At 45.7% G+C, this 57,671-nt stretch carries 46 protein-coding genes and 1 pseudogene (2 of these 47 only partly in view); 33 read left to right on the top strand and 14 right to left on the bottom strand.

From position 1 onward, the window contains the following. From GL182_RS06655 to GL182_RS06645, 3 genes are all read right to left on the bottom strand, one after another. On the bottom strand, positions 1-2,516 hold the 5' portion of the coding sequence (locus GL182_RS06655) for a CusA/CzcA family heavy metal efflux RND transporter (RefSeq protein ID WP_163378863.1). 1,801 nt of this gene lie to the left of the window's left edge; only the first 2,516 of its 4,317 coding nucleotides appear in the window; its start codon is at positions 2,514-2,516; its stop codon lies off the left edge, out of view. 69 nt (positions 2,517-2,585) lie between these two features. Then, positions 2,586-4,298: an amidohydrolase gene (locus GL182_RS06650; protein ID WP_163378862.1), complete on the bottom strand. Its 1,713-nt coding sequence runs from the start codon at positions 4,296-4,298 to the stop codon at positions 2,586-2,588. Between the two features lie 42 nt (positions 4,299-4,340). Continuing rightward, positions 4,341-4,655 carry an antibiotic biosynthesis monooxygenase family protein gene (locus GL182_RS06645; protein WP_163379141.1) on the bottom strand — a complete coding sequence of 105 codons (315 nt, stop codon included), beginning with the start codon at positions 4,653-4,655 and terminating at the stop codon, positions 4,341-4,343. Positions 4,656-4,969: 314 nt separating this feature from the next. On the opposite strand from GL182_RS06645, the gene GL182_RS06640 reads away from it, so the two are divergent. The 8 genes from GL182_RS06640 to GL182_RS24380 all read left to right on the top strand — a co-directional run bounded on the left by GL182_RS06640 (position 4,970) and on the right by GL182_RS24380 (position 12,373). Continuing rightward, positions 4,970-5,956, top strand: a complete 987-nt coding sequence (locus GL182_RS06640; RefSeq protein ID WP_163378861.1) for a DUF4097 family beta strand repeat-containing protein — start codon at positions 4,970-4,972, stop codon at positions 5,954-5,956. A 404-nt stretch (positions 5,957-6,360) separates the two neighbouring features. Continuing rightward, a complete protein-coding gene (locus GL182_RS06635) occupies positions 6,361-8,538 on the top strand; it encodes a penicillin acylase family protein (protein ID WP_163378860.1) in 2,178 nt (725 codons plus the stop codon). A gap of 132 nt (positions 8,539-8,670) precedes the next feature. Beyond that, positions 8,671-8,823 carry a hypothetical protein gene (locus tag GL182_RS06630; RefSeq protein ID WP_240469709.1) on the top strand — a complete coding sequence of 51 codons (153 nt, stop codon included), beginning with the start codon at positions 8,671-8,673 and terminating at the stop codon, positions 8,821-8,823. Between the two features lie 99 nt (positions 8,824-8,922). After that, complete coding sequence (locus GL182_RS06625) at positions 8,923-9,867, top strand: SMP-30/gluconolactonase/LRE family protein (protein WP_163378859.1); 945 nt, start codon at positions 8,923-8,925, stop codon at positions 9,865-9,867. Between the two features lie 3 nt (positions 9,868-9,870). Further along, a complete protein-coding gene (locus GL182_RS06620) occupies positions 9,871-11,142 on the top strand; it encodes a mandelate racemase/muconate lactonizing enzyme family protein (protein WP_163378858.1) in 1,272 nt (423 codons plus the stop codon). Positions 11,143-11,241: 99 nt separating this feature from the next. Further along, positions 11,242-11,631 (top strand): putative quinol monooxygenase, encoded by a 390-nt coding sequence (locus tag GL182_RS06615; protein ID WP_240469707.1) that lies wholly within the window; start codon positions 11,242-11,244, stop codon positions 11,629-11,631. A 95-nt stretch (positions 11,632-11,726) separates the two neighbouring features. Next, positions 11,727-11,966, top strand: a complete 240-nt coding sequence (locus tag GL182_RS06610) for a hypothetical protein (protein ID WP_103926648.1) — start codon at positions 11,727-11,729, stop codon at positions 11,964-11,966. Between the two features lie 275 nt (positions 11,967-12,241). After that, positions 12,242-12,373: a hypothetical protein gene (locus GL182_RS24380; RefSeq protein WP_262889323.1), complete on the top strand. Its 132-nt coding sequence runs from the start codon at positions 12,242-12,244 to the stop codon at positions 12,371-12,373. 108 nt (positions 12,374-12,481) lie between these two features. Here the strand turns inward: GL182_RS24380 and GL182_RS06600 are convergent, their stop codons facing one another. Further along, positions 12,482-14,575, bottom strand: coding sequence for a PKD domain-containing protein (locus tag GL182_RS06600; protein WP_163378857.1), 2,094 nt, complete (start codon positions 14,573-14,575; stop codon positions 12,482-12,484). A 163-nt stretch (positions 14,576-14,738) separates the two neighbouring features. After that, positions 14,739-16,259, bottom strand: coding sequence for a hypothetical protein (locus GL182_RS06595; protein ID WP_163378856.1), 1,521 nt, complete (start codon positions 16,257-16,259; stop codon positions 14,739-14,741). Positions 16,260-16,431: 172 nt separating this feature from the next. On the opposite strand from GL182_RS06595, the gene GL182_RS06590 reads away from it, so the two are divergent. Further along, a complete protein-coding gene (locus GL182_RS06590) occupies positions 16,432-17,163 on the top strand; it encodes an NUDIX hydrolase (RefSeq protein WP_163378855.1) in 732 nt (243 codons plus the stop codon). 143 nt (positions 17,164-17,306) lie between these two features. Here GL182_RS06590 and GL182_RS06585 read toward each other — a convergent pair whose 3' ends face one another. Then, a complete protein-coding gene (locus GL182_RS06585; protein ID WP_163378854.1) occupies positions 17,307-17,771 on the bottom strand; it encodes a hypothetical protein in 465 nt (154 codons plus the stop codon). 450 nt (positions 17,772-18,221) lie between these two features. On the opposite strand from GL182_RS06585, the gene GL182_RS06580 reads away from it, so the two are divergent. The 10 genes from GL182_RS06580 to GL182_RS06535 all read left to right on the top strand — a co-directional run bounded on the left by GL182_RS06580 (position 18,222) and on the right by GL182_RS06535 (position 27,681). Further along, positions 18,222-18,812: a LemA family protein gene (locus tag GL182_RS06580; RefSeq protein ID WP_163378853.1), complete on the top strand. Its 591-nt coding sequence runs from the start codon at positions 18,222-18,224 to the stop codon at positions 18,810-18,812. 11 nt (positions 18,813-18,823) lie between these two features. Continuing rightward, positions 18,824-19,258: a TPM domain-containing protein gene (locus GL182_RS06575; RefSeq protein ID WP_163378852.1), complete on the top strand. Its 435-nt coding sequence runs from the start codon at positions 18,824-18,826 to the stop codon at positions 19,256-19,258. Between the two features lie 6 nt (positions 19,259-19,264). Next, complete coding sequence (locus GL182_RS06570) at positions 19,265-20,068, top strand: TPM domain-containing protein (RefSeq protein WP_163378851.1); 804 nt, start codon at positions 19,265-19,267, stop codon at positions 20,066-20,068. A 176-nt stretch (positions 20,069-20,244) separates the two neighbouring features. Continuing rightward, a complete protein-coding gene (locus GL182_RS06565) occupies positions 20,245-20,661 on the top strand; it encodes a VOC family protein (RefSeq protein ID WP_163378850.1) in 417 nt (138 codons plus the stop codon). 380 nt (positions 20,662-21,041) lie between these two features. After that, positions 21,042-22,097, top strand: a complete 1,056-nt coding sequence (locus GL182_RS06560; RefSeq protein WP_163378849.1) for a linear amide C-N hydrolase — start codon at positions 21,042-21,044, stop codon at positions 22,095-22,097. A gap of 244 nt (positions 22,098-22,341) precedes the next feature. Further along, complete coding sequence (locus tag GL182_RS06555) at positions 22,342-24,681, top strand: hypothetical protein (RefSeq protein WP_163378848.1); 2,340 nt, start codon at positions 22,342-22,344, stop codon at positions 24,679-24,681. Between the two features lie 261 nt (positions 24,682-24,942). Continuing rightward, a complete protein-coding gene (locus GL182_RS06550; protein WP_162344278.1) occupies positions 24,943-25,197 on the top strand; it encodes a DUF6364 family protein in 255 nt (84 codons plus the stop codon). Continuing rightward, the gene (locus GL182_RS06545) at positions 25,187-25,609 is read left to right on the top strand and encodes a type II toxin-antitoxin system VapC family toxin (protein WP_163378847.1); all 423 of its coding nucleotides are present in this window, start codon (positions 25,187-25,189) and stop codon (positions 25,607-25,609) included. The genes GL182_RS06550 and GL182_RS06545 overlap by 11 nt, the downstream gene beginning before the upstream one ends. Before the next feature lie 214 nt (positions 25,610-25,823). Beyond that, positions 25,824-27,107, top strand: coding sequence for a DUF2157 domain-containing protein (locus tag GL182_RS06540; protein ID WP_163378846.1), 1,284 nt, complete (start codon positions 25,824-25,826; stop codon positions 27,105-27,107). Then, the gene (locus tag GL182_RS06535; protein ID WP_163378845.1) at positions 27,100-27,681 is read left to right on the top strand and encodes a GDYXXLXY domain-containing protein; all 582 of its coding nucleotides are present in this window, start codon (positions 27,100-27,102) and stop codon (positions 27,679-27,681) included. Before GL182_RS06540 ends, GL182_RS06535 begins: the two co-directional genes overlap by 8 nt. Before the next feature lie 28 nt (positions 27,682-27,709). Here GL182_RS06535 and GL182_RS06530 read toward each other — a convergent pair whose 3' ends face one another. After that, positions 27,710-27,958 (bottom strand): hypothetical protein, encoded by a 249-nt coding sequence (locus GL182_RS06530; protein WP_162344274.1) that lies wholly within the window; start codon positions 27,956-27,958, stop codon positions 27,710-27,712. A 176-nt stretch (positions 27,959-28,134) separates the two neighbouring features. Between GL182_RS06530 and GL182_RS06525 the strand changes: the two are divergent. The 12 genes and pseudogenes from GL182_RS06525 to GL182_RS06470 all read left to right on the top strand — a co-directional run bounded on the left by GL182_RS06525 (position 28,135) and on the right by GL182_RS06470 (position 41,499). Beyond that, positions 28,135-28,383 (top strand): annotated as a pseudogene (locus GL182_RS06525) (DUF4160 domain-containing protein). Continuing rightward, positions 28,352-28,588 (top strand): DUF2442 domain-containing protein, encoded by a 237-nt coding sequence (locus tag GL182_RS06520; RefSeq protein WP_162343756.1) that lies wholly within the window; start codon positions 28,352-28,354, stop codon positions 28,586-28,588. The pseudogene GL182_RS06525 and the gene GL182_RS06520 overlap by 32 nt, the downstream one beginning before the upstream one ends. 292 nt (positions 28,589-28,880) lie before the next feature. Beyond that, positions 28,881-29,366, top strand: coding sequence for a DinB family protein (locus GL182_RS06515; protein ID WP_163378844.1), 486 nt, complete (start codon positions 28,881-28,883; stop codon positions 29,364-29,366). 338 nt (positions 29,367-29,704) lie between these two features. Further along, the gene (locus tag GL182_RS06510) at positions 29,705-30,373 is read left to right on the top strand and encodes a response regulator transcription factor (protein WP_163378843.1); all 669 of its coding nucleotides are present in this window, start codon (positions 29,705-29,707) and stop codon (positions 30,371-30,373) included. Beyond that, the gene (locus tag GL182_RS06505) at positions 30,370-31,740 is read left to right on the top strand and encodes a sensor histidine kinase (RefSeq protein WP_163378842.1); all 1,371 of its coding nucleotides are present in this window, start codon (positions 30,370-30,372) and stop codon (positions 31,738-31,740) included. The genes GL182_RS06510 and GL182_RS06505 overlap by 4 nt, the downstream gene beginning before the upstream one ends. A gap of 352 nt (positions 31,741-32,092) precedes the next feature. Next, entirely contained in the window at positions 32,093-36,424 is a 4,332-nt protein-coding gene (locus GL182_RS06500) for a CusA/CzcA family heavy metal efflux RND transporter (RefSeq protein ID WP_163378841.1), read from the top strand. A gap of 1 nt (position 36,425) precedes the next feature. Then, a complete protein-coding gene (locus GL182_RS06495) occupies positions 36,426-37,616 on the top strand; it encodes an efflux RND transporter periplasmic adaptor subunit (RefSeq protein ID WP_163378840.1) in 1,191 nt (396 codons plus the stop codon). Between the two features lie 37 nt (positions 37,617-37,653). Beyond that, positions 37,654-37,848: a thioredoxin family protein gene (locus GL182_RS06490; protein ID WP_163378839.1), complete on the top strand. Its 195-nt coding sequence runs from the start codon at positions 37,654-37,656 to the stop codon at positions 37,846-37,848. A 446-nt stretch (positions 37,849-38,294) separates the two neighbouring features. Next, positions 38,295-38,786, top strand: a complete 492-nt coding sequence (locus tag GL182_RS06485; protein ID WP_163378838.1) for an RNA polymerase sigma factor — start codon at positions 38,295-38,297, stop codon at positions 38,784-38,786. After that, positions 38,770-39,096, top strand: a complete 327-nt coding sequence (locus GL182_RS06480) for a hypothetical protein (RefSeq protein WP_163378837.1) — start codon at positions 38,770-38,772, stop codon at positions 39,094-39,096. The genes GL182_RS06485 and GL182_RS06480 overlap by 17 nt, the downstream gene beginning before the upstream one ends. 16 nt (positions 39,097-39,112) lie before the next feature. Continuing rightward, the gene (locus GL182_RS06475; protein ID WP_163378836.1) at positions 39,113-39,844 is read left to right on the top strand and encodes a Spy/CpxP family protein refolding chaperone; all 732 of its coding nucleotides are present in this window, start codon (positions 39,113-39,115) and stop codon (positions 39,842-39,844) included. Positions 39,845-40,035: 191 nt separating this feature from the next. Beyond that, positions 40,036-41,499, top strand: coding sequence for an arylsulfatase (locus GL182_RS06470; RefSeq protein ID WP_163378835.1), 1,464 nt, complete (start codon positions 40,036-40,038; stop codon positions 41,497-41,499). A 132-nt stretch (positions 41,500-41,631) separates the two neighbouring features. Here GL182_RS06470 and GL182_RS06465 read toward each other — a convergent pair whose 3' ends face one another. The 3 genes from GL182_RS06465 to GL182_RS06455 all read right to left on the bottom strand — a co-directional run bounded on the left by GL182_RS06465 (position 41,632) and on the right by GL182_RS06455 (position 47,278). Then, positions 41,632-43,401 carry an SLC13 family permease gene (locus tag GL182_RS06465; RefSeq protein WP_163378834.1) on the bottom strand — a complete coding sequence of 590 codons (1,770 nt, stop codon included), beginning with the start codon at positions 43,399-43,401 and terminating at the stop codon, positions 41,632-41,634. A 9-nt stretch (positions 43,402-43,410) separates the two neighbouring features. Further along, positions 43,411-45,729 (bottom strand): acyl-CoA dehydrogenase, encoded by a 2,319-nt coding sequence (locus tag GL182_RS06460; RefSeq protein ID WP_240469705.1) that lies wholly within the window; start codon positions 45,727-45,729, stop codon positions 43,411-43,413. A 118-nt stretch (positions 45,730-45,847) separates the two neighbouring features. Next, positions 45,848-47,278, bottom strand: coding sequence for an alanine/glycine:cation symporter family protein (locus GL182_RS06455; protein ID WP_163378833.1), 1,431 nt, complete (start codon positions 47,276-47,278; stop codon positions 45,848-45,850). A 314-nt stretch (positions 47,279-47,592) separates the two neighbouring features. On the opposite strand from GL182_RS06455, the gene GL182_RS06450 reads away from it, so the two are divergent. Beyond that, complete coding sequence (locus tag GL182_RS06450) at positions 47,593-48,420, top strand: S1 RNA-binding domain-containing protein (RefSeq protein ID WP_163378832.1); 828 nt, start codon at positions 47,593-47,595, stop codon at positions 48,418-48,420. 149 nt (positions 48,421-48,569) lie between these two features. Next, positions 48,570-49,493, top strand: coding sequence for an ROK family protein (locus GL182_RS06445; RefSeq protein ID WP_163378831.1), 924 nt, complete (start codon positions 48,570-48,572; stop codon positions 49,491-49,493). Here GL182_RS06445 and GL182_RS06440 read toward each other — a convergent pair. The 4 genes from GL182_RS06440 to GL182_RS06425 form a co-directional block, all read right to left on the bottom strand. Beyond that, the gene (locus GL182_RS06440; protein WP_163378830.1) at positions 49,483-49,872 is read right to left on the bottom strand and encodes a hypothetical protein; all 390 of its coding nucleotides are present in this window, start codon (positions 49,870-49,872) and stop codon (positions 49,483-49,485) included. The genes GL182_RS06445 and GL182_RS06440 overlap by 11 nt on opposite strands. 157 nt (positions 49,873-50,029) lie before the next feature. Further along, positions 50,030-52,267 (bottom strand): hypothetical protein, encoded by a 2,238-nt coding sequence (locus tag GL182_RS06435; RefSeq protein ID WP_163378829.1) that lies wholly within the window; start codon positions 52,265-52,267, stop codon positions 50,030-50,032. 27 nt (positions 52,268-52,294) lie between these two features. Next, positions 52,295-56,239 (bottom strand): heparinase II/III family protein, encoded by a 3,945-nt coding sequence (locus GL182_RS06430; RefSeq protein ID WP_163378828.1) that lies wholly within the window; start codon positions 56,237-56,239, stop codon positions 52,295-52,297. A 149-nt stretch (positions 56,240-56,388) separates the two neighbouring features. Beyond that, positions 56,389-57,671 carry the 3' portion of a TonB-dependent receptor gene (locus tag GL182_RS06425; RefSeq protein WP_163378827.1) on the bottom strand. It continues 1,147 nt past the right edge of the window, so the window shows 1,283 of its 2,430 coding nt (coding positions 1,148-2,430); its start codon lies off the right edge, out of view; it ends in the stop codon at positions 56,389-56,391.

Below are 57,671 nucleotides of genomic sequence, written 5' to 3'. Positions count from 1 at the left end.
GATTCCACATCTCTTTCGCTGGCATTTAAACTCAAAACAATTCTTCTCTTGGTATCATCCCGGGATATCTGTGCGGGACCTGACTGAAAGCTGATGTCAGCCACTTGTTTCAATAATATTTTTTCCCCGTTTTCCAGGGGCAGACTTAACTCGTTTACCACTTCGGTGCTTACCGTCTCTCTATCCAGGCGCAGGGCCAGGTCAAAGCGGCGTTCGTTTTCAAAAATAGTACCTACGCTGCTGCCGGCAAAGGCGGTACGGATTACCTGATTCACATCGGCAATGCTGAGGCCGTAGAGGGCAAGCTTTTCCCGGTCGTAGCGGATGGAAATCTGCGGCAGGCCTACCAATTGTTCTACTTTGATATTGTCGATCCCTTCCACATCCCTTATAATGGCAGCGGCCTCCAGTCCGTAGCGGTACAGGGTTTCCAGATCTTCCCCAAAGATCTTGATGGCCAGGTCGGATTGCACACCGGTAAGCAGTTCGTTGAAGCGCATTTCGATGGGCTGGGTAAACTGGTAGGTGATACCCGGTAAAACAGAGAGCTCCTCCGTCATAAGGTTTGCCAGGGCTGTTTTGGAATCCACCCTTGACCAATCTTCCGGATCCTTTAGCTTGATGATGATATCCGACATTTCCATGGACATGGGGTCCGTGGGGATCTCCGCTGCCCCGATTCTACTGACGACTTGTTCCACCTCATCGGGAAATTTCTCCAGCAGAATGGACTCGATTTTGGTGGTGATTTCGATCGTCTGGGCCAGGGAAGTTCCCGGCTTCAATACCGGCTGTATAACGTAATCACCCTCGTCCAGGGTAGGAAGAAATTCACCCCCAAGTCGGGAAAAAATAAAAAGGCTGATCCCAAAACCTATCAAAGCGGTGATCAAAACAAGTTTATAGTGATTCAGGGCTTTTATCAAAACCGGTTCGTACCAGCCATGAATGGCCCGGATAATTTTGGCGGATAGCGTACCTTTTTCATCTTTTGAAGGGCGGATAAACAGGGCCGCCATGACCGGTACATAGGTCAGGCAGAGAATCATGGCTCCTGCCAGGATAAACATGAAGGTCAATGCCATGGGTTGAAACATTTTTCCTTCTACCCCGGTAAAGCTCAGGATGGGAATGAAAACAATTAAAATGATGATCTGACCAAAAATGGCTGCGTTCATCATCCGGTTGGAACTCTCAATGACCAGTTTGTCCACCTCCTCTTTTTGGGCAGTCCCTTTCAAGCCGGGAAATTTTTTACCCATTTGGTAGACCACATATTCGACCACCACTACTGCTCCATCTATCAAAATCCCGAAATCAATGGCACCCAGACTCAGCAGGTTGGCATCTACCCTAAAAAGACTCATCAGCGAAATGCCAAAAAGCAAGGAGAGGGGGATGACGGAAGCTACCAGTAACCCGCTGCGAAAATTTCCCATCAGGATGACCAGAATGAAAATGACAAACAAGGCGCCCAGGATAAGGTTTTCCTGTATGGTGGAGGTGGTCTTGTCGATCAGCATGGAGCGGTCCAGAAACCCATTGATGTAAACCCCCTCCGGGAGTATTTTTTCTATTTCAGCTATGCGTTCTTTGACGCTTTTGATCACCGCATAGGAATTTTCCCCTTTCAGCATCATGACCTGTCCCAGCACTTTTTCCCCTTCTCCGTTTCCGGTAATGGCTCCAAAACGGGTGGCGTACCCAAAGCGCACCTCTGCCAGGTCGGCAATGGTCAGGGGCACACCTCCACGATTGGCCACCACAATTTTCCGAATATCCTCCAGGGATTGGATCATGCCCTCGCCTCGAATAAAATAGTTGGTCTGGTTTTTTTCCAGATAGGCCCCTCCGGCATTTTCATTATTGTCCTCCAGGGCTTTCAGGACTTCCAGAAGGGAAATGTCCATGCTTCGGAGCTTCTCTGGCTGCATGGCCACTTCGTATTGCTTCAGGTAACCCCCCCAGGTATTGATCTCCACCACGCCTTTGATGCCGGTGAGCTGCCGCTTTATCAGCCAATCCTGGATTTCTCGCAGGTCCATCACCGAATAGCGGTCTTCGTAGCCCGGGCGCGTTTCCAGCGTGTATTGGTAGATTTCACCCAGGCCGGTGGAAATGGGCGCCATTTCCGGACTGCCAAAATGTGCCGGGATATCCTTGCTGGCCTGCGCCAGTTTTTCTCCAATCAATTGCCGGGGCAGGTAAGTGCCCATGCCTTCTTCAAAGACCACGGTGATGGTGGACAGCCCGTATTTGGAGACCGAGCGGATTTCTTCCACCCCGGGTAAATTGGCCACCGAAAGTTCTATAGGGAAAGTAATAAATTGTTCCACCTCTTCCGTGGCCAGGTTTCGCGCCACAGTAATGATCTGTACCTGATTGCTGGTAATGTCGGGGACAGATCCAATGGACAAACGCTGGAAGGAAAACATTCCCCAAATGATCATGCCCAGTACCGCTAAAAGAACAATAAATTTATTTTTTACGCTGAAAGCGATTATCCGGTGTATCATTTACAAAATAATTTGCTGCAAGTTAAAAATAGTTTATTGGATTTTGCCGCATTTAGGACATGATAGAAGTCATTGTTGATAGACTATTTGCCCATCCAATACGGTCAGGGAGACTTGTGTCTGCAGGATTTCAGCCTCCGGGATTTCCATGATATTCCGGTCAAAAATGACAAAATCGGCTACTTTTCCTACTTCCAGGCTACCTTTCATGCTTTCTTCGAAGGCTCCATATGCAGCGTCCAGGGTATAACTTCTCAATGCCTGTTCCCGGCTCATCTTTTGATCCGCTTCGTAGCCTTCTTCGGGGCTTCCTTCCAGGGTTTTGCGGGTCACGCTGGCATAGAAGTTAGCCAGGGGGTTGATGGGTTCTACGGGCACGTCCGTACCGTTGATGATGGGAACCCCGGACTGGAGCAGGGCTTGCCACATGTAAGCCCCTTCCTTGATCCGCTGCGCTCCCAGCCGCTCAATGGCCCAGGGCCTGTCTGAGGAAAGGTGAATGGCCTGCATGGCCGGAAGCACGCCCAATTCGGCAAAGCGGGGAATATCCTCCGGATGCAGGTGCTGGGCATGTTCAATGCGAAAGCGGTGCTCGTTGCGTTTTTCGGGAAACTCCTCCAGGGCAGCCTGGTACCTGTCTAGTACTTCTTTATTGGCCCGGTCTCCAATGGCATGGGTGCAGAGTTGAAACCCTTTTTCCAGGGCCATTTTAGAAACTTCATAGACGTATTCCATGGGAAGGGTTTCGTGACCGAAATGACCAGGTCTGTCGCTGTATTCCTCCAGTAACCAGGCTCCGCGGGAACCCAGGGCCCCGTCACAACTCAACTTTATCGAACGGAAGGTAAGCAGGCTGTCTATTTCAGGTCCTCTATTCAGCCATTCTTCCAGGAACTCCCGGTTTCCTCCTGCGATCATGGCGTACATCCGGAGTTTCATTTTCCCATCGCGTTTCATTTGTTGGTATAAGTCTACCGTTTTTGAACCGATTCCCGCATCGTGAAATCCCGTGATGCCATTCCGATGGCAAGCAGCCATCGCCAGTTCGAATGCCTGTCGGTCCTTTTCCGGGCTATTGGCAGGAATGTGGCGGGTAATCAAACCCATGGCCGTTTCGTTGAAAATACCGGTGGGGTTTCCGTTCTCATCCCGGATTATTTCCCCTCCTTCCTGGTGGTTGGGATCCCTTAGCTGTTCTTTCCCCAGGGGATTTAAGCCTGCAATTTCCATGGCCCGGGCATTGGCAAAACCGGCATGGCCGCTGGCATGGTACAAAAAGACCGGGTTATCCGGAGATACCTCGCTAATGGCCAGGTGTAAGGGGAAGCCATTTATTTGTTTTCCCGGCGATTCAGTCCATTTGCTCTGGTGCCAGCCACGACCGGTAATCCACTCGCCCGCCGGTGTCCGGTCGGCGGCCTCCTTTACCATAGCGACGATTTCCTGAAAGCTTTTGGTGGCGGATAAATCCAGGTTCAGTTCGTTGTAGCCCAGGCCCATAAAATGCCCGTGCCCTTCAATCCAACCCGGGGTCAAGGTTTTTCCTTCCAGGTCAATCACTTCCGTTTCAGAACCTATAAAGGGTTTTACCCCTGCCTGATCTCCTACATAAATGATTTTATTTCCTTCTATAGCCATGGCCTCGGCGGTGGGTAGGTCTTCGTTTACCGTGTAAAGGAAGCCGCCGGTAAATACCCGGGTGGCCTTTTCCGGGGATTCGGAACAAGCGCCCAGCAAAAGGATGGCCGGTAATACAAGGAATGCATAAAGTTTGGTTGTCATAAGTGGATCAATAATATTGGTTGATGATGGTTAAAAGGGTAATCAAAAGCCATACTCCCTTTCTACTTTGCAAATCCGTATTTTATAGTTTTGGTACCATTTTTCCTTACCGAGCTGTTGGGCGAGTAGGTGTCGGGTTTCGTTTTTCCAGGCAGCAATGGCCTCCAGACTTTCCCAGTAACTGACCGTTATTCCCAGGGCCTCTCTTTCGGATTCATGCCCGAGGTAGCCGGGTTGGTTTTTAACCAATACCTCCATTTCACGGGCCATTTGTGCATAATCTTCCCCGGCTTCCGCACTTCTAATGCTGGTAAATATCACGGCATAGTAAGGAGTGGTGGGGGTGTCACTGATCATGGGTAGTTGAGGTTGTATAGAAAACATCGGAAACTTTACGTTAAATATATTAAGAATTACTTTATGAGACAGGGCCGGCATCCAATTTAGAATCAATTTGGAGTAAGACCCTGTCGTTACATAGAAAGCAATTGATGCCCTGATGAAACCTTTGTGCTGTCCGAAAAGGTGTTGAATTTGTTCGTTTTTGAACAGTTCTGAGCTTTGTTTCGAAGCGTACCCCGGAAATTTCATCGATTGGGGGTATTTTGGTAATTGGCATCAGATTGGATTTATTTTCTGAGAGAAACAAAAAAATGTTACAACATCACCAAATGAAAACAATACAAGGTAAACAGGAAAAGAAAATCTGGAATTTTAGTTTTCCTTCCAAGAAAAAATTAAATGGCAGCGGATTGCTGGTACTTGGCATGCTGTTTTTTACCTCCTGCCTGGATCCGCAATTGGAAACCGTGGCTGATATCGAGGAAAGTTTTGCGGGCATCAGTTCTATTGAAGTGGATGCCGGCTTTCTCCCTGCCGAGTACCTCGGATCTCCTGATTTGGATAAGGTATCCCTGGATGCCTTACTTCGATCCAATGTGGATGGGGGAAAGACAATTGCCTACAGGGTGGTAGGTGAAAAACTCATCGTCAGCCTGGATCAAAATGGCCTGAGAATGGGCCGGTCCGAGGGACACATCAGGCTTACGGGTCCGACCCACATGTCCTTGCAGATGCATGCCGGTTCCGGTACGATCCATGCCGAAAATGTGGTGGGAGATAGAATTGATTTGGAAGTGAATTCCGGCCGGGTCAGTGCCAAAAATCTTGATGCTTTGGAAGTGTACCTTACAGCAAGCTCAGGTGAGGTTGTAGGTGAAAACATTGAAGGAAACACGATAGCATCCGTTTCATCCGGGAAACTGAGCCTGGAACAAATAGAGGGCGACCTGGATGCAGAAACATCCAGCGGAAATATGGCATTCAGGGCTATCAACGGTTTATTGAATGTGAAGTTGAGTTCCGGAAAAATCGCCATGGATCAGGTACAGGCTTTGGGAAGGGTAAGCCTAAGTTCCGGGCAAGTAACAGGTAGCAACGTTGGATTAAGCGAACATACTTCCGTTAAAGCCTCCTCTGGAAGTATTTCCATACAGTCCAACAGTAATTTGGCTGCTTTCAATTATGAAATCCATACCGGAAGTGGAAGGGCAAAAGTAGGAGAGAGTGAATCATCCGGAACCCTGATAATCAGGAATGGTTCTCCGCACACCATTAAAGGAGAAGTAAGTTCAGGTAGCATTACCATAGTCAATTGATCCGTTCTATCCTGAGTTTTAGCTGAACGGATACATTTCGTAGCTGCTGATTCATCCAAATCGCCAAACAACCGTGCGTTGAAGCCAACAGCAGACCACTTTTGGTTTGCTGTTGGCTGTATTGGATAAATAAGTACGCATTTGAAAATTTTGGTTGTCTCCAAACAACATTGGTTTTACAGGTAAAATTTTGGTTGCTGGCTATTTTTTGAGGCAAAAGTTCAGGTTTTGTAGTCCAATTTTAAAACTCTGGAGGTAAAAATTATTCAGTATTGGTTATTTTATTGTCAGATACTGGATTTTTTCCTATTATTGAAGGCAATTACAAGAGGTCCGGAATCAGCCACTTTTCCATAGTGGGTATCATTTTTTGGCTTCTAACCAGAAACGTTTAACCACCAACCATGAAAAAATTACAATTATCATTGCTGGCCCTGTTGTTTTGGGCTTGCCAGGCTCCAGTCCATACCGAATCAAATGACCTGGAGCAACGTGCAGACCGGGTGACCATCATCCGGGATGATTATGGCATTCCCCATATTTATGCTGCCACGGATGCGGATGCTGTGTTTGGAATGCTGTACGCGCAGTGTGAAGATGACTTCAGAAGGGTAGAAAGGAACTATATCTGGGCCACCGGCCGCCTGGCCGAACTGGAAGGAGAAGAGGCCCTGTACAGCGACCTTCGGGCCAGGTTATACATGACCGAAGCGGAGGCCAAAGCAGCTTACGAAGGAGCTCCGGAATGGCTCCAAGACCTGTGCGATGCCTTTGCCGATGGGGTCAATTATTACCTGGAAACCCACCCTGAAGTAGTGCCGCAGGTTTTGACCAGATATGAACCCTGGTTTCCCATGTTTTTTAGCGAGGGATCCATTGGGGGTGACATTGAGCGGATCTCTACCCAACGGATACAGGCTTTTTATGAAAATCAAATGGCACTGGCTTATTCCGAATATGGTGATGGACTGTTGCATCCTGATCCCTATGAAGAGCCTAAGGGTTCCAATGGCATCGCCATTGCACCGGAACTGAGCGAATCGGGTAATGCCCTGTTGCTGATCAATCCTCATACCTCTTTTTATTTTCGCCCTGAAATCCATGTGGCCAGCGAAGAGGGCTTGAATGCCTATGGAGCCGTTACCTGGGGACAATTTTTCGTTTACCAGGGTTTTAATGAGAAGACCGGGTGGATGCATACCTCTACACGCCTGGATTTTATGGATGAGTTTCTGGAAGAAGTACGGGAAACCGAAAATGGTTATGAGTATGCTTATGGAGATGAATGGCGGGCAGTGGAAGAAATTCCGGTTACGCTTTCATACAGTTCCCCGGAAGGATTGCAGGAAAAAAACTTCACCATGTACCGTACGCATCACGGTCCGGTCACCCACCAGTTGGAGGACAAATGGGTGGCCACCAAAATCAACTGGGATCCTGTCAATGCCCTGATCCAAAGCTTTACCCGTACCAAACTGGATAACTACGAGGCATTTGTAGAAATGATGGATATGAGGACCAATTCTTCCAACAATACCGTTTTTGCAGATGCTGAAGGCAATATTGCCTATTTTCACGGCAACTTTATTCCCAAAAGGGACACCTCCTTTGATTTTTCAAGGCCGGTGGACGGCAGCGATCCGGCAACCGACTGGCAGGGTTTGCATACGGTAGCAGAGAGCATTGTCATTCACAACCCCCAAACCGGATGGATACAAAATTGCAATTCCACTCCTTTTACTGCGGCAGGCCCTTACAGTCCCAAACAGAAGGATTATCCCTATTACATGGCTCCCGATGCTGAGAATTTTCGCGGCATTCATGCGGTAGACCTGCTTTCCCAGGCAAGTACAATTTCCCTGGACGATTTGATTGCACTCGGATACGATCCCTACCTGCCGGCCTTTGAATACCTTATTCCGGAGCTGCTGGCGGCATTTGAGGCGAATGGGGCATCCTACCGTGATTTAGCCGCTCCCAAAGAAGTTTTAAAACAATGGGACTACAAGACCGGTGAAGGTTCCGTGGCCATGTCCCTGGCTCATTTTTATGGCATGTGGTTTAACAGGCAGATTGGAAGTCCTTATCAGTTGATACCTTTTAACCAAAAGGAAGGGAACGAATTGGATTATGAAGCGGAGGATGTATTGGAGGCATTTAACGCAGCGGTGGAGCAGTTGGAAGCTGATTTTGGCTCCTGGGAAATGCCCTGGGGAGAGATCAACCGCTTTCAACGATTGAGTGGGGATATAGATTTGGCCTATGATGATTCCAAAGAAAGCCTCCCCATTGGATTGGCCTCGGGTCGCTGGGGTGCCCTGGCTTCTTTTGGTGCCAGTGCCCGGGAAAACACCAAAAAGCTCTACGGCTCTTCCGGAAACAGCTTTGTGGCAGCAGTGGAATTTGGAGAAAAGGTGAGGGCGAAAAGCCTGCTGGCCGGAGGGCAAAACAGTGATCCGGAATCCCCTCATTTTGACGATCAGGCGCAAATGTATGCAGATGGCAGCTTCAAGGAGGTCGCCTACTACCGGGAAGATGTAGAAAAGAGGGCTGAAGAGACCTACCATCCCGGGAAGAGGTAAAGGTACCCTGGAATACATGATAAAATTCAGGAAAATTTGCAGCCGGTTGAAGTGGATTTTTCCACTGATTTTAAGAGGTTTAGTCTTCGGTATTCTCAATAAGAAATAGAGGCTATCCCGGATTTACTATAGGTGTATGCCTTCTATAATGCCGCTGCTTCGGACAAGTCCCTGGGAATCATGCTGACCTTTGCTGCCATCGGGACACCACTGGTAATTGGGTACACGACCTTTGTGTACCTCACCTTTCGGGGCAAAGTGAAGATCGATGAAATGAGTTACTGACGGAAATAGTCTTTATTTCAGGAGGATTTGACGGTCCGCTTATGGAATTTTAATCGGATTCCCGTATATTTCCTATGGAACCTTCAAACCCAAAAAACCATGAAAATTACTTCACTTATACGCCTCATCAGTTTTTCCTCTTTTTTCTCTCTTATTCTTATCCCTGTATTTGGGCAAAACCTGGACATTAAAGACCAGGCACTGCTGGATTTGGTAGCCGAGGATGCGGAAATAGAAAAATTGGCAGATGGATTTCGGTTTACCGAGGGTCCTGTCTGGAACAAGGAGGAGGGCTATTTGATCTTTAGCGATATTCCCGCCAATACCATCTATCAATGGAAGCCTGGAGGGCAGGTAAGCGTTTTTAGGGAACCCAGCAACAATTCCAATGGCCTGACCTACGATGCAGCAGGGAACTTGCTGATGGCCGAACACGGGGGTAGAAAGATCGGCAGCCTAAGTCCGGACGGACAGTACGATGCCGTGGTAACAGCATACAAAGGCACCCGGCTTAACAGTCCGAATGACCTGATTGTACACAGCAATGGAGCCATTTACTTTACCGACCCCCCTTATGGACTGCCAGCGGATGCCAGCGATACCCTGGGGTTTTTTGGCGTGTACCGCTTTCACAAAGGAAAAACAACCCTGATTGCCGAGGATTTGTACCGACCAAACGGCCTGGCCTTATCTCCTGATGAGCGTACGCTCTATGTTGCCAATTCAGATCAACCCAAGAAGTACATGCAGTATCCCTTGAGCAAGGGGGGAAAGGCCGGGAAGGGGAAACTCTTCTTTAATGCTTCCATATTGTCGGGAGACGGGAATCCTGATGGAATCAAAGTCGACGAGCAGGGAAACCTTTTTGCTACCGGGCCAGGAGGCGTGCTGGTATTGGCTCCAAATGGCCGCCTGTTAGGCACGATCCGCTTCCCTGAAACCCCCTCCAATCTGGCCTTTGGAGGACCGGAGGGTAAAACGCTTTTTGTGACCGCAAGGACGGGTCTGTATGCCGTGGAATTAAAAGTAGCCGGAAACGAGTAAACCATGATAGAGAATAGACGGAAATTTATCAAGCGTTCTGCACTGGGCGCAGTAGTCGGCATGACCGGTCTGCCTGCGGGCGCTTCTGGAAAAAATGCGCAGGAGCCGGACAGGCAGGAGGAGGCCCTGGACCGAATTTTAGCCGAACCGGTGTTGCGCCTGGATGAGCTGAAGGATCCGGTCTGGATTGAGACGGTAGAATTGCTGCGCAAGGGAGATAACTTTATCTGTCGCGTTCGCTCCAAAGAGGGTGCCGAAGGGCTATCCGTAAGCAATAACATGCAGATGAAGCACCTGTATCCGATATTTGTCAACCGGATTCAGCCGTTTTTTATCGGCAAGGATGCCCGGGAATGGGAAAAGCTTTTGGAGGAGGTGTACGTGTACCAGAGTAATTACAAATTGCAAAACCTGGCCTTCTGGGTGCCCCTGGCCACGCTGGAGTTTGCCATTTTGGACTTGCTGGGCAAATTGGCCCATAAAAGCATGGGGTCCTTGCTGGCAGAAACCATTTACCATCCGGAAATCGCTGTCTACCAGGCCAATAATTACCGGGGCAAATCGGCGGAGGAATCCATAGATCTGATTGAAAAGCATGTCCGGGAAACCGATGCACGGGCCCTGAAATTCAAGGTGGGTGGCCGGATGAGTCACAATGCCGATTATCCTCCCGGTAGGACCGAAGCACTAATTCCACTGGTGCGGGAGCGTTTTGGTTCGGAGATGACGATCTATGCCGATTCCAACGGTTCCTATACCCCGGAGGAGGCCATACGCATCGGAAAAATCATGGAGGAATATGCCTATGATTTTTACGAAGAGCCGGTACCTTTTGACTGGTACGAAGAGACCCTGGAAGTCACCAAAGCTGTATCGATTCCGGTAGCCGGTGGGGAGCAGGAACCCAGCATGCATGGCTTTCGCTGGCTGATCAAAGAGGATGCCCTGGACATCGTGCAGCCCGATATTTTCTATTTTGGGGGAATGGTACGTTCCATGAAGGTGGCCAAAATGGCGGCTCTGAAAGGAATGCCCTGCACGCCCCATATTTCCGGTTCGGGCCTGGGCTACCTGTACATGATGCATTTTGTATCGGCCGTTGCCAATGCCGGACCCTTTCATGAATTCAAGGGGTTTAACAATGAAATTCCCCTGGATAGCCCTACCTCCAGCCTTAGCAGTAAAGGCGGCAAGGTAACGGTGCCTACGGGGCCGGGGCTGGGCGTTACGCTGGACCCGGATTTTGTGGCGGAACATCGGGTGGTAACCGGGTAAATCGATAGGTCTTCAGGGAAACAAGTAGTGTTAGATTCCCTTTTCGGTAGCCTCTGGTTAATAAAATGAAACCTAACCATACAAATAAGCCAATACATATTGAATGGCAATTTGACAGCAAAGCCGGGGCATCAAGCCGAGCTGGCTGAGATTTTACTGGAAGCGTCCCAATTGGTGGCTACCGCTAAAGGGTCCCGATTGTATGTGATCGGAAGGCATCCGGCGGATAGCCATTCCGTATACATCACCGAAATCTGGGACAGCAAAGAGGACCACGACCAATCCCTGAAAGTGGAAGGGGTGTGCGAACTCATCATGACGACAATGCCCCTATTGGAGGGGCAGCCGGAGAAAGGCCAAGAGCTGGCATGGGAAAAACCGGTTTGTTTTTTTGCTTCAATCTCCGAAATGTTTAATTTGTCGAACAAAACCAGGGAATGCATTGGGTTACATAGTCTATGTACACGCAACTCTCCTTCCAAGGCATAGCTTTATACTGATGTTACAGGGAAGTTGAAGAAGAACCAAGTAGTATGGAAATCAGTTTTATGATGTAATTTCATATATTTATTAAAATTTAGACTATGACACATGCAGAACGCCATATCATTGAAACTTATTCTGAGCTTTTTGAAAGTTTAAGTTCAGTAAGCAAATTAGAGCTGCTAGAACGGCTTGCGAAATCTATAAGGAAAGGGAGAAAGTCTAAAGAAAAGGATTTTTTTAGTTCCTTCGGAGGATTTGCTTCAGAAAAGCCAGCCGAAGAAATTATAAAAGATATTAGGGAAAGCAGGAAATTCAGATCAAAAGACTTGAAAATTTGATATATGCAATATTTGCTTGACACAAGTATATGTGTATTTTGTTTGAGAGGTAAAGTCCATCTCGATGAAATCATCAAGGAAAAAGGTCTTGAGAATTGTTTCATCTCTGAAATAACAGTTTTGAACTGAAATACGGAGCAGAAAATAGCGATGATCCCAAAAAATCTCACATAGCGGTTGATAAATTTGTTAAGGGACTAACCATCATTCCAATTTTTGGGATAGTTGACCAGTATGCAAATATCAAAGTCTTGCTTCGAAAAAAAGGAACACCTATGTATGATGAATTTGACTTGATAATTGGTGTTACTGCACAAGCAAATGAAATTATTTTAGTAACCGACAACATTAAAGACTTCCGGCATATCGAAAACCTAAAACTAGAAAACTGGGCGGAAAGAAAATAACCTCCCTGTAATTAGAGGTATTGTGGGGAATGGTTTTCCCCTTTCCCATTAGATTTTTTGACCGGAATTTTTCTTTTTGCTTGTGTTATCTGATTGGTATCCTCTAGGCTACTTCACGACTACTCTCACCCGATCCAGATTAGGAATACGGGTGAAGGGCGTTTTCGTATCTCCATTTCGTTGTGAGATGGCTTTAAGTGTAATAAAATAGGTTCCCGGTTCCGAAAAGGAATGGGTTCGGGTAAGGGTCATTTTATGCTGATCCGTATCCCTCAGGTTTTCCTTCGCCAAAAAATCACCCGATCCATCCATATCCCAGGATACATCCACCAGGCTTCCCTGATTTTCGGGTACTTCTATCTGAGCGGACAAGGTGACGTTTTCACCTACGGATACCGCTGCCCGCTGGCTTCCATTTACGTTGAGGTGGATTACGGGTTGAATACCCATTCTTTCATTGGCTTCATCAGGAACGATTACCTGGCCATCTATAATTTTATAATTGGTAGCCGCAGCAGGTGCGATTCCCTTTTCGACCCAATTGCTCAGGTCCAGCAGGGCCTGCTGTAATACTCCCAGGTAGCTGACAATATGGGTAGGATCACCGGGCACCGCAAGGTCACCGTGATTGGCATGATCGGTAAACCACAATCTAAAATTATCTTCAAAGGCATCCCCCAGGGATTCTTTTGCCTGCTTACGATACCAGTCTGATTGCCAGGGATAGGCCTCCGTATCCCACAGCGAACCCAGTAAAATCATTTTTCCTCTAAAATCCCCATTGGGTAGGGAACCCACGGTGGATTTTGTAAATAGAGGTCCCATCAGCATGGGACGCTGGGGGTAAACGGGGTTTCCGTTTTCATCTCTGAACTGATCCCATACCTCATACTCGGGGCCCGGTACCTGATGACGATGATAGGTTTGGGCGGCCAGATAATCGCTGTTGTCGACCTGAACCTCGTTACCTACCTGGAGGGAGGCGGCAATTTTAGGATCTATTGCATCTACTACTACCAGGTCATTGTCAATGGATTTGAGTGCCAAAGCTTTCCCTTTTGTTTCACCCGATAGGATTTTGAGTTCCCCTCCTAAGAATTGCACCTCTGGCAGCCTCGAATCCAATTGAAAGGCTACAGGGATGGTATCCGTCTTTCGGTCCAGATTTTGCCAGGCGGCATCGGCCGTTCCACGGGCCCTGCCGGGGCCATTTCCGATAGTCAATCCCAACTCATACGCTTCCCTTTTGGTGATAATTTTTTTTATCCGGGCTTGCTGTTGCAGGCGATCCTTCTCAATCGTTTCGTAGTTGTCCTTTCCCAGGTAACCGGGTACCGTCCAGAAATCAGTGAAATAAGGCGCATCGGCCATTTTTATTCCTTTAAATATAGCCGGAAAAGCATGTATACCCATTTTATCATAGTTGAACCATGCCTGTTTGGGAAAGCCCATCTTCGTAACTTCCATAAGGGCCGCTTTCTCCAACGGGTTTAGCCCGGCGTACATATCGCCACCCCCTGCTTCAACGGCATCCGCAATCTGTGGTAACATATCCTGTAATACCCGCATCGCATGCATGCGTACCGTAAATACATTGGGTATGGCCATGGGCGATCCGGCCACGTACGGCACGGCTCCGTCCCAGGTATCGGTGTTTTCAAAACCACCTATGGTCCGATAGGCTCCGCCACTACCGCCAAATGCATAACCGAATGGCCTCTGATCAGCAGGGTAAATTTGCCTGGCCACTGTTCTGGAAAACGCTGCACTGGCGGCATTCGCTTTATAGGGATTATAAAGACGATCGGCTCCGATTCCAGGGTTTCCGCCACCATTGGTCTCTATAAAGTAAGCACCGTTTTGGATAGAAAAACTGATTTTGTCTTCTTCTCCTGTAGCACCCTGAGACAGGTTTTCGTTGTCGGGTATTGGGGTAATGTACTGAAAGAAGCGACGCTCATAGTTTTCCTCTTGCGGAAAGTAAAAAGAAAACCGGGTGTCAGTACCTTTAAATCCACCATGCACATATCGATGCTTTAGTGGGGTGTCCCGCCACTCGTCTATGTCTACATAAGGTTGCGCGAATAGGGAATCGGTAGGCGTAAATCCCCATTCGTCATTTAACAAAGTGGTCTGCGCAAATCCTGATTCGCAACATGCGACAAGGATGGCACTCAACAGGATGAATTCTATTTTTCTCATGGTGCTTTTTGGGTTTCCCTTTTTAATCATTTTTCGAAAGGCGGTCTTTCATTTTTTTGGCAATAAAACGCATCGTCCAATCCGGATTGACTCGGTACATATAATCCATTATGCCATTTCCGCCTCCCGTAACCAGCCATAATTTATCATGGATCTTCATGCCTTATTTATCGCCAAAGGTCAAAAACAGGATGCTATGGGAGGGCATCACCAATTCTCCGGCCTGCACATTCTTGCCCTGGATTTCAGGTAAGGTATCATCGGATTTGAGTTGAAGTATCTCCCCGTTCAGTTTCACTTCCTTGGAAAGGACATCATCTGCAGTAAGCAAATATTGCACGGCATCGGCAGGGATTTGAAAGGAGGTTTCTGCGTCTTTTGGATTTACCAACAATACGGCATAGCCATTGGAAGCATTTTTCAAATTGTGCACAAATAGGTCTGGTCCATCCATAGGAGCTTTTGCATCGTATACCTGATTTCCCATGAATTTACTCCACAGCAAGGCGGCCCAATAATTAGGTCGTGGGTTGTGGGTGTCCTGTTCGAGCAAGGCGTACTCACTGGCCGCCAGTGTATTGTGCATGACCACCCGTACGCCTTTTCTGGCCAGTCTCCCCAGCTGTTCCAGGTAGCGGAAGCTATCTACATAGGTAGCTGCCCAGGGATTTCCCCCGCAGGCCGCTTCAGCGGTTTCAGTCAACCATAGGGGAGCATTGGGCAGGTATTGGTCTCGGGCCTCTTCATAGTAGGACAATCCTTCCTCGGTCTTTGAAAGCCATTCCTCGCTCAATGCATTTTCCGGGGTAAGTTGCCCCATGCATCGTTGGGAGACTCCTCCGTAGTAATGGTAGCTAAAAATCTCAAATTCCGGTGCCGGACTGGCCGTAAGAATTTTGTCGGTGGTTAGGGTAGAGTCAATTCCCGGGATGATTCCCCCTTCACCGGTCGATCCGGGCCCCATGATCTTCATCTCCGGAGCAGCCTGGGATACGAATGCTTCAAAAGCCGCAAAATCTTCTGCGTATTGCGCCGCGTCATACCCTTCGGGTGCGCCGCCATGGCTGGCATGGGAGGGTTCATTGAACATCTCCGCAGCATGGATTGCTCCACCTATGGAATGGGTATAGTCCAAAAGCGGAGCTGCCTGTGCAGACGTCCAGTTCCCGTTTGCATCCCGTATGCCTTCACTGTTGGCAAAAGAGGTGACCAATTTGGCATCCATGGCCTTGCAAAAATCGATGACCCCTTTCCATTCAGCCCTCGTCAATACATTTTCATATCCTTCGGGTGCCTGGTTCATTTTCGGCGCATCGTTGTCCTGAAAATACGTCGTATTGGCCCAAGTGCCACTAACGCGAATGTACATGGGGCCTAGTGCCTTTGAAAGGGTACGTAGTTTTTCATCGTATAGGTTGATAGAGGGGATGCTCTGCTTGAGTCCGGCAAAACCAAGGGCCTGAACCTTGGCCGTATCAATTTCACTGTAGGGCACCCAAAAATCGCCACCGACCACTTCGCACATCTCTACATTGACAGATTGGTAGCGTTCATCCACTTCAGCAACCTGTTCCATTTCGGAAAAGTCAAAAAGGGCAGAAGTTTCTGCTGTCTCCTTTTCGCTGGCGCAGGAAAGAGTTAGTCCGGCCAGTAGTATTGCCAGGTATTTAGGTGTCCATTTCATAAAAATGCATTTGATTAGGAACCAAAAGTATCAAAATTTTTTATTGTATAAAAAAATATACAATATATTTTATATTTTTTTATTAATATTGCTTGTTGGTAAGAGGGCGCGCTTGGGTCATTCAAGCTTACCTACAGCTATTAAATTAATGGTACCATTTACTTTTAATCTTATGGACGTATTGAGCGATAAAAACTATATGCCACAGGTAGCGATCGATTGCGTGATCTTTGGTTATGAGAACCGCCAATTGAAGGTTTTGCTTTCCAAACTGGCTTTCAAGGGCAACTTTTATGCGCTTCACAGCGGCTTTATTAAGCAGGAAGAGGATCTTGATGAGGCCGCCAAGCGAATTTTGGAAGACCGAACTGGCTTTCAAGATATTTACCTGCAGCAGTTCAAAGTTTTTGGCAAGGCTGACAACAAACGGAAGCAGTTTTTGGATTCCCTGATAAAATCGAATTATTCCGAAGACCAAAAATTTATCACGAAAACGAAAAATGCCAATGCGTATGCCTGGTTTACAAAACGTTTTATTTCCATTGGTTACTATGCCTTGGTGGATATGAAACGAGTCAGTCCCAAATTGACCCAGTTTGACGTGTCCATAGATTGGTATCCCATTCAAGATGTACCCGAAATGATCATGCACTACAACGAGGTGTTTACCGATGCATTGGAAGCACTCCGGGCAGACATCGATCATAAATTCAATGCCTTCAATTTACTTCCAGAGAAGTTTACCATGAAAGAAGTGCAACAGATTTATGAGACGATATTTGAAAAGGAATTTACCCGCAGCAACTTTCAAAAGAAAATTTTGGATATGGATGTACTAGAGCGTTTGGAAAAAAAGTTAACCGGAGCAAAGAACAAAGCTCCTTATCTTTATAGACTGAAATAACGGAACCGTCATTTTTGGCAGGAGAATCCCTTCTTTTCTTACCCCCAAAGAGAATAAAAAGAGCGGTTAAGGGATGAGAACTTTGGATTTCTGAACAGGACCGCTGAGGTTTTTAAAACCTCGGTGGTCTTTCGTTTAACTCTTCAAAAACTTTTACCCAGGCTGATTCCCACATTGAATGGAAAAAAACGGATGGGTTTTTCAGCAAATTCAAAACCTTCAAATTTAAGCATAGGGGTGTAACCAGCCCTGAAAAAAAATCCACCTTCCGGTTTTTGATACCTGTAGCCAATCCTCATGCTTACAGATTTATCCCAAAAAACTTCCTCCCGAAGATTTGTAGGAGTAAATTCAGGATCAAACATATATGTTCGATCCTGACGCAATAGAAAACCAGTCCCTAATTCCAAATGGTGCCGCGAATTTCCCCAGAAAACCGTGAATTCAGCAGGGAAAACAGGTGATAAGAAGCTTGGATAAAAAGGTTCAAAGCCTTTACGGGGAACCAATGAAAAACCCACACTACCGGATAATTTCATCTTGTCTTTTTGATGAAATATTCGTCCATAGTGGGCTGCATATAATCCTGAATTTCCTAACAACTCCACAAAAACCATGTTTTTTGCGGTAAAAATTTCAGCGGCTTCCTGTGCTGATGCACGATTATGAAAACAAAGCATAAGGACAAGGACCGGGAGAAGTAAGTGTTTGTTGGATACTAGCATCATTAGTAATCAATAAGGTATGTCCAAAGATACTCCGAACGAACAGAAAACCAAAAATTTTAGTTATACCCCCCATGGTCATGACCGATTACCAGGTTTATGGAGTTTCAATACCATCCATTTAAATTCTTTGGCAAAAGACCTTCTTTCACTTTTTGCTCCAAATTTTAGCCATTTGGGCTTAATGCAGGTCCAATCAAATAGGGCAGCTCAATTTTAACGGCCGGTCCACCCGTTCCCTCCGAAATCATTGAAAAAAATCGTTTTTCACAACCTCCGGCCTTACCTTTACGTCAAATACCTGCACTGTTTTTATAAACATCTATATTCACTATGAAAAAAATATTAATTCCCATTGGTATCATCGTCCTGATTGGGATCTTTGTTTACAGCAAAGCCGTAGGCGTGTACAATACCTTTGTACAAACCGAAGAAACCATCAACGGTTCATGGGCCGAAGTAGAAACCCAATACCAACGCAGGGCAGACCTGATTCCGAATTTGGTCAATACGGTGAAAGGCTATGCGGACTTCGAACAGGAAACGCTGACCGGCGTGATTGAAGCGCGTGCGAAAGCCACTTCTATCACCTTGCAGGCGGATGACCTTACGCCTGAAAATATCGAAAGATTCCAGGAAGCACAGGACCAACTGAGCGGATCGCTTAGCAGGCTGCTGGTGGCCGTCGAGCGTTATCCTGACCTGAAAGCCAACCAAAACTTTCTCGAACTGCAAGCACAGCTGGAAGGTACGGAAAACAGAATTGCAGTAGCCAGAAGAAACTTCAACCAGTCCGTTCAGGGTTATAATGCCAACCTCAGAACCTTCCCCAACAATGTATTTGCCGGTTGGTATGGGTTCGAGACGAAGGGTTATTTTGAAGCTGCAGCTGGTTCTGAAAATGCACCCACAGTAGAATTTTAAATCCAAATCTCATGGCCGAAAAATTGTTCAGCACAGCAGACCGGGCCATTATCACCGATGCCATCCGGAATGCCGAAAAAGAAACATCCGGTGAAATCCAGGTTCACATCGAAAACCATTGCAAAGGAGAGGTACTTGACCGGGCAGCTGTAGTATTTGAGAAACTCAAGATGCATCGGACCAAGCACCGCAATGCGGTGCTTTTCTACCTGGCGGTGGAGGATCATCAATTTGCCATTCTGGGAGATGCCGGCATCAACCAGGTGGTTCCTGAAAACTTCTGGGAAAATATCAAGGAAGAAATGGTGATCCATTTCAAAAGAAGGGAATTCACCGAAGGCCTTAGAAAAGGTATAGAAATGTCCGGGCAGCAACTTCGACAACATTTTCCTTATGACCAGAAGGGGGGCATCAATGAGCTGCCCAATGAAATTTCCTTTGAATAAAACATCATGATCAAAAGACAGCTATTCACCCTTTTATTTTTAGCATCCCTTTCATTTTCCGGCTGGGGGCAGGGCGATTTTCCGGAAAAACCCAACCCACCCCGGCTGGTAAATGATTTCTCCGAGACCCTTTCCCAGCAGGAGGTCAGGCAGCTGGAAAACAAACTGTTGGCTTACAATGACAGCACCTCTTCCCAGGTCAGCATTGTTTTGATCAACTCCGTCGGGCCTTATGCCATCAGCGATTATGCCTTTCAACTGGGAGACCAGTGGGGAATCGGAAGGAAGGACAAGGACAATGGCATTCTGATCCTTGCAGCGATGGAAGACCGTGAGGTGTTTATTGCGACGGGATACGGCATGGAAGGCGCAGTTCCTGATGCATTGGCCAAGCGGATCGTCGAACAGCTTATTGTGCCCAATTTCCGTTCCGGCGATTATTTTGCCGGTCTGGATCAGGCTACGGACATGATCTTTAAGCTGGCTTCCGGGGAGTATGAAGCGGCAGAGCAGCTACCACCATCGGGTCGGCCTGCAGGCGCACTGCCGTTTATATTGATTTTTATTTTCGGCTTTGTGATTTTGACCCTGATCAAAAACAGAAGGGACAACAACAACCATATGGGCGGAAAACGTGGGGGTGTGGATTTTTTCACCACCATGATGCTTGCCAGTATGCTGGGAGGCAATAGAGGAAAATATGGCGATTTCTCCTCCGGCAGGGGAGGCTTTGGCGGCAGTGGAGGAGGAGGTTTCGGCGGCTTTGGTGGTGGCAGCTTTGGAGGCGGTGGCGCAGGTGGCAGCTGGTAAGCTAGCGTTAGCCAACCAGGGTATTTTTATTAGGAGGAAAAGCAAACGCAGGCCCATTTTTCTACCTGGTCAGGGAATGGGACCCTGCGTCAAAGAAAGTTTTGCTTCAGGACTGGGAAGTCTGGACCATTATTTGAATGTGTGTTACCAAAATATGAAACTTAACTAACAACATCATGAATCCAAAAAAAATCTGGGCAAATCTGGCCGTGGCAGACGTTGAAAGGACAAAGGAATTCTACCTAAATCTAGGTTTTAAGTTAAATGGACATCCTTCCAAAGAATTGGCAAGCTTTTTTTTTGGTGAAGGTGATTTTATCATTCACTTTTTTGAAAAGAAACGCTTGAAATTGAGCCTTGAAGGAGAAGTAGCTGATTTAAGTCAGGGAAATGAGGTCATGTTTTCCCTATCTGTTGAAAGTAAAGCGGAATTCGATCAATGGATAGCGGAAATCAAAAAATCAGGAGGGAAGGTCTACTTCGATTCCAACAATGACAGAAAAAAATTCTATGATGAAAATGGGTTTTACGTTTGTGTTTTTGCTGATCCGGATGGCCACAAGTTCAACCTGCTATATAATGCTAACACTTAAAATCAAAAAAAGTCAGTTGTCAGTAACTAAGTGCAAGAAAATCTACCTAATAGTTCTGTAAAGCGCTCAGCCTCTGTACCAAATTTTTATCTGATTTCCGGGAAGTTTTTAATAATGGGCAAGGCCAGTGTATTTAAATAAAGGAATGGTAAAGGACTGTTTTTTTCGTCTTCCATAAATTAATTGCTGGTAAATTCTTAAATTTCGAATAGCTACCCTGAATTTGTCTCATGCAACTATCATAATTCGGTAATTTATTTCGATTGGGAAAGGTTTTGTTTACAAAACAATAGCTTTTGCCAACAGAAGTAAAACTTTCTATGAAATCATTGGGCTAAGGTATCATTGGTAGAAATCAGTTGAAAATAAACTTGCAAAATATGTTACTCCGAAAAAAAATTATTCCCCTCTGCTTGTCCCTGATGGCCGTATTTGGCTTTATTTCTGAATCTGAAAGTTGTACCCGGGTGGTGTACAAGGGCCCTAATAATACGGTGCTCACGGGCAGGACCATGGATTTTTCCTTAGAAATTCCTGCCAATCAATGGATTTTTCCGAGGGGAATGAAGCGCAATGGGGAGGTGGGAAAAAATTCCATCGAGTGGGTGTCCAAATACGGGAGCCTGGCGGTAAGTTCCTGGGATATTTCCACCACCGATGGGATGAATGAAAAAGGTCTGGTAGCCAATATGCTTTGGCTCGTGGAATCCACCTATCCTTCCTTCGATAAGGAGGGAGATAAGAATGGACTGGCCATTTCTCTCTGGGCCCAATACGTGCTGGATAACTACGCCAGTGTGGCCGAGGCCGTCAAAGAAATGGAGCGTGCGGATTTTGCTATTGTCTCGGATTTTATTCCAGGGACGGATAAGTTTACCACGGTACACCTGTCCATCTCCGATGCGACCGGTGACAGTGCCATTTTTGAATACATTGGCGGAAAACTGGTGATCCACCACGATGCCTCCTTTCAGGTCATGACCAATGATCCGCCCTACGAGCAGCAGCTCGCCATTGGCAAGTACTGGGAAAACATCCCTGGCAAGACTTTTCTGCCCGGATCGGTCACCTCCTCCGACCGTTTTGTGCGGGCATCTTTTTTTCTCAACTCCATTCCGCAGACGGACAACACCCGGGTGGCCGTGGCCAGCGTGTTCAGTGTTATCCGTAACGTATCCGTTCCCTATGGATTTGAAATCGAAGGTTACCCCAATTTATCCACCACCCGCTGGCGAATGGTGGCCGACCAGAAAAACCTGGTGTACTATTTTGAAACGGCGTTGACGCCCAATGCCTTTTGGGTGGATTTGAAGAAAATCGATTTTAGCGAAAAAGCAGCGGTTCGAAAACTGGATTTGGCCAATCACCGCACCTATTCCGGGGAAACCTCCGGTGATTTTAAGAAATCCGCACCTTTCCGGTTTATTGGCTTGTAAGGAGGTGTTTATCACGGTTAGCTGCATCGTTACGATTTAGCTAAAAAAACCTGTTTTCGAGAATCAAAATATAGACCTCTGAAATGGGTTTTTAAAAAAGGGATATCTTTCCTTGGTAGGATTTAGCTTTTTTGGTGTATTACCCTAGGGGTACAATTGATTGTGCGGCTATTTCAGGCAGGTGCCTCCTTTGCGCTGCCGGCAATCTGTTAATTGACAGAAGACCAACATAGAACGTCAGTCCATGAAAAAATTCGCACCCAGCTGGCTGCTATCCGTATTTACCTGGCTCCTGGTTTCCTGCTCAACGCAGGAGCAACAAACCCTGGACCTTTCCAAGGCCGTGATTTTGGTTACACCAAAGATTGCCAGCCCGATGCAGGAAACTGCCCGCACCATTTTGGTAGAAGAAATTGAAAAACGGAGCGGGATTCCGCTGGAATTGGGCAGCGATTGGGAATCCGAAACCCAAATTGCCCTTGCGCTGGCTACCGATACCGTACTCTTTGGAAAGACCGTTCCGTCACGAGAGGGCTCCGATGCTCCGGAACAGCAAGACGAAGGCTACCGGATCTTTCATGAATCCGGCGAGGACGGGAATACGCTCTGGGTGATTGGTGCCGATACCCGCGGGATATTGTACGGCATTGGCAAACTGCTGCGAACGGCCCACCTGAGCGAGGGTAAGGTTGCACTCAGCAGGAACATCGATTTTTCCGAATCCCCGCAATATGCCCTTCGGGGACATCAGTTTGGGTACCGAAATACCGCCAATTCCTGGGATGCCTGGACGGTGGCGCAGTTTGATCAGCATTTTCGAGAGCAGGTGCTCTTTGGGGCCAATGCCTTTGAAAATATTCCTTTCCAGGAAGTGGGTTCCAGCCCGCACTTTAAGGTGGAACCGCAGCGGATGGAAGTGGAAATCAGCAAAATATGTGAAAAATACGATGCCGATTATTGGGTTTGGACCCCGGCTCCCCGAGACCTGAGTGTGCCCGGAGCCCTTCAAGAGGGGCTTGAGAAACAGGAAGACTTTTATGCGCGTGTTCCCCGATTGAATGCAGTATTTGTTCCAGGTGGCGATCCCGGGGATAACCATCCTTCCGAGTTAATACCCTACCTGGAGGAGTTGTCAGAGCGATTGCAGCAATACCATCCGGATGCGGGCATTTGGGTTTCATTGCAGGGGTTTAACAAGGAAAAAGTAACCTATTTTTTTGACTACCTGGAAAAGAATAGTCCGGACTGGTTGGCGGGAGTGGTGAATGGGCCCAGTAGTCCGCCGGTTGCCCTGGAACGGGAGCTACTGCCGGAAAAATACCAACATCGTTTTTATCCCGATATCACACATACCATTCGCTGCCACTATCCGGTAGCGCATTGGGATCAGGCCTATGCGCTGACCCTGGGCAGGGAACCCTGCAACCCGCAGCCGCAAATGTATACGCGCTTGTTTAACCGGGACAGCCCCCATACCGATGGGTTTATCACGTATTCCGATGGTACGCATGACGATGTAAACAAAGCCGTCTGGAGCCAATTGGGATGGAATTCCGGAAAAGATCCGGAAAACATTGTGCGTGAATACAGCCGGTTTTTCTTTGGTGCCGAGCTGGCGGAAGAAGCTGCCCAGGGGATATTTGCGCTGGAGGACAATTGGGACGGGCCGATTCTGGAAAACCCGGCCATTGAAGAAACGCTTGCCTGGTGGAAAAGGCTGGAGGCCGAAAATCCTGAACTGGCCGGAAATTGGCGCTGGCAACAATTGCTGATGCGGGCCCATTACGATGGATACATCAAAAAACGCCTCGCTTTCGAAAAACGACTGGAGGCCGAAGCCTACGCCATTCTGGCCAAAGCCGACTCCATTGGGGCCGATCAGGCGATGAACCAGGCCTTGCAACACCTGCAAAAAGCGGAAACCGAGCCGGTTTCCCAGGACCTGAAGGAAAAAGTGCTTGCTTACGGAGAAATGCTTTTCCAGAGCGTTGGGGCGCAGACCAGTGTGGAAAAATACGGAGCCAGTGGTGCCGAGCGGGGTGCCATCCTGGATTTTATCGATTACCCGCTAAACAACCGCTGGTGGTTGGAAGACGAGTTTGAAAAGGTGCGTTCGTTGGGATCCGAGGCCGAAAAACTGGCCCGCTTGGACTTTATCCGAACCTACGAGTACCCGGGAGAAGGAAGCTTTTACGACAATATCTCCAGTGCCGATGCCAAGCATGTAACTTCAAAAACCGATGATGCCATTGACTTCTTGTGGGAAAACAACGGGATCAACCGCAAGCGCCTGTCCACGCAGCTGTTCCAGTTTACCCCCACCTTGTCGTACGATGAGCTGGACCCGAATTCCGATTACCTGATCCGGGTTTCGGGCTATGGGGAAGCCCTTTTGCGGGCCAATGGACAGCGGCTTACACCTACGAAATACGAAAAGGGATACGAGGAATTCAAGGAGTTTCCACTACCAGGAGATTTAATTAGCGATGGTAAGTTGGAGATCCGTTTCGATAAACCAGATGAAGAACACCTGAACTGGCGGCAGCAGTCGCGGGTAACGGATGTTTGGGTTATCAAACAATAGATGGTTAGTTAATTATTTCAGGCAGGAGAGGAGTTTATTATTTATAATGCAAATAGAAAAAAATCAAATTTCTGATCTCATTTCTCAGAGCGAATAACCACTTGATGAACTGTGCGACTATGTGGTTAAAAATATATAATTGGGATTTTAAGAATAGGTTTTCGGTTTCCCAGGTTTTTTTGGTCCGATTTAGACCTTTTTTCTAATCCACTACACGTATTGCAAATCTACCAGAGAATACGTATTTTTGATAAAAAGCACATGAATACGAAATTAACTTTAACCATTGAGAAGGAGGTCATTAAGACAGCTAAAGACTATGCAAAAGAAAAAGGGCAAAGTCTTTCCGACCTGGTTGAAAATTACTTCAAGCTGATTACCATTAGCCGAAGGAAGATTCAACCCAACCAATTGTCTCCAAGGATCCAAAGGTTAAGAGGGATCATTCAGGTAGACAGTGATTTTAATTACAAGGAAGTACTAAACGAAGAATTATCCAAACAGCATGGCGGCTAGGATTTTTTTAGATTCAGATGTGGTAATCGATTTTTTCACAGATCGGGAACCGTTTGCGAATCCGGCAAGTGAAATATTTGATTTAAATGAACGAGGCCAGTTGCAACTTTTTATTTCGGCAGTTAGTATTAATAATATTTATTATATCGTAAGGAAATACCTGGACCATAAAAGAGCCATTTTAATAATTGAAGAACTCACGGCTATGTTTCAAATAGCAGGAACAACCCGAAATGAAATTATTCAAGCATTGAAAAATAATTTTAAGGTTTTTGAAGATTCAATTCAATACTCCACGGCTTTGTCGATAGAGGGAATAGAAGCGATACTTACCCGCAATGTAAAAGATTATTTGAACTCGGAGATCGCGGTATTTACTCCGGAAAATTATTTGAAATCAAGAGCAATCTAGTACAAACCAGGTTTGAGAAGAACTACGAGGAATTCAAGCAAATACCCAATCGATAGCTGAGTGGCGGTTCAGAGTCTGGGAAAGTTTATTGGTACCTTATAATTACACCATCTTTAATAAATTCAGACCATGGTGAGAGCGGTGTCAAATAAAAGAGTATTGCTTTCATTCTTTATACAGTGCACCTGAAACCTGACGCCTCATAAACAAAATAATGAATCTGACTAACGACATTACCGAACTTGTAGAAGCCGGTGTGATTTCTCCCGAGACAGCAGGCAAAATCCGAGATTATTATGGGGAAAAAGGCGGACAGTCAAGCAATCGGCTATTTGTCGCCTTTGGGGTTATAGGTGCCATATTGGTTGGCCTTGGAATTATCTTAGTACTTGCGCACAACTGGGATGCGTTTTCGCGAACGGTAAAAACCTATTGGGCCTTTCTTCCACTCGTCATTGGGCAGGCACTGTGTGGGTTCGTGTTAATGAAAAAACCAGAAAGTGCCGCATGGAGAGAAAGCGGTACTGCTTTTTTATTTTTTGCTGTTGGAGCAAGCATCTCTCTCGTTAGCCAAATATACCATATGCCTGGAAATTTGGGCTTATTCCTGCTTACCTGGATGCTGCTTTGCCTCCCATTGATCTATGTGATGCAATCGTCCATCACATCCTTACTTTTCCTGATCGGAATTACCTTCTATGCTGCCGAGACAAGCTACTGGACCTACCCGGGCACCGAAGCCTATTTTTACTGGCTACTGCTACTGTCCATTATGCCTCATTATTACCTGCTGGGTAGAAAAAATCCAGAAGGTAATTTCATGATTTTCCACCATTGGATCATTCCGCTTTCAGTGATCATTACCCTGGGGACGATTGCCGGTACCGTAGATGAACTAATGGTCCCGGCTTATTTTAGCCTTTTTGGGCTTAGTTATTTAATAGGGGAGTTGGACTTTTTTGCCCGGCAGAAGCCGATAAACAACGGGTACAAGGTCCTGGGCTTCGTGGGGACATTGGTATTACTGCTGACGGTAAGTTTTGATTGGTTCTGGGAGCATTTGCGAAACGAAGATTTCATTTGGAACCAGGTCATTACGGCACCGGAATTTCTGGCAGTGGTGTTACTCACCGTATTCGGGGCGGTGCTGCTGGCCCCGCACCTTAAAAACAAATCCTGGAAAGATGCCAAGCCAATAGGGCTTGTTTTTATTTTATTTATTCCCATTTTCATTAGTGGGCTATCCTCATCCCTTTCTGTCCTGTTCGTTAATCTACTGGTTTTTGCAATCGGTATTTTTACCATCAGAAATGGCGGAAGGCTAAACAATTTAGGGACATTGAACCTGGGTTTGCTAATTATTGCCGCTTTGGTGGTTTGTAGATTCTTTGATACCGATTTAAGTTTCATCCTGAGGGGTGGTTTATTTGTGTCGGTTGGGATTGGGTTCATTGTCGCCAATTACTGGATGCTCAAAAAGAGAAAATCAAATGAATAGCAAAAAGATTGCATTGCTGGTATTTGTGTGTATTGCCCTGGTGCAGTTGTATGTGCCGGCCAGAATGATTCTTGACAGGGAAGCCATTCTGAGTACCGGGAAGGAATATAGATTCAAAACCCAGCCAATTGATCCCAATGACCCATTTAGAGGAAAATTTGTAGCTCTTTACTACGAAGAAGCGGTGATTACGGTTCAAAACGAAGCAGAATGGCTGCCTGGTGAAACGATTTTTGTGCTGCTGACAACAGACAAGGAAGGGTTTGCAAAAACGCAGGGCGTCTCCAAGGAACCTCCCACTACGAATCAGGACTTTTTGAAAGCCAAGGTTGCCTACGTGACGGATAACGGCACAAACAAGCTAACGCTTGACTACCCATTCGACCGATACTACATGGAAGAATCAAAAGCGTACGATGCCGAATTGGCTTACCGTGAATCCCAACTGGACACAACGCAAACTGCCTATGCGGTGGTGCGTATCAAAGCAGGTGAAGCGGTTTTACAAGAGGTGTTGATTAATGGGGTTCCGATCAGGGAGTTGGTGATAAACAGGCAGAACCATCAAGAATAGACCGAAGCAGGAAATAGGGAGGTGCCATTTACTTGAAGCGCACGGCTATGGTTTCTTTTTCCGTAATGGATAATGGCAACATCAGTAGTACCGGCACATTTACAATCTTCCGAAAGGGGGTACAATTGGAGGGTCGAACAAAGAGAGCTGCATACCGCAACCGGGGGAAGCAGTCGCGGGTAATGGATGTAGGGCTGATCAGGCAATGAATGGTCCGTCTTAGGCAGATGGCGGCCGAAAAGGTAGGAATCAGCTGTTTAGCGCCTATTTTTTTCATCCCTGAACCAGAAAAGTGCTGATTCCGGTGGTTTTATGATCCTAAATTCTTAATTTAATTCCGGAAATTGATTAAGAGGGGGTAAAGGATTCGTTTACACGCAACGCCGCTGCCTTCAAAAGATAGCGTTATATGGATGTTATTTACTGTTTTACAAATAACCAACTTCCAATTATATGCCAACAGTTTTGCGAATAGGCCCTTTCCGGTTTTTCTTCTTCAGCAATGAAGGAAACGAACCTCCCCATATTCATGTTGAATCAGGTGAAGGCCATGCGAAATTTTAGCTGGAACCAGTTGAATTAGCTAATTCAACAAATTTTAGTGCCCCTGAATTAAATAAATTACGTAAATTAACAGAGGAACACAAAGAGTTAATATTAGAGAACTGGCATGAGTACTTTAACAGATATAAAAATCAATAGAGCCAAAAAAGTCTGGTTTACTGAAGAAAGGCTTTATGTCCTATTGGAAGATGGAAGAGAAATAGGTACTCCAATTGAATGGTTTCCCAAACTTCGGCAAGCTTCAAGAGAACATTTAAATAATTGGAGGTTAATTGGAGGAGGAATTGGAATTCACTGGGAAGGCCTTGATGAAGATCTCTCAGTTAATGGATTATTAAAATAACGGAGTGTTAGCTCAACTCTGTCTGGCTTCCCTTCGGGGGCTAGCCTCACGGCCGGATCCTGATGCCATGCTACCGTTCTTAGAAAAACCGTTACCTCCAAGCCATTTGCGTCTCAATCAATACTTTTCGGTTTTAACTGTAATCTAATCAGCTATAAAACACTGTATTTCTGTACAGTTTCGAAAAAATCGCCTCTTGACTCTGGTCAATACAAGCTTCCAAGCTTAGTTGTTAAGTGCGGCGGCATGTACGTCTACATTTCTAGTAAGTCGAACCAACCCCATTCCTACGATGCCCTTAAACCAAACTGAACGTCAAATTTTACGCAAACACCTGATCGAATCGCTAAGTGGTGAAAAAGCTCACATTACCTTTGATCGGGTAGTAGCCGATTTCCCCTTAGAGGCCATCAACAATAAAGTGCCGGGCATTCCCCATTCTCCCTGGTTCCTGGTAGAACACATGCGAAGGGCGCAGCGGGATATCATCGAATTTATAAACAACCCCAACTACCGGGAAATGAACTGGCCGGAGGACTATTGGCCAACAGCCGAAGCGGACACCAATACCTGGAAACAATCTATGGAGGGTTTTTTTGCCGACCGAAAGCAACTGATTCAGATGATTGAAGATGATTCTCTCGACCTGTTTGCCCCCATTGCGCATGCCCCGGATTACACGATTTTTCGGGAGATCATCATCATGGCCAATCACAATTCTTACCACACCGGTCAATTGATGTACCTCAAAAGAGTATTTAAAAATGAGCCTAGCTAAGGAAAATCAAGCAAATTTCAACCTCTGTTAGTTACCTGCTTTATGGCAAAATTGCGTAACTTGTTTAGCACTTAACATACAGAAAGGGCAAACGGATATTGACTATGAAACGATTTCCGGGGTTGAAAAAAGAGAGGCGGGAAAAAGGAGGTATCCCGGTATTTGCATTCAAACAAGGAATGGTAAGGAATTCAAAATGGTCGTTTATGAGCCAGAGGTGTGGATAGCGGAACTAAATGAAAGGATAACCCGATAAAAAAAGCGGATTTCCTGAATTTTAAGCGTTTCTTAAGATTCAATTAATGGATTCTTAAGCGAGTTATATGCATATTTGGTAGATGAGGATTTTGATAGTTGAAGACGAAAAGGGAATTGCGGCTTTCCTTAAACAGGGATTAGAGGAAGAGTCGTTTGCTGTGGATGTGGCCGATGAAGGCAAATTGGGCCTGCGCTTGGCGTTATCAGGAGAGTACGATATACTATTACTTGACTGGATGCTTCCGGGATTAAGTGGAATCGAAATTTGCAGGCAGTTCAGAAAAGAATTCCCAACCACCCCTGTCATTTTTCTAACCGCCAAGGACACGCTTGACGAAACGCTGTTTGGTTTGCAGTCTGGCGCAAATGATTATATTAAGAAGCCCTTTCATTTCGAGGAAATTCTGGAGCGAATCAAAGTGCAACTGAGACCAAAGATGGGTGAGCACTCCCTATTTACCTTGGGAATCATTACGCTGAATACGGAGACCCATCAGGTATTTAAAGGAAAGGAAGAGGTTAATCTCACCCAAAAGGAATTTGCCTTGCTGGAATACCTTATCCGCAACAAAGGCAAGGTATGTAGAAGAACGCGGATCATAGAAAGTGTATGGGATATCCACTTCGAATACAATACTGGTGTTATCGATGTGTACATCAACGCATTGCGAAAGAAGCTTTCCTTATCTGAGGAAGAAAATTACATTCAGACCGTTCGTGGTGTAGGTTACATCGCAAAAGAAATATGAACCTAAGCTTCAAAAATAGAATAGCCCTGCATTATATGGTGGCGACAGCCATCATCATGGCGGTTGTTTTTGGCACCATCTTTTTGATTGTCGAGCGTACGGTGATACAAAACCTGGATAATGATTTATCGTACGAAGCAGAAAAGCATTTAAACGAGATTGAATTCGTAAAAGACAGCATTCAATTTATCAATAAGGAAGAATGGCAAGAGCGTGAACACACAGAGACCCAAGTTAACCCTGTTTTTATTCAATTGAATGACAAGCAGGGTTCGGTGATGGATCGATCCCCGAACCTGAAGCAGGATTTTCTTACCTTCAAAGGAAAGGCGGATGGCGGGCATTACAATGCCGAACTGACGGATATCCCCATCCGGCAAGTTCAACTACCTATTATGGAAAATGATCGGATAAAAGGATACATCGTTGCAGCCATATCCTCAGAATCTGCATTTTCTGTGATCTCCCGGTTGAGAGAGGTCTTGATCATTTCTTATTTCGTGCTACTGGTAGGCTTATACTTCATCTCCCGGTTTTTGGCAGGAAGAAGCATGATTCCCATTCAGGAAATGACTCGTACCATAACTCATATCACCCAAAATAATCTGAATGAAAGAGTTGCTTTGCCCAAAAATCAAGATGAAATTTTTCTTCTTTCTTCCAGTTTCAATGACTTGCTGAAGCGAATTGAAAAGGCCATTGAAAAGGAAAAACAATTTACGTCGGATGCGTCTCATGAACTCCGGACCCCTCTTGCCACACTGCGTGGCACCTTGGAGGTGCTGATCAGGAAGCCACGATCTCAACAGGAGTACGAAGCAAAGATCCTTTATAGCCTGGAAGAAATCGACCGAATGACGGCTACCTTAGAACAACTGTTGATGTTGGCCCGATTAGAAACGTCCGTAGGAAGTAAAAAGGATTCTTTTATACCTCTTTCCGTGCTCATTGATGAATCCATCTCCCGGTTTAAACCCCTGATTACTAAGAAAAAACTGAAAATTAGGCTGAATATCAATCAATCGGAGAAGGCCCTTATACCTCATTTCTACAGCAATATCATTATTGACAACATCCTAAATAATGCCATTAAATATTCACATTATGGAGGAACGATACGTATCGCTGTAGATATTGTAGAAGGCCGAATTACCTGTAATGTCAGGGATGATGGAATCGGAATTAAGGAAGATGATTTAGTCAATATTTACGATAGTTTTTATCGATCAGATGCCTTGGATCACAAGCAAATTCCAGGAAATGGATTGGGACTGGCCATAGCAAAAAAATGTGCCAATGCCATTCAGGCTGAATTAAAGGTTAGCAGTACCTACGGTCAGGGTACCAATGTGATGATTACTTTTTGAACGCATCACAGCCTTCCGAAAGCGGAAACCCATGCGAGACCAAAAAGAATAATTGCAGCCTACCTATGACGGGACCATATAGAATATTATTTATATGGCTTTTGCAAAACTTTTTATAATGCTACTAGACGTATTGGCTGAAAAGACGGGCGTTTCCACTATCACAAAAGTTATTAATTGTTAGAATTATTTTATTGGCAGGATTGAAATGGGAATATCAGCTCTGACTGGCTACTTCCTGCGTGTAGGACTAGAAGAACTACCAATCTTAAGCTAATCTTAAGAAAGCCTTGAGAAAGCCTTTAGGACCGTCCGGCTACATTCGGTGAGTAATTCAAAATGAAGCTCATCAATGCTAGAGAAGATCATTCAGTACAGTATTCACCACAAGTTGATCGTGCTTCTGTTTTCAGCAGGAGTGATCGCCTTTGGAATTTATTCCCTTACTGAGATTCCCATAGGGGCGGTTCCGGATGTTACCAACAATCAGGTACAAATCATCACCACTTCTAGAAACTTAGCTACTGAAGATGTAGAGAAATTCCTTACCTATCCGGTAGAATTGGAAATGGCCAACCTGCCCAATGTGAAAGAAATCAGATCCATTTCTAAGTTCGGGCTGTCTGTAGTAACAGTGGTTTTTGATGATAAGATTGGCACCTATCTTCCCCGACAACTTATAGCAGAAAAAATAAAGGCTGCCGAGGAAAAAATTCCGGCTGGCTTTGGAAAACCATTTATGGGGCCAATCACCACCGGTCTGGGTGAAATCTATCAGTATGTGATCGAGGTAGATTCGCTTCATCGGGATGAGTATACATTATCCGATATGCGAACCATACAGGATTGGGTGGTCAGGCGACAACTTTCCGGCATACCGGGGGTGGTAGAAGTAAATACCTGGGGCGGTTACCTCAAACAATACGAGGTGGCACTCAACCCTGAAAAACTCCGAAGCCTGAATATTTCTGTCGCTGAAGCTTTTTCGGCATTGGAGAAAAACAATAGCGTGGCAGGGGGTGGCTACATTGAAAAAACCAACCAAGCCTTTTTCATCAGAGGAGAAGGTTTGGTTGGTTCTTTGGAAGATATTGAAAACATTGTCATTGAAAACAGGAAAGGGACACCCATCTTTATTAAAGATGTAGCCAGCGTTGGTTTCGGGCATGCGACGCGATTCGGTGCCATCACCGGCAACGGAGAGGGCGAAAAAGTATTGGGGCAAGTGATGATGCTTAAGGGAGCCAATTCCAAAGCGACCATAGAATCTGTTAAAGAAAGGGTTGCCCAGATATCCACCACCCTCCCTCCGGGGATTCATATCAATCCTTTTTTGGAAAGAAGTGAACTCATCGCCAAAACCACCTTTACCATCGCCGAAAACCTGATTTTGGGATGTCTTATCGTGATTTTTGTCGTTGTGCTTCTGCTTGGCAATATCCGATCCGGACTAGTGGTAGCATCGGTCATCCCCATGTGTTTGCTTTTTGCCCTATCCCTCATGTACATCTTCGGAGTGGATGCCAACCTGATGAGTCTGGGGGCCATAGATTTTGGGATTATCATCGACGGAGCGGTGATAATTGTAGAATTTATTGCCTTTAAAATAACGGCAGAGCGATCCACATTACTGGCATTGCCTAAAGCAGAAAGACAGCGCTTCATAGATAAAATCACCCATCATGGTGCCAGTAAAATGATGCACTCGGCTGTGTTCGGTCAGCTCATTATCATCATTGTATTCATTCCCATACTCTCTTTGGTGGGAGTAGAAGGAAAAATGTTCCGGCCCATGGCCCTGGTTTTTTCTTTTGCATTGATTGGAGCGATGATTATGTGTTTTACCTACGTTCCCGTAATGGCTTCTTTGTTTATAAAGCCTTCTGATCCTACCAAAAAAACCATTTCCTCTCGTCTCATCACCTTTCTGGAAGACAAATACAGACCTACCATGGCCTGGGCGCTGAGACGGAAAAAAATCGTTCTAAGTTTATCTGCGGCACTACTTATCGGGGTAGGCTTTCTCTTTAGCAGCATGGGGGGTGAATTTGTCCCCACACTGGATGAAGGTGATTTCGTAATCCAGCCGGTATTGAAGACAGGCACTTCCTTGAGCAATACCATAAAAGCCACGACACGAATGGAAAAGATACTGATTCAGTTTCCTGAAGTGGATCAGGTGGTGAGTAGGATTGGAGCTGCTGAAGTTCCCACCGATCCCATGTCCATGGAAGAAAGTGATGTCATTATCAAACTGATTCCAAAAGGAGATTGGGTAACTGCAGAAAGTAAGGACCAGTTAGCCGATAAATTCAAAGAGGCACTTACAGCAGAAATCCCCGGTGTGGACTTTGAATTTACCCAACCTATTGAAATGCGCTTTAATGAATTGATCACGGGTGTGCGGGCCGATTTGGCCATTAAAATTTTTGGCGAAGACCTGGATATTCTTTACAGCAAAGCCCAGGAGGTTGAAAAAGCGATTCAACTTATTGAAGGAGCAGCCGATATCATCGTTGAGAAAGTGGCGGGCCTCCCTCAAATGTCGGTGAATTATAACCGGCAAATGATTGCAAAATATGGGATGAATGTGGATGAACTCAACAGCATCATCACCATGGGCTTTGCCGGGAAAGCTGCCGGAACCGTATTTGAAGGTGAAAAGCAATTTGATTTAGTGGTTCGGTTTGATCGGGAACATCATCAGGATTTGGACGATATTGAAATGGCTACTATTCAACTTCCAAATGGAAATCAAGTACCCCTCAGCGAATTTGCCACCGTTAGCTATACCACCGGGCCGGCCAAAATATCGAGAGACGATACGAAACGAAGAATTGTGGTTGGGGTAAACGTACGGGGCCGGGATTTGGAATCGGTGGTGAAAGACGTGCAGCAGGTTATCAATAGAGAAATTGATTTACCTCCTGGTTACACGGTCGAATATGGTGGTCAGTTTGAAAACTTGAGAACTGCCAGAGACCGCTTAATGATTGCGGTACCCTTGGCCCTCATTTTAATTTTTATCCTTCTCTATTTTGCCTTTAATTCGGTGAAAGAAGCCCTCATAATTTACAGTGCAATTCCCATGTCAGCCGTGGGAGGGGTCATCCTGTTGTACATTCGGGATATGCCATTTAGTATTTCTGCCGGGGTTGGCTTTATCGCACTCTTTGGTATTGCTGTGCTGAACGGAATCGTCCTGATTGAAGAGTTTAAAGACCTAAAGGCGCAGGGCATCCAGGACATCAACAGGCGGATTTTGACGGGTACCAGGAACCGGTTACGACCTGTACTCCTCACGGCATCGGCCGCTGCATTGGGGTTTTTACCCATGGCTATTTCCACTTCCGCCGGAGCAGAGGTGCAAAGGCCCTTGGCTACCGTAGTGGTAGGAGGACTAATATCCGCAACCGCACTTACCCTAGTGGTACTACCCGTTCTTTACGCCTTGTTTGATAGAAAGGGGCATTTTCCAAGAGTTAAGTCATCGGTAAAGGGACTTGTGCTATTGCTTTTAATTACTCTTCCAGGATTGGGCTACGGTCAAGATCAAAAAATCTCCGCTAATCAGGCCGTGGAAATCGCTTTGGAAAATAATAGGGGCCTAAAGGCGTCTTCTCAGCAAGTGGACCAAAGCAAGCAACTGTTGGGAAGTGCCATTGACATTGGTAAAACGGAGATTTATTATAATAAAGATGAGAACAACATTGCCCCCAATGATTTGGCACTTAACGTTTGGGGAATTAGTCAATCCCTAAAATTCCCTACTGTATACGGTTCCCAGCGGAACGTGATGAAAGGCGAAATCAAATTAGCTACTGACCAATATGCTATGGATAGGTATCTGGTTACCAGGGAGGTGTTGAAAGCCTACTATGAAATTGTTTACTGGCAGGAAATGCTCACTAATTTCAACTACCTGGATAGTCTGTACAGTACATTTGAACATGCAGCAAATAGGAAATTTGAGCAAGGCGAGTCTAATTATCTGGAGAAATTAACCGCAGAGACCAAGAGCAAGGAAGTTTCTATCCAACTCAGGCAGATACAGGAAAGCCAGCAAAAAGCCCGAATAAGGTTGAATCAATGGCTTCAATCTAATTCGAATTACACGGCACACAATCAAGCGCTTACCCGATTGGAGTTAATGCCCATGGATACCCTTTACCATCCAGCACTTCAATACTATTCAGACGCTTTAAAATTGGCCGATAGAAAAATCAACCTGGAAAAACAGCAACTGCTGCCCGATTTGAACGCTTCTGTATTTCAAGGCACCAATAATGGAACCGGGATTCAAAGTTATTCCGGCTTTCAGGTAGGTCTTGGGATTCCGCTATGGTTCGGAGCGCAAAAGTCTAAAATTAATGCGGCCAAAACCGGAGCTTCTATTTTAGCATCTCAATCCGAAAACTATAAAATTCAGCTGACTTCCCAATACCAGTCGCTGCGGTCAGACTTGAAAAAATACGAAGATGGGATCAACTATTATCAATTGTCAGGAAAAAAACTTTCGGAAGAAACCCTTATCCATGCCACAAAGGCATTTCAAAACGGTGAAATTGACTTTCTCCAGTACATCCAATTGCTGGAAAATGCGACAACCATCGAAACAAACTATCTCGGCACCCTTTTTCGGTACAACATGATTGTACTCGAGGCGAACTACATAATGAATTAATATGAACTCCTTATACTTAAAAAGCAGAAGCAATCACTCCGCAAAAAGGTACGCCTTTGGCTTCTGGGCCATTGCCGCTACTATTGTGCTGTCTTCTTGTTCCTCCAGTTCGGATCCGGAAATCCCCACGGATATTGCTCAGGAATCATCAGGGGTGGAAACCTACGAAGTGACGAAAACTCAATTTGAGTCCTCCCACATGGCCTTGGGAACCATGCAAATGGTGCCCTTTTATGAAGTGGTTAAGGCCAAAGGTATGATCGATGTCCCGCCCGAAAATCGAGCCGCGGTAAGTAGCTACTTTGGCGGAACGGTGAAAGAAATCAGTTTATTACCTGGCCAAAGTGTGAAAAAAGGGCAGGTACTTTTCGTTCTCGAGAATCCAGATTATGTACAAATCCAACAGGATTTCCTGGAAGCAAAGGGGCAATTGGTCTATCTTCAATCCGACTACGAGCGACAGAAAAACCTGGTTCAGGACAGTATCAGTTCTCAAAAGAAATTTCTTAAAGCAGAATCGGACTATACGGTCACGAGCGCCAGGGTAGCATCCTTAGGTAAGAAGTTGGCGCTGATGAACATTGATCCCAATACGTTTACCCTAGAAAACATTCGAACCAGTATAGCGGTACGATCTCCCATCAGTGGGTATGTAACGGAAGTGGCCATTTCACAAGGTGCTTTCCTAACGCCATCACAAATGGCCGTTTCCATCGTTAATACCGACCATGTTCACTTGGAATTGAACGTCTTTGAGAAAGATTTGGCGAAAATACGTATTGGACAACCCATCCGCTTCAGGATTCAGGAAGATAGTAGTAAAGAATACGAAGCGGCCATTTATTTAATCAGTAAAACCATTGACCCAGAAGAAAGAACGGTGGGCATTCACGGTCATTTAGTGGATGAAAAACTTACTCAAAGATTTAATCCGGGCATGTATGTCGAAGCAAGTATTTATACCGCGTCAGAAGAAAAATGGGCCTTACCCAATGATGCGCTGGTTGAAATGGAAGGAAATTTTTATGTTTTAACACTTCAAAACAGTTCGGAAACGGGCTACACGTTTGTGAAACGGGAAGTCAAAACAGGCCTATCAAATAATGACCATATTGAAATCTTGGGCGGGTCGGGGCTGGATGAAACCACAGAATTCTTAATTGACGGAACATTTAACCTGATTAAAGAATAACCATTAATAAAGCACATTTTCACTTAAGTGAATGACTATGAAAATAGAAAATTATTTAGTTGTCCTTTTGCTATTATTAGCTCAGGTATCAATAGTGAGTGCCCAGGAATGGCAATTGGATCTCAATAAAGCCCAAAAATTGGCACAAGAAACCGACCGAAACATCATTTTGGTATTTTCCGGTTCGGACTGGTGTGCACCCTGCATCAAGTTGGAAAGGGAAATTTGGTGATCAGTTGCATTTCAGTCCTATGCAATGAAAAACTATGTCATGTTGCGTGCGGATTTTCCCCGAAAAAAGGCCAACCAATTACCAGAAGCAACTATACCTCTGATTTTGACTTTTCCACCTACCATGCCAATCAGATTGGATTCGGTATGAAATACACAGACATTTTTACATCGGCTCATTTGTGGAGAGTTGGTCTGAAGGGATTAACGATCGATTATAGTAATTATGCGCGCAATACGGGTTTAAAAGCAGCCATTGTATCCTTTGGGGCCAGTTTTATTTTTTCCGATTAGGCGTTTACAATGGTTAGTATGCAAATTTAGAAAAACGATTTTTTAAACCGGCAGCCATCACGGCTAAAAAAACATGTGTAAAATAAAAAATCTTTTTAAAAAACAGGTATCCCCTGTCATATAAAACTAACTTTTAGGCACTAATGGGTAAGAATGAAAAAACGGCAACTGGAAAACCTCCTTAAAGAACTTCACCAAGAAGCTTACCACTGGTCAAGACAGTGCTGCTCATTTGATGAGGATTTGGCCAAGGATGTGTTGCAACAGGTTTATTTGAAAATTCTCGAAGGGAAAGCCATCTATAAAGAAAAGTCCCAAATTAAAACCTGGCTGTTTTCTGTAATACGGTTTACTGCTTTGGAATGGAAAAAGAAGGCGAAAAACACCTATTCACTAGAAGCGGAATTTGATGTAGCAGAAACAGAGCAAGAAATCAATGCTGCTTCACATGAAGAATTGATAGAAAAGCTGCCAGAAAGACAAAAGGAGGTTTTGCTATTGGTTTTCTATCACAATCTGACCTTGGAAAAAGCCGCCGAGATCATGGAAATCAGTATCGGTTCAGTTAGGACTCATTATGACAGAGGAAAAAGAAACCTCAAAGAGCTTATCTTAAAAAAGACACTGCATGAAAACAATAGATAATTCCGAAGACCAAGACTTTCAGGATTTATTTAGCGAAATGAAAGCAAAGGATTCGGCAATTGGGGTTCCCCAATTTCCAAAAATCAGAAAATCTAAATCATGGGGTTTGATTCCAATAGGAATTGCCGCTTCATTGGCTTTATTGGCCTGGTTTTACAGGGGGGATGGATCCATCCAACATTTGGATCACGACGTAATCATCATTACCCTGGAGGAAGGACAAAACAATGAGCTCCAATTCAAAATCGAATCCACTACCGAATTGGAATCTTGGGAATCCCCAACTTCTTCCCTTTTGACGGATTTTTAACCAAAATTTAATTTACATGAAAAAGCTATTGATAATTGGGATATTACTATGCTCAGGTGTAGTCAATGCCCAGGATATATTTCAGGAAAACCTTTATTCTGCCAACCTGGTATTTCAAAACAGTTTTGCCATTTCCCTTACGGACCAACAGTTAGAAAAAATCAAAAAAATACATAACCAAAGTTCCAAAGCATTCTTTAACGGCAAATTGGATCTGGATGTAGCTTCTGCAAAGTTAAAGAAAATGCTCAGCGAGACCAAACCCAACCCTGAGGCAGTTTCCAAGCAATTGGATATAGTATTAAGCTTAGAAAATTCATTGAAGAAAAAAAAGTTATCCACTTTGGTTGCCATTAAAAATGAACTCAGCGCAACCCAGCAAAAAGAGCTTTCGGAACTGAAAGGTGTCAGTAATATTGATAAATATGATTTTTCCAATAAGCCATTGACTGTTGGGCCATTGGATATTGTCAATGGCACTGAAAGCAAATCAACTGGTGATGCCAGCAAAAATTCAAAGGTAAAACTCAGACTTTCAGTAGATTCTGAAAACAGCCCGTTGGTGTTAATTTCAACAATTGACGGAATGGTTCAGATTGATGATATGGAGAAAATAAATTCAGAGGACATTTCAGGCATGTCGGTCATAAAAGACCAATGGGCGATCGATAAATATGGTGAAAAAGCGAAAAACGGAGTGGTAATTATCACCTTGAAAAAAGATATGCAGCAGCAATTTGAGAAGTAGCACACAATAAATTCTAGCCGGTGTGATATGCAAATGAAGTCAAAGAGCACCATGATTTTCCCCACGCTAATTGTTGAACCGATATGGATGAAAAAATCATCTTCGAAAATGTATCCAAATAAAAGCTGTCTTTCCTTTTTCGGAAAAATATTGCTAAGTTACCCCTTTAACGTTTCCTAAAATAATCAATCATGCAAGGCTCCACATGTTTAGGCCTTTTTCTGGCCATTGGGCTTTATTCCTGTTCTTCGGGATCGGGGGATAAAACCCTTCAGGATGAGGCATCCCAAACTACCAATCCAAATATTGTTTACATCCTGGCCGATGACCTGGGTTACGGGGATTTGGGATTTACCGGGCAGGAATACATAGAAACGCCTAACCTGGATAAACTGGCTGCAGAAGGCATGTTTTTCACACAACATTATTCCGGTTCTACCGTCTGCGCTCCCTCCCGCAGTACCCTGGTCTCCGGCCTGCATACCGGGCATGCACCGGTAAGAGGTAACTACGAAATTCAACCCGAAGGTCAGTATCCCTTACCGGACTCCGTTTTAACCGTTTTCGAATCCCTGAAAGCCAGCGGCTATACCACTGGTGCCTTTGGAAAGTGGGGGCTGGGTTATCCCGGTTCGGAAGGAGACCCCAATAATCAGGGGGTGGATGTTTTTTACGGATACAATTGCCAGCGTATGGGGCATAATTACTACCCCTACCACCTTTGGCACAACCAGGACTCAGTGGTGTTGGAAGAAAATGCCGGCACAAGTCTGGAACTTTATGCACCCAACCTGATCCACGAACAGACGCTTAAATTTATAGATGACAACCAAAACAATCCCTTTTTTCTATATGTACCCAGCATCATTCCCCATGCGGAGCTTATTGCTCCTGAGGAAGAAATGGCCGAGCATGTGGGTAGGTTTGAAGAGACACCCTATCAGGGTGTGGACGAAGGTCCTACCTATAAAATAGGAGGCTATATGTCCCAGGAAAACCCCCGGGCTGCTTTTGTGGCCATGGTCGAACTGTTGGACAAGCAGGTGGGGGAAATACTGGCTAAGCTGGACCAGCTAGGCTTAAGAGAAAATACCCTGGTGATATTTACTTCCGACAATGGCCCTCACCTGGAAGGAGGCGCTGATCCGGATTTTTTTAACAGCAACGGCCCTTTCAGGGGCCACAAGCGTGACTTATACGAAGGCGGCATTCGGGTACCCATGATTGCCAATTGGCCCGGGAAAATCCAATCAGGTAGCAACGATCATCCATCTGCTTTTTGGGATGTGTATGCCACGCTGGCTGAACTGACTGGTTCGGAAATTCCCGAAAATACGGATGGAATTTCGTTTGCTACCGCGCTCCTGGGGAAATCGGAGGAGCAAGCCCAACACAAGTACCTTTATTGGGAGTTTATCGAACAGGGTGGTAAACAAGCGGTTCGTAAAGGCGATTGGAAAGCCATTAGGCTCAATCTAAATAAAGATCCAAATTCCCCCATTGAATTGTACAACCTGACAGAAGATCCCGGAGAACAAAACAACCTGGCGGATCAATATCCGGAACGGGTAGAGGAACTGAAAGCATTGATGGAGTCCAGCCACAGACCAAACCCGGTTTTCAAATTGTATGCGTCTGAGATTGATGCTGAGTAATAGGAAATCTGGATTTCTCCGGGTGGAATAATTGACCTGTTATGCAGGGCAGATAAAACGGTCCATTAATCAGCTATTATTTGATTATACCAGGGTCATTTTGCCATTTGGACAGGTAGTATTTATTCTATCCTATAGCGGCCAAATCCACAGAATCAGAGGAACGCCCAGGGCCAGTACCAGTAGGGTCAAGGGTAGACCGGGTTTCATATAATCCGCAAAGCGGTATCCCCCGGGCCCCATGACCAGGGTATTGGATTGGTGGCCAATCGGAGTCAGGAATGAAGCGGATGCACCCACTGCAATGCTCATCAGAAAAGGATCGGCGGAAAGCTCCATGCTGTAGGCAATCTGCAGACCAATAGGGGCCATCAATACTACCGTAGCGGCATTGTTGATCAAAGCGGAAAGTAACATCGTAGTCAGCATGATCACAATCAGCATGGACCAGGCTGGGAAAATATCGGAATAAACCAACATCAGCCGGGTGACTGTTGCAGCGGCTCCGCTGGTTTCAAAAGCCTCTCCAACAGGGATCATTGCCCCCAAAAGAACAATAACCGGCCAGTCAATGCTGGTGTAAAAATCCTTTAAAGGCAGAATCCTGCTAAATACCATGGCCATGGCGGCCAATGTGAAGGCAATTTCTACCGGTAACCAACCAACGACAGCAGAAATGATGGCAGTAACAAAAATGCCAATGGCTAGCAGGGTTTGTTTTGGTTTTCCTATGTCCAGGCTCCTGCTGGCCAAAGGCAGGCATTTCATTTCATCCAGGGTTTCCGAAAGTTGCTCCTCCCGCATCTGAAGCATCAGGACATCCCCGGAGCGGAATACTTCATGGTCAATTCTTTTGATGATGGTCCGGTCTCCCCGGGACAAAGCCAGCAAATTGACATCATACCTGGATCGCATGTGCAGGTTGGCTGCAGTCTGACCCACCAGAGGGGAATTGGCTTGTATGATTCCTTCAGTGATGACGATTTCGGTTTTTTCTTTTACCGATTCTACAAAATCCTCATGCCCTACCATTTCCAATTCAGCATTGCTGATCAATTCTTTCAGATCGTCGGTTCCGGATTCCAGGATAAGGATATCATCCGCTTTAAACATGTGGTAGGGCCCTGGAGCATGTATCCTTTCTTTATGACGGACGATCCCCAGTACCTTGATATCGATGTCTTTATCTTTTGTAAGTTGTTGAATATTTGTGCCGATTAAATCTGAATCATCGGTGACCCTCACCTCGGTGATATAATTTTTTATCTGAAACAAATCCTCCCCGGATTGTTTTGATCGCCTTGTGGGGAGCAGTCGCCATCCTATCAGGGAAATAAAAATCAGTCCGGCAATGGTAAGGCCTGCACCCACAGGGGCAAAGTCAAACATGCTGAATGCCGGGCCTCCATTGGTAGACCTGAAAGCTGCTATAATGATGTTGGGGGGGGTGCCGATTAGTGTGGTCATGCCCCCAAGCAGGGAAGCAAAGGCTATGGGCATCAGTACCAGAGAGGGTGGATAATCATTCTTTCTGGCGATTTGAATGGCAACAGGAATAAAAATGGCCAAAGCACCCACATTGTTCATAAAACCGGATAAAAGGGCTACTATACCCGACATAGAAGCCACTTGTAAAGTTGGGTTGCTACCGACCTTTTCCATAATCCTGACGATCAGGTTCACCAGTCCGGAATATTCCAGGCTCTTGCTGACGATCAAAACTGCTGCCACGGTGATGACAGCAGGGTGTCCAAACCCTAAGAAAGCCTTCTCAAAAGGGATTAAGCCAAGAATTGCGAGGATGATCAGGGCCAATAATGCCACCAGGTCATACCTGATTTTGCCCCAGACAAAAAAGATAAGGGAAAGGCCAAGTATGGCAAATACAATTATTTCATTCATAAAATAGGTTTACATGGCAATGGGGGCTGAAAGACAGGGATCGGGAATATTAAAAGCATTGACAAGCGGTACCGCATCTTTTCGTATTTCCCAACAAAGCTGGTTGACCATTTTCCGGATAGCCTTTGTTTTAACGCCTTCCATGTATCCTTGTTCCAGATACCAACCCTTGTGTTTTTCCATTTGGTACAAAGCATACAGGTCACATAATTTTTTCAACACTTCCTTGATTTTGGGATCTGTCTCTGCGGCTATTTTTTCAAGAAATTTTTCCAGGACCACCCGCTCAATGAATGCTTCTCCCATGGTAAACAAGTGATGCTGGGATACGTTTACGGCATCAAATGGATCCATTCCTTCATCCATGAGCCTTTTCAATCTTTTGGCTGCTGAATCCAGTATACTGTTTTCCCGGTATTCAAATGCACTCAGATGAAAATCAGGATCCAACAAGTGTTGCTCATCGGTATTCCGGATAATCAGCGGATTTTTTTCGGTGATAGATGTTTTTGTTTTGGCCGCAACATAATTGATAATGGTGAAAAGGTTCATGTTCTCAAACTGCTCCTTATAGGCACTCAAGCGGCTTTTGGCTACCAATTGCATGAGTACCGTATTATCCCCTTCAAAGGTGGTATAGACATCGGTATCGTTTTTTAAGGCATCAATCCGGTTTTCGGACAGGTAGCCTTTACCCCCGCAAGCTTCCCTGCACTCTTGCAGGGTGGCGGTATTGTGCCAGGTGACGTAGGCTTTCATTCCTGCAGCCAGCGCTTCAATTTCCTGCATTTCTTCTTCCTTCCGGTTTAAAAATCGGGAAGTAACATATTCCAATGCAAAATGACAGGCATAGGTCTTGGCCAATAGGGGAATCAGCCTGCGTTGGTGCATGCGGTAGTTGAGAATGGGTATTTCCTCTCCTCCCTCAGGCCCAAACTGCCTGCGCTGATCGCCATACCTGATGGCAATGGTAAGGCCTGACTTGGCAGCAGCATTCGCAGACCTGGGTATGCCGATTCTTCCACCCACCAGGGTGCCCAGCATGGTGAAAAAACGTTTGTTATCTCCTGCTATGGGGCTTTGAAATTTCCCCTGCTCATCTACGGAAGAAAACCGGTCCAACATGTTTTCTCTGGGAACAACCACCTGATTAAAGGAAATCAGCCCATTGTCTACCCCATTAAGGCCCATTTTTCTGCCACAATCTTCAATTTCAATCCCCGGTAAGGTATTACCATCCTGGTCTCTTAAAGGCACAATGAAGGTACTGACACCATAATCCTTACCCTCAATAATCAACTTGGCAAAAACCGTCGCCATACGGCCATGCAGGGCAGCATTGCCAATATATTCCTTTCTGGCATTAACATGTGGGGTATGGATCGTAAAAGTCCGGTCCGCATGATCATAGGTGGCCGTCGTTTCAATGCCTTTGACATTGGAACCATGATTGGTTTCAGTCATGGCAAAACATCCGGGAAGTTCAAGTTTACCTATGTCACGGAGGTAGCGATCATGGTGCTTTTTTGTTCCCAAGGAAAGTATACTCATGCCCCAAAGTCCAAATTGAACTCCAAACTTAATCACCATGCTTAAATCCCGGTAACTCAATGTTTCCATGACAGTGAAATAGCCCTCCATGTCGTCTTTACCACCGTAGGCTTTTGGATATCCAATGGCACCATATCCCTTATCAGCCAGTATTTTGCACCAGTCTAACACCTGATTTCTGTAATTTTCCAGATCATCAGGCCTTACGTAATCAAACTCTTTTGTGGCAATAAAGGCTTTCAATTCATCGATCAGTGGTTTCCTTGAACCGTCTAGCAGGGATGTCAACCGGTCTATGTCAAACGCCTGCTGGGTTTGGTAGCTGGTGGAGATATTGTGGTGATCAGATTTAAATATGAGGGCAGCGGATTTTCCGACTATCCCCAGTTGTTTTTCCAAATCAGCCAACTCCTTCTTTACCTTTTCCAGGGGGAATGTGTGGGCTTCTTCGGGCGCATTTTTGGTAAGCAAATCTATGCCTACGGAAGCCATATCCGGATAGTTTTTGTCTTCTGTTACCGCTCCTTTGATGTTTTGCCACCAGGATTCCAGTTCTTCCCGGTTTGGTGGCGACTCTGGATTGAGCCTGTTTTTGAGGTAATCCCGGTCTGCATCACTGAGCCAGTCAATTTTATCTAAAAATCGCATCAGCGCCGTCAGCTCCTGGTCAGATAGCAGGGTGTCGGACCATACCATGTAAAGAATAGGAAGCAATACCATGCTTCCAGGGGTGGGTTGAGAAAGGGTTTGTTGCATGCCTTTGATTTTGGTCTTCATTATTCTTAAAAAGATAAGAAAATAATTCTAACCAAATCAAATTTCTTACCAAAAGTTAAAAATATAGGTAAGGAATGCCAATAAATAAAAGTCCAAATGTGGGGAACGAAATGGAAAATTAATCGATTTTATCCCATTCTTCCGTATTTTTCACATTCAGGGTATCGGAATTGAAGGTGGGGTCCAGGCCTCTTTTTCTTTGGTCCATATAATCCCGCAAAGCTGCCATGGCCGGTTTTCGCAAAAGAAAAATGGCAATGATGTTTAGCCAGGCCATCATACCCACCCCAATGTCTCCAAGGGTCCAGGCCAATGCAGCCGTCCGAATGGTGCCATAAAATGTGGCCACTAATATCAGCACCCTCAACATAAACAGGGGCCATTTCTGGTTACTATCCCTTTGTAAAAAACTCAGGTTGGTCTCTGCAATATAGTAATAAGCCATGATGGTGGTGAAAGCAAAAAATGCCAATGCAATGGCAATAAAGCCAGGGCCCAGGTTGGGGAAATGCTCACTGATGGCAAACTGTGTAAATTCCGGTCCAAATGGGACGCCGGGGAGATTCTCCACGATAAACCCACCTTCAGGATTGATCACATTGTATTGCCCGGTAAATAAGATCATGAAGGCAGTGGCAGTACATATAAATAAGGTGTCAACATAAACAGAAAATGCCTGAACCAAACCCTGTTTGACAGGATGGCTCACCTCTGCGGCGGCGGCGGCATGCGGGGCGGTTCCCTGACCGGCCTCATTGCTGTATATTCCCCTTTTGATTCCCCAGGAAATGGCCATGCCAAATATACCCCCGAATGTGGCATCCAGATTAAATGCGGATAAAACGATGAGTTTGATCACACCAGGAATCTCCGTAAAATTAAGCGCCATGATGATTACAGCCATGAGGATGTAGGCAGCGGCCATAAAGGGTACGACGATTTCCGCTACCTTACCGATTCTTTTTACCCCGCCGAAGATGATCAGCGCAAGGAAAAAGCAAATCACCAATCCGGTCACCCATACCGGGATTTGAAAGGCATTTTCCACACTCAAGGCAATACTATTGCTTTGAACTCCGGGCAGAAAAAAAGCAGTACTGAGAATGGTTGCAAAAGCAAAAAGCATGGCATACCAGCGGATGCCCAAACCTTTTTCAATGTAAAAGGCCGGCCCACCCCGGTACTGCCCCCCCTTGATTTCTTTGAACATCTGCCCCAGTGTCGCTTCTATAAATGCAGAGGCACTCCCCAGAAAAGCAATGATCCACATCCAGAAAACGGCTCCCGGACCTCCCATGGCGATGGCCGTTGCTACTCCGGCTATATTTCCTGTGCCCACCCTTCCTGAAATGGCAATGGCAAATGCCTGAAATGAGCTGACACCTTTGTCGGAAGATTCTCCTCCAAACAAAAGTTTGATCATCTCCCGAAAGTACCTGATTTGAAGAAATTTGGTGATGATGGAAAAATATACTCCGGCTGCCAAACAAAGGACGATCAGGGCATTGCTCCAGATGATATCGTTGATGGCGTAAATAATAGGTTCCATGTAATGTATTGGCTAAGGTCCATTCAATTTCCGATCACAAAGAAAACCAAAATATGCTTAAATCTAATTTTGACGTCAAAAATTATCTGACAATTAAAAAAAATGGTGTTTTTTTCTCAATCTACCATTGTCTGAAAGGTATTTCCATAATGGTGATAATGCTATTGGGATAAGTTGGCTGCCAAACACCTCTTTTTTTACCTTTATCCCGGTTTTGCAAAGCAGTTTTCATCGTCAATCTGAGGGATACTGCAAAAATCATTACATTTGTGCCGGATCCACCCGGAAAACAAAGATCCTTACGGAAATACAATATGAAGGAATTAGGATTAATCAGCCAATTGCCCATCAACCGATTTACAGATAACGGTGCTTACCTCAAATTAAGCGATGATGGTGAAGTTTTGATCCCGAAACGTTATTTAAGTGGTAGCGAGAAGGAAGGGGATATACTGGAAGTATTTGTTTATACAGACAGTGAAGACCGACCCGTGGCGGTAACGGACCATCCACTGGCCTTATTGGATCAATTTGCTGTACTGGAAGTCAAGGATGTGACAGGGATTGGTGCTTTTTTGGATTGGGGCCTGGAGAAAGACTTGCTGCTTCCCAACTCAGAAATGCGGCAGAAGTTGGACAAAGGTGACAAGGTACTGGTCATGGTTTGTATAGACCATAAAACCAACCGGCTCCTGGGAGTGAGCAAATATGAAGATTTTATTTTGTCTGATACCAGTATTTTTGAAGTAGGGCAGGAGGTGGAGGCCTTGGTGTTTGAAAAGACAGATTTGGGCTTTAAAGCCTTGATCAATGGCTTTTACGAAGGGTTGATCTATGGAAACGAGACTTTTAAACCATTAGAGGCAGGTGATAAAGTCAGGGCTTTTGTGAAAAAAATCCGGGAAGACAATAAAATCGATTTGCAGTTAACGCCCATAGGACGACAAAAGTTTGAGGAAGGGGCAGAGGTCATTCTGAAAAAATTAAGCGAAGATCCCTTTTTACCCCTGAATGATAAGTCGGATCCGGAGCGCATTCGCGATATCCTGGGGATGAGCAAAAAACAGTTCAAGCAATGCATCGGGCAGTTGTACAAAAGGAAGAAAATTATCCTCAAAGAGGATGGTATATATTTGGCCTAGTGAGAAATAACCATTTTATTTATCCCTTTACGGACTAATTTAGCGAAATTAAAAGAAAATCATATATTTTTACCAAACTTACTCACTTAGTGAAAGTGGTAAAATTCCTGAGGGAAAATTGCATACCTTTAAAATTGAAAAATATTAAAATGGATAAGAAAACTGAAAATTTTTTAGGAATAGATGTAGGAGGTACCCATGTTAAAATAGGATTGGTGAATACCAAAGGGGACATCCTTCAATTTGCCAAAGAAGAGACAGGTGCACTTAGGAAACATTCCCTTGGATTTAACTTTGGATTTGTGGAGACGGTAGGGAAATACCTGAAAAAATATCCTGAAGTAAAGCATGTAGGGATTGGTCTCCCTGGTTTGGTGAGTAAGGACCGAACCACCACCCTTGAAATCCCAGCCATTGGGGAATTGAATGGGTTCAACCTGAAAGGGGCTTTATTGGAGAAATTTCCCGATATTATCTTTCATTTGGAAAATGATGCGAGTGCAGCAGCTGTTGGTGAATTGCATTTTGGTAAAGGAGATAACACAGACAGTTACCTTTTCATTACCCTGGGAACAGGGATTGGAAGTGCCCTTATCATTGACGGAGAAGTATTTAAGGGCGTAAGGGGCAATGCCATGGAAATGGGACACATGTTGTCCAGAGGTAATAGCCGCCTGGAACCTCTGATAGGCCGGGGTGGGATCCTGAAAATAGCCAAAAGGATGATGGAGTCCTTTCCTGATGACATTGGGGAATTAGCCTCTCAAGAGCTTGGGATGCACGTTTTGGTTGGTGCTGCCAATAAGGGCAATGCTGTGGCATTAAAAACCTTTGCTGAAGTAGGGGAGATATTGGGAGAAGCCATAGTGTCTACCGTCCGCATCCTGGATGTCAACGAAATTTATTTTGGAGGTGGTATTTCGGCGGCCTTGCCTTTTATCTCACCGAGTATGGAAAAAAGTATTTTTCAATACCTGAGCCCCTACTACCTTTCGGACCTGAAGATGCAACGGGCTACCTTGGAAAATGATGCAGGAACACTCGGGGCAGCCGCCTTGTGCTTTATGGATTAAGGGAAGTGATCGTTACCTCGCTTACCTTGCTGATGGCATTCAGCCGAAAAAGAACCTTTAAAGGTTCTTTTTCGGGTTTTACACCACAATTTTCAGAAGGCTCCAGAAAGTATATGAAAAAACTCTGGCTTTTGTCCACCAGTTCCACGCGGTCCGGCCTGCCAAAGGTCTTGATGATTTCCTGGTTGTATTTGGCCAGGAAAGTGTTTTTTATTCGTTGCATTTCTTCGGCATCCTGAAGCCTTAACCCTAAACATCCATTTCGGTCTTTTTTCCAGGCCTCCAGATCTATATTACCTGCATCCAATTTTCCGGTACAAGAGGTTAAGAGTATGGCGCCAAGAAATGATAAAGCCAAATAATATAAGGGATATTTCATAATGGAATAATTGCGGAAGTAGCCTAACGGCATCAGAACGCCAAAGGTAAGCAGATAGTTTGGTATGCTTTAAAAATAAACCCTTGAATAATTTTTTGCCGGGCCAAAGATTAAAACAGTTGTTTATAGAAAAACTAACCCCAACTTTTCACTTGATTTACAAGTCTATGGGCTGGGAGGCTGAAAGAAAGTATGAAGCTCCCTGATAGCTCATGTTTACTTCCCTGTCTGCTTCTGCCCTGATTACTTTATCGTCTTCCAGCTGAAGGATGAATTGGCAGGTTTTATCGAAACGTACATCTGCCTTGCCATCCCCGTTCAAGTCCAACTCCCTTCCTTCGCCGCCGGCAGCAGTAGTGCCGATATAATATTTTTCTCCGATTTTGGCCAAAGCCGTGGAAAAGCCCTCATCGGTCCAGGAGAAGGAAGATTGCAAATCCACTGCCTCCAGGTCCCCGGGAGATTTGGGATAAACCATCAGGTCTATGGAAGCTTCTTTGCTTTCAAATCTGATAGGTTTTAGCCAACCATAAGTGCTTCGGATCGCTGTGGCACTGGAATCAATTTGTGTATCTCGGTTCAAACTTATAAAATATTGCTTGTCTCCATCCTGCTTGTAACCTGTATAAACCATTTGTTGATCCATTCCGGTTTCCAGGGGCCTGCCGTCATTTTCCAACAAGGGGACGGTCAATCCATAGGGTAAGGATTGCGGGCTGCTCAGGCGGCTTACCACAAGGTCAGGAGTTACGGTGAAGTGCTGTTTAAAGTACGGACCACCCCTGCCGGTGACATAGGAATAATGCAAGGTAAACTTAACCAAAAGGGGATGAACAAAATGTACTTCGGGCACGGCCTGATAATTGGCGGCCAAATCCGCAATCCTTACCCAATGGCCCCTTTCTACCCATTCCGGCCCAAAGGTTACCCCACTCAACCTCCTGTACGTATCCAGGGTATCCCCGCTCCCCGTTTGCAGATCCACGCGGGTGCCGGCTTTCAGGTCATGCTCCCCATCTGAGGGCCCCAGCCTGGCATCCCATCCCGATTTACTAAACCTGATCACTCCCAATGGCGTCCAGCTCAGGTTGTATTTGGGAATGCTGGCTCCACGCAAATTGGCGACTACCTGCAAGCCACCGGCATTGGCAAAGAAGGACCCGAATTTACCATCTGTTTCCAAGGCATAGCCGCCGATTTCTGTGGGGGCAGGCTTCTCTTGAATTTCCGAAGTCCGGCTCAGCCAGGCTTCCGAGAGGTGCTGTATGGTGGCACCGGTGTAGTTGCCCCATTGGCTGGCCGGTTGGTAACCCACCCTTAAACCCGGTTCAAAATGGTTTTTGGTGATATAGAAGGAACCTTCCCATGGCTTGTCGGTTCTTTGCCACCTTAAAATACTGTTGAAAGCCAGATTAGCCGCTCGCCGGTATTGTCCTGCAAGCAAACTGTCACCTTCATTCAGGGCATCTTCAGCCAGGCTTTCAAAGGCCAATTGGTAAAGCACATCATTGAAGATATGGTTGTCCGTACGCCCATTGGCAGGAGTCTGACCATCAGGGGCCTGCAGTAGCAGACTGGTTTGTGTGCCTCGCCGAATGGCAGCTTTCATCTCTTTCGCTGAAGGCCCATCATAACCTTCCATTACCAAACCGATCAGGTTGCCCCTTCCGACAGCCTCTACTGCCAGGGACTGGGGATCACTGCTCCAATCCTGGTACAGGTTCCATTTGTCATTTACAATCCTTACCCGCTGCGAAAGGTCGTGCCAGGCTGTTTCTATAAAGTCCACTGCCTGGTCTCTATCCACCAGGCCAAGTTGTACACGGGTCCATTCTCCTTTCATGGCGTAGGTCCTCCAGTTATTGATCCTTCCATCAAAGTTTTGCATGACCACATCCAGGGGGGTCTTCATCCGGTCTACCCATTCTCGGTGGGTTCCCGGTGAAACATGCGGGCGGTACAGCTCCAGCGCATGGGCCAAAGGGCTGATAAAAAATTCCCCGTGCTCATCAGGTATGGATTTGGTACCCGCAGCAAAATTTCCGGTACTGTGCTCCATGGCCAGGATCCCTGCTTCTTTTAGATCATCCCCTCTTCCTGCTTTCAATAATACACCTACGGCAAAGGCAAAGTAGGGGGTTGCGTATTGGTGTTCCCTGTCCAGGTAGGGATCAATGATGGCTCCTGATGCATCCTGCTGTCGGGCTACCACCCGGCAGGTAGCTGAGATGGCATCTAAAAAGGCTGATTTATCCTGCTGGGAAGGTTGCCAGGGTTCGGCTGTCAGGTGAAAAGGCAGCTCAGGCAGGGTTATTTCCTGTGCCTTTAGCAACGAAAGGTTGAAACATAACAAAGACAAGAACAAGCCAGCGAAAAGCAAAGGAATTTTTTTCATTTCGAAGATTTTTTTGATGGGCTTACTTTAAAATTGATATTGAATGGTTTCACTTTTTCCCTGATAATGAATCCTAAGTCCCCTGTTTCGGGAACCAGCCTTGGAACCCTTTAAAATTTCCACTTCAATTTCCGGTTTTTCATTTTGATAAGGAGTCAGAATAGTGATGAACCTTTCCCCGGAGTTTTTGACCTTATCCATCCTGAAAGAAAAAGCGGGTCTCGGTTCTTTTTGGGTGTAAACAAAGGATACCTGACCTTCAGCCTCCTCCAGACTAAGGCCTGATTGGGGAAGCGTGCGGATGGCCAGGTTGTATCCCTGATCAAAGCTGGTATTGGCTGAGAGGGTGGAGGGGTTCAATTCAGCATCTCCCGGTGCCAATTGAAAGTTGAGATCCAATTGGCCCCGGGCTTTGCCAATTGCTTCATCGATAAGGATAAAAAATGATTTATCTACAAAGATCACCGATCTTCTGTGGGCCAGTTCAGGGTAACTTTGGTTTTCTACCACCAGTATATCATGTTGCTCACCAGGTTTCCAAAGCAATAGACTGGGAGCATAAGCTGCATTGGCACCATCCAATGTCAGTGTTTGATGGACTTTGGTCTGCCGGAACCAGGAGCGGTTTTCAGGGTCTCCACTATAGATAAAACTTCCCGAATCAGGGGTAAGGTTCCGGCCCCCGGCATACAGTTCAAAGGTGCCGTTATCCGGTTGGCTGTGGCCACCACCATCAGGCCCACACTTTAAAACCATACAAATGGCGTCCGTTTCCCAGCTGCTCCTCATGGAAAACAATCCACTTTCCTTATAGGCAAAAGCAGTAGCCTCAGGTTTTTGACCCTGCTGCCCCTCGGTGGCTACATACAGAAAATCGGGACGGTCAAATAATGCTGCCCACTCCTTCAGCCGCTCGTAATACTGCCCTGGTTTCCCCGTCCAGGCATCTCCAAATTGTGGTGTGGTGCCGTCCGGGAAAGCAAGTTTCATGGGTACCTCACACATTTTTTCAATTAACCGGAGATAGTCCTCAGAAAAAAGGTGGCCAAGTCCATTCATTTCAGCCATTTCATAACTTCGAAGAAACCAGCTGATACTTCCCATATGGTAACCAAAGGCCAACTCTCTTTGGTGGCCATCCGAATAGACCTGGTTTTGGATTTCCTGGTTGAACCTATGGATGGCTTCCTCCAGCCAAATGTTGGATTGACTGAATTCCGGAAAGGTAAGTGAAATGAAGGCCAGTCCTTCTGCTTCCATCAATGCCCAATTACTGCCTGCTGAGTACTTGCTCATTAGAAAATCAGCATGTTCATGGATAGCAACCAGAAAGGACAGCAATGCTTCAGGGGAAAAGGAAGGGGAATCCAGAAAATATTGAAAAAGACGGGTCCACCTATGGCCCCTGATTCCTGTTTCTATGGATCTCCAGGCATATTGATGCGCTTCATCCCTAGGGTTTTTTTCTACCCAGTCCATCAATTGTCTGCTCCAGGCCCGGGCATATTTTTCCTCACCCGTCTGCCGGTAGGCCCTGGCCATGGCTTCCCAAAAAGTCATGCGGTTCAACTGCCAAACCCACTCATTATCGTTTACCGGTCGGCTGCTCCAATCAATATCTTCTCCTACAAAAAAGGCAGGGTAGGCAGGCTGTCCTACCATAACATGGGCCAGGGCATCTTTGGCTACCGCCATGTCTTTTTCACTGGCAGGATTATCCAAATGCCTTAAGTCCTCCCGGTCTACAGGGTGTTTTACTGCGACCCTTTTTCTGTAATATTGTAAAAGTTGCCGGACGACTACCAGCGGATTGTCTGTACTATCTGAATAGTCCGCCAGCATGCCACCTTCAAACTCCATCAATTGATTGAGCTGTTGAAATTTTTGGTGAAAAGCACGGGACGAATTTCCATACACCAAATCCGCCTTATTGTCCAGAGATAGATTATAGCCTATAGTACCCTGGTTTTCTTCTTTATTGCTGATGCCTTTTCCCCCATTGTTTCTGGCGGTATTGTTTTTTACTTCAAAATCCTTTGTTCCTGCCATCCAATGGTCCAAAAACAAGCCATGGCGGTCATTGCCTTCAAGGAGGTTGTTTTCCAGCGAAACGTTGAGGCTCTCCGTGACCTGAATTCCATGGAGTTTGTTTCTCGCTGTTTCGTTTTCTGAGAAGTGGATGTTTTCTCCAAAGGAAAGCTGAATCCCACTGCCCCAGGGTGAGTTACTGAACCTACCATTCTTAATGGCTGCATTTTTGACCCTTGTCAGGTGAAGGTTGTGGTGCAGTCCCTTACCGGGAACTACATTGGAGCCATTGTCACTGAAATCACAATGGATGATCTGCACATTTTCTGCTCCCCGGATGGAGACACCGTGTTTGGTGAAATTCCTTACCGTGAGGTGTTCCAGTAGTATGTTTTGTATTTGTCCTTCCCGCTCAGCGGAAAACACCAGTCCTTCCCTTCTTATGGCAGATTGCCTCGCCCGCATCCGCCTGCCCTGGTTGGGATCAGTGCCGGGATCCACCGATTCTGCCCCTTCAATCAGTAAATGGCGGATGACTACATTTTTTATATCCGGAATTTTGTTACCTACTGTCAGTCCCGCTTTTCCCGATTTAAGGATCAAAATGGTACTTGCTCCCATGCCTTCCAAATGGGTTTCTCCCGGTATAAGCAGGGGCGAATCCAATTGATAGGTGCCTTCCTGTAACAAAACCTTCCTGCCGGTACCGGCTGTTTTATCCAAAGCCTCCTGAATGGACTCCCCGGGTTTAACTGTCAGGTCCTCTGCGGTGAGATTTTGATCTGGGTTTTCCATCGCTCCGGTCTGGGGCCTGGCATTATCCAGTGGTTCAGTGCTGCTGGAAGTCATCCCGGATGAGTCCAGGGCCCTGTGGGATATCAGAAAATACCAGGAAGAGGAGGGCTGGGTTTGCTCCAGGGCTTTGCCGGTATAGGGCATGTCCACATTTTTGATTTGGGTATAGTGCTGGTAAACGGAGGCATAAATATCCCTGAACTCACCTCTTCCTCTGGGTGAAATGGAGCCATATACCGGGACATCCTCACCCAACATGTATTTGGCCGTATATTCAAAACCCAGGGCCAGCCTTTGGTCAGCCACCTGATAGAAATCCATGCCCTGGGTCCAGGCTACCTGGGCGGCCTTGGCCAATTCGCCCAGTCCCAGTTGCACATGGGGCCAATCTCGCGTGGATTCCTGGATCTGTCCATTGGGATAAATGTATTTGGTGATGCCGCCGTTATTTGGCCCCCAGTAAAAGCGTTCTGCAGCTCGTTGAAATATATCCGGTCGGTCGGTGAAGATGCCAATGCATAGCATGGTATGGATCATGGCAGCATCCCAATTCCCATTGGCCTCTGTAAAGAAATCCTGTATATAAGGATAATATACCGTCAACATCAGCCTTTCAAATGCTTTGATGTCCTCCTTTTTCCAGCCATCATAGGAATACCTCAATATTTCGGCTGCATTGAGGAAATGTTGTCCGGTCAAGGCGGCAATCAACTTGGCATCATTGTCATCAAAATCCCATAATTTTTCTGACCAGGCAGCAAGGATGGCAATGGCTTTTTCCGCATGAACTTTATCATCCGAAATGTACCAGAGCAAAGCCTGTCTGTAAGCTTCTATGGCACTGGCAGATAATTCACGGTGACCCTGACCTTGTCGCCCATAAGATCCCCTTACCACATGGGTAAAGGTTTCTGGTTCAAAATTCAGGGAAGCGGCTTCCTTCAAGCGCTGGTAGGCAGCCAGCCACTTTTGGTCTCCTGATTGTATTTTGGCTTTCATGAAATCCAAATCGGCCTGGTTTTGGAGCATGCCCGGATGGACAAATTGCTGGGGAAATACCAGCGGGGGATCCGGCTGTAGGGTTTGGGAAAGCAGGGAAATAGAATGAACTAATAAAAAAAATAGGAGCGTGGTAATTTTTATTTTCATCAGCGGACTTGGGTTTATTGGCCTATGGGTATTCTAAATTAAGCAGTTCAAGGCAGAATTGCTAAAAAAGAACAGGCTGTTTGATTGCCCCCGGTATTTTTTCAAAACACCTGAAGTTTTGCGGATTTCAGGTAGGTATCAAAAATTTTTCAATAAACCTCTATATTCAATGCTGCATGGGCAGTTGCTCCCTTATCTGTGATCCCCTCTGCGACGATCCGGTATAAACTACTTTTGTCAGCAGTATAAAAACTCACGGTAGCTTTACCCTGCTCGTCCGTTCGGACACTCGGGTTCCAGTAGAGGGTACTCCTTCTGTCCGGGCGATCCACTTCCTGGCCCTCGCCATATTTCGGAGAATAAAACTGCCTGGATTTACTAAAGCCTCCGATCCGGTACACCTGAATGTGATCGCCCGGTTCCTGCATTTCTGTTTCATCCGGTCCCCTGCGGGTGTAAAGCGCAATCACCCCGCCGGCTCCCCTGCCTCCGTAAATCCCGACGTTACCCGGACTTTTCAGGATTTCTATCCTACTGATGTCAAACTGATTGATGCTTTGAAGCATGCTCTCGTCCACAGGAATCCCATCCAGTAAATATAGGGGGGAGCCTTGTCCCCTGATGACCGCTCTGAACTGATTGGGTCCTCCCGGAATTACCCGTAAGCCCGCTACCCTTCCCTGTAATACCTCCAATATGTTTCCTGATGGGGCTACGGGCAATTGATTGGGTTCTATCACTACATCTGCATTGCTATGGAGTGACCTTGTTGTGGAAATTTCAGCGCTTCCTTCAACTACTACTTCTTCCAGTAATACTTCTCCCAATTCCAGTCCTCCTGGTTCGGAGGAAATGCCCTGAAATAAGGGCTGAGTAGGGGTAAGTTTCTCCCTGGGGATTTCCCTCATTTCCTTGTTCCAATATGGGGGGATATTTTCCGGAAGGGAGGGAGCGAATGTTTCATCAGATAAGCTCAAGTTAACATTGTTTTTCCTTCCACGCGCATCAGCACCCTGTATCAGTATATCTATGGAATCCCTGAAATGAAACCCTTCAAAAGCAAAACGCCCATTCTCATCGGTTTCAGTGGCAATAAATGTTTCATACTTGTCCTTTAAGAACAAAATGGCATCCCCCTTCACTACCGGGTCACCATTATCTTTCTTCAGGTAGCCATTGATATTGATACTGAATTCCGGGGAATGGGTGATATCGGGAAAATCGTCTGCAATCATTTTTTCCCAAGTAAATCCCCGCCAGCCCTGCGTCATCAACAGCAAATCCAGCACTTCATGCCTGTCTTCGTTTTCCTTGTCGAAATAATAACCGGGGGAGGCGATATGACCTTTTACCTCTGAGGCCAGCATAAGGTAGGATTGTATATCCATCTCATCTTTGTAAATTCCGGCCATCTGATCATCCGTGACAGCCA

It is taken from the genome of Cyclobacterium sp. SYSU L10401, assembly GCF_010993705.1.
Classification (GTDB): domain Bacteria; phylum Bacteroidota; class Bacteroidia; order Cytophagales; family Cyclobacteriaceae; genus Cyclobacterium.
This window is presented reverse-complemented; position numbering and strand designations above follow the sequence as displayed.

Bases quoted from the DNA above. Each gene is read 5' to 3' on its own strand.
- GL182_RS06650 (WP_163378862.1), bottom strand. From the start codon at position 4,298: ATGACAACCAAACTTTATGCATTCCTTGTATTACCGGCCATCCTTTTG.
- GL182_RS06645 (WP_163379141.1), bottom strand. From the start codon at position 4,655: ATGATCAGTGACACCCCCACCACTCCTTACTATGCCGTGATATTTACC.
- GL182_RS06640 (WP_163378861.1), top strand. From the start codon at position 4,970: ATGAAAACAATACAAGGTAAACAGGAAAAGAAAATCTGGAATTTTAGT.
- GL182_RS06635 (WP_163378860.1), top strand. From the start codon at position 6,361: ATGAAAAAATTACAATTATCATTGCTGGCCCTGTTGTTTTGGGCTTGC.
- GL182_RS06625 (WP_163378859.1), top strand. From the start codon at position 8,923: ATGAAAATTACTTCACTTATACGCCTCATCAGTTTTTCCTCTTTTTTC.
- GL182_RS06620 (WP_163378858.1), top strand. From the start codon at position 9,871: ATGATAGAGAATAGACGGAAATTTATCAAGCGTTCTGCACTGGGCGCA.
- GL182_RS06610 (WP_103926648.1), top strand. From the start codon at position 11,727: ATGACACATGCAGAACGCCATATCATTGAAACTTATTCTGAGCTTTTT.
- GL182_RS24380 (WP_262889323.1), top strand. From the start codon at position 12,242: ATGTATGATGAATTTGACTTGATAATTGGTGTTACTGCACAAGCAAAT.
- GL182_RS06600 (WP_163378857.1), bottom strand. From the start codon at position 14,575: ATGAGAAAAATAGAATTCATCCTGTTGAGTGCCATCCTTGTCGCATGT.
- GL182_RS06595 (WP_163378856.1), bottom strand. From the start codon at position 16,259: ATGAAATGGACACCTAAATACCTGGCAATACTACTGGCCGGACTAACT.
- GL182_RS06590 (WP_163378855.1), top strand. From the start codon at position 16,432: ATGGACGTATTGAGCGATAAAAACTATATGCCACAGGTAGCGATCGAT.
- GL182_RS06580 (WP_163378853.1), top strand. From the start codon at position 18,222: ATGAAAAAAATATTAATTCCCATTGGTATCATCGTCCTGATTGGGATC.
- GL182_RS06575 (WP_163378852.1), top strand. From the start codon at position 18,824: ATGGCCGAAAAATTGTTCAGCACAGCAGACCGGGCCATTATCACCGAT.
- GL182_RS06570 (WP_163378851.1), top strand. From the start codon at position 19,265: ATGATCAAAAGACAGCTATTCACCCTTTTATTTTTAGCATCCCTTTCA.
- GL182_RS06565 (WP_163378850.1), top strand. From the start codon at position 20,245: ATGAATCCAAAAAAAATCTGGGCAAATCTGGCCGTGGCAGACGTTGAA.
- GL182_RS06560 (WP_163378849.1), top strand. From the start codon at position 21,042: ATGTTACTCCGAAAAAAAATTATTCCCCTCTGCTTGTCCCTGATGGCC.
- GL182_RS06555 (WP_163378848.1), top strand. From the start codon at position 22,342: ATGAAAAAATTCGCACCCAGCTGGCTGCTATCCGTATTTACCTGGCTC.
- GL182_RS06550 (WP_162344278.1), top strand. From the start codon at position 24,943: ATGAATACGAAATTAACTTTAACCATTGAGAAGGAGGTCATTAAGACA.
- GL182_RS06545 (WP_163378847.1), top strand. From the start codon at position 25,187: ATGGCGGCTAGGATTTTTTTAGATTCAGATGTGGTAATCGATTTTTTC.
- GL182_RS06540 (WP_163378846.1), top strand. From the start codon at position 25,824: ATGAATCTGACTAACGACATTACCGAACTTGTAGAAGCCGGTGTGATT.
- GL182_RS06535 (WP_163378845.1), top strand. From the start codon at position 27,100: ATGAATAGCAAAAAGATTGCATTGCTGGTATTTGTGTGTATTGCCCTG.
- GL182_RS06530 (WP_162344274.1), bottom strand. From the start codon at position 27,958: ATGAAAAAAATAGGCGCTAAACAGCTGATTCCTACCTTTTCGGCCGCC.
- GL182_RS06520 (WP_162343756.1), top strand. From the start codon at position 28,352: ATGAGTACTTTAACAGATATAAAAATCAATAGAGCCAAAAAAGTCTGG.
- GL182_RS06515 (WP_163378844.1), top strand. From the start codon at position 28,881: ATGCCCTTAAACCAAACTGAACGTCAAATTTTACGCAAACACCTGATC.
- GL182_RS06510 (WP_163378843.1), top strand. From the start codon at position 29,705: ATGAGGATTTTGATAGTTGAAGACGAAAAGGGAATTGCGGCTTTCCTT.
- GL182_RS06505 (WP_163378842.1), top strand. From the start codon at position 30,370: ATGAACCTAAGCTTCAAAAATAGAATAGCCCTGCATTATATGGTGGCG.
- GL182_RS06500 (WP_163378841.1), top strand. From the start codon at position 32,093: ATGCTAGAGAAGATCATTCAGTACAGTATTCACCACAAGTTGATCGTG.
- GL182_RS06495 (WP_163378840.1), top strand. From the start codon at position 36,426: ATGAACTCCTTATACTTAAAAAGCAGAAGCAATCACTCCGCAAAAAGG.
- GL182_RS06490 (WP_163378839.1), top strand. From the start codon at position 37,654: ATGAAAATAGAAAATTATTTAGTTGTCCTTTTGCTATTATTAGCTCAG.
- GL182_RS06485 (WP_163378838.1), top strand. From the start codon at position 38,295: ATGAAAAAACGGCAACTGGAAAACCTCCTTAAAGAACTTCACCAAGAA.
- GL182_RS06480 (WP_163378837.1), top strand. From the start codon at position 38,770: ATGAAAACAATAGATAATTCCGAAGACCAAGACTTTCAGGATTTATTT.
- GL182_RS06475 (WP_163378836.1), top strand. From the start codon at position 39,113: ATGAAAAAGCTATTGATAATTGGGATATTACTATGCTCAGGTGTAGTC.
- GL182_RS06470 (WP_163378835.1), top strand. From the start codon at position 40,036: ATGCAAGGCTCCACATGTTTAGGCCTTTTTCTGGCCATTGGGCTTTAT.
- GL182_RS06465 (WP_163378834.1), bottom strand. From the start codon at position 43,401: ATGAATGAAATAATTGTATTTGCCATACTTGGCCTTTCCCTTATCTTT.
- GL182_RS06460 (WP_240469705.1), bottom strand. From the start codon at position 45,729: ATGAAGACCAAAATCAAAGGCATGCAACAAACCCTTTCTCAACCCACC.
- GL182_RS06455 (WP_163378833.1), bottom strand. From the start codon at position 47,278: ATGGAACCTATTATTTACGCCATCAACGATATCATCTGGAGCAATGCC.
- GL182_RS06450 (WP_163378832.1), top strand. From the start codon at position 47,593: ATGAAGGAATTAGGATTAATCAGCCAATTGCCCATCAACCGATTTACA.
- GL182_RS06445 (WP_163378831.1), top strand. From the start codon at position 48,570: ATGGATAAGAAAACTGAAAATTTTTTAGGAATAGATGTAGGAGGTACC.
- GL182_RS06440 (WP_163378830.1), bottom strand. From the start codon at position 49,872: ATGAAATATCCCTTATATTATTTGGCTTTATCATTTCTTGGCGCCATA.
- GL182_RS06435 (WP_163378829.1), bottom strand. From the start codon at position 52,267: ATGAAAAAAATTCCTTTGCTTTTCGCTGGCTTGTTCTTGTCTTTGTTA.
- GL182_RS06430 (WP_163378828.1), bottom strand. From the start codon at position 56,239: ATGAAAATAAAAATTACCACGCTCCTATTTTTTTTATTAGTTCATTCT.